The sequence below is a fragment of the Klebsiella sp. K5-306 genome (assembly GCF_051835185.1).
Taxonomy (GTDB): domain Bacteria; phylum Pseudomonadota; class Gammaproteobacteria; order Enterobacterales; family Enterobacteriaceae; genus Klebsiella; species Klebsiella oxytoca.
The window spans coordinates 286,339-344,009 of sequence record NZ_JAIFJY010000005.1 but is presented as its reverse complement, the minus strand read 5'-3'; the positions used below and the strand labels follow the sequence as shown (position 1 = coordinate 344,009).

The window sequence follows — 57,671 nt, the reverse complement described above, 5'->3', positions numbered from 1 at the left end:
ACTGCCAATTATTCTGAAAATTAAACTTAAGATACATCTCAACCAGCAAAATTACCTTCATGAAGACGATCACATTTATTGACAATAACAATAAATAGAGGGTGTCTTTTTGCATAATTAGTGCTAACGTCGCCACTGTTGGATTGTTACTGTCAAGAACAGGCGAAACCTACGTCATAGAGTTCGAGCGAACATAGCTTTATTTATGCTTCGCGTCGAATATCTGACGTAGGTTTTTTTTTGCTTATAAAAAGACCATTCAGGTGGAGCGTTATATGAAGAAGTGGCTTATAGCATTAATGATAGCGGCAGGTGCGGCAACCTGCTCGGCAGCGGAAGTTAAAAACGACGATGGCGTGAATATCTATTTCGCTCGTCACGGCAAAACGCTGCTGAATACGTTTGACCGCGTACAGGGTTGGGCTGACTCCCCGCTTACTGAAGACGGCATTCGCGTCGCACGTTATCTCGGCGAGGGACTAAAAGGCATTCCATTTGATAGCTTCTATTCCAGCGATGCCGGACGTCAGCGTGAAACCATGCAGGTGATACTTAAGCAAGCCGGAGTAAGTGATTACAAACTTACTGAGCTAAGCGGCCTGCGGGAAGCCTTCTTCGGCGGTTTTGAAGGCGGCTATAACAAAGATATGGCCGACGCCGGCGCCAAACAGCTGGGGCTTAAAGATGGCGCTGCGCTGTTCAGCCAAATGAAAGCGGGCACCCTGGCCGTTGATACCAACCAGAATGCGCTGGCTGCAGCCGATCCCAAAGGCATGGCGGAAAACTATCAGCAGGTAAAAACCCGCACCCAGGCAGCGCTGCATACCATCGTTGAAAACGCGCAGGCCCGGGGCGATAAAAACGTGCTGGCGATTTCATCCGGTACCGCAATGCAGATCATGATTTCCGACTTAACGGACGATAACGCGAAAAACAAACCGCTTGCCAATGCCGCGGTGGTTAAAATTGTTTATAAAGACGGCAAATATACCGTTCCTGAAATCGGCACTATGAAATATGTCGAAGCCGGAAAACAGGCTCTCGATAAAAAATAATACCCACGCTTAATTATTTATTACGGCAGACTTCAGGCGAAAACACCTCGCCTGGATCGCTGCGTCCCTACTCTGGGGTTTATTATGAAAATCAATACTACAACAGTCGCCATTATGCTGCTGGCTATTCCCGCCAGCGCCTGGTCAGCTTCGACCACTAACAGTCTGAAGGAGCGCGATTATATCGATACCGTGCTCAACGATCCGTTATTCAGCCAGTCTCATCTGAATTTATCCTTTAAAAACTACTGGAAATATCTTAAGGAAGAAGAGACCGAGCCGAAGAAAGTCCATAATGCCTGGGGTCAGGGCGTCGCCGTCGATTATCAGTCCGGCTATTTTGCCGATATTATTGGCTTTGATGCCACATACTACGGGGCGGTAAAGCTCGGCGCCAGCGATTACTTTAACTCCCGCGGCGTACTCTATAACAACGGCAGCGGAAATAACAAAAGCAACGCTGAAGGCTTTTCCAAATTTGGTCAACGCAATATCAAGCTGCAGTATCGCCTGGCGGACACTCATCTGAACGCCCGCTGGGGCTGGCAGACGATGAAAAACTTTGGCGTCATCTCCAACTCGACCCGCCTCTCTCCAACCACCTACCTGGGCTGGACCGGCGCGGTGAACTACGGTCCCTTCACGCTGCGCGGCGCGTACATCGAAAGCGCGATGGATCGTAACTCGCCGGATAAGAAACGCTTCCAGACCAACAGCGGACAGTACATTAACCATATCGCCAGCGGCGATATTCTGTGGCAAAGCGAGCACCTGAACATGCAGTACGGCTATGGTGAAAGCGACAACTATCTGCGCCGCCATATTCTGTTTACCAATATTAAGCCGATAAAAGCGCTGAACATCGGTACTCAGGTCTACGCCACTCACGCGCTGGACGAGTATAAAGCGATGCCGGCAAATAAGCGTGACTTTGACGATGATGCCTGGCACATCGCCATGGATGTGAAGTGGCAGGCGGACAACTGGAGCACCAAGTGGGGTCTGGGCTATACCGATGCGAATAAGGCCAATGAAGTGGGCTTCTACCCGCGCCATATGAGTAAAAACTCGCGCGGGACCTTTATCTCAATGGCTTACGCCGGCAACGACTATATGCGCGACGGTGAACTGGTTCTCTCTAATATGTCGGACTATAACCTGACGCCGGAGCTGGCTATCGGTCTCGCCGGCAACATCGCCCAGTTTAACTACCGCGGCAACCACGTCCGTACCGGGGAAATTAACGCCTTCAGCCGCTGGGTGCCGACGCACCCGAGACTGAAAAATCTCACCGTCTGGGCGATGTTCGGGCCGGGCTGGTCCTATAAGATGAATGGCAAAACGCCGGTGCTTACCGACGGCCATTACAGCCGGGCCAACTCGCTCTCTTCGGAAGTGATTATCGAATATAAATTTAATCTGTTCTGATACGCCCGCCCCGCCGGTCATGGCGGGGCAGCCCTCCCCGGCTACTTCTTCACCTCATTAAGCTCATCGTTATAGCTTTCCCGCGTCACGCAGACGCACAGGATGGTAATTAGCGCCATGCAGGCGAGAAACAGCGAGATGGGCCACGATGCGCCACCGGACCACACCAGCAGTAAGGTACCGATCATCGGCGTTAAGCCGCCGACGATATTCGCCAACTGGAAGCCGAGCGACACGCCGGTGTAGCGCACGCTGGTGTCAAAAAGCTCCGAAAAGAAGGCGGGCTGGACGCTGAACATCATGCCCAGCCCCACGGAATAGCAGAAGGTGGTGGCGAACATAAACATCTTCACCGAGCCGGAGTCGATCATCCAGAACAGCGGGAAGGCAAAGATCAGCGTGATCGCGGCGCCGGCCAGATAGACCGGTCGGCGGCCAATTTTATCGGACAGCCAGCCGAAGAAAGGAAAGGTAAAAATGCCGACAAAACTGGCCAGCAGCAGCCCGTTCAGCGCCGTTTCGCGAGTAAAGTTGAGTTCCCGGGTCACGTAGGACATAAAGAACGCCACCGTCAGCCAGCCCAGAACAATCTCCCCCATGCGCATACCCATCGCCAGGAATACCGCTTTACGGTGATGTTTGAGCACGGTGAGAACAGGAAACTTCTGCTCGGCCGCTTTCGGCGCGTTCTGCTGCTGCTTCTGATTCTCCTGAAACACCGGCGTCTCTTCGATCCTTGAGCGGATAAACATCCCGACGAACAGCAGCGCGATGCTTAACAGGAAAGGCACGCGCCAGCCCCAGGACATCAGGTCATCCTCCGGCAGCATCACCACCAGCGCAAAAACGCCGGTGGCGATAAACAGGCCAAGCACGTTGCCCAACTGAACAAAGGTGCCGAAAAAGCCCCGGCGATGGCGCGGCGCATACTCGGTGATCAGCGTCGTCGCCCCGCCCCATTCGCCGCCGATGGCAAAGCCCTGGCAGAGGCGCAAAAAGATAAGTATCAACGGCGCTGCGTTGCCTATGGTGTCGTAGCTGGGGATTAATCCTATGAAAAACGTCGAAATACCCATAATCATCAGCGACAGAACCAGCGATTTCTTGCGGCCGATCTTATCGCCATAGTGGCCAAATACGATGGCACCGATGGGCCGGCTAACGAAGGTAATCGACAGCGTCAGGAAGGATACCAGCAGCGCCATCAGCGGCGAGAGGTTAGGAAAAAACAGCGACGGAAACACCAGCGCGGCGGCGGTGCCGTAGATAAAAAAGTCATAGAACTCAATCGTTGTGCCAGAAAGACCGGAGCCCAGCACGGTGAGCAGCTTTCTTCTTTCATGGGTTTGTTGCGATGTTTGTTCATTTTTTGCAGGGGCAATGGCGGGCGAGGTAAGCAGGGTCATCATTAAATCCTCTGTCCTGAATCATTATTGTTTAGTCGGGCAGCGCCTGGCTAACATCGTTGGCGAGGGAAAATCACCAACAAGCTAACTCGAATTAGCTAATTATAACAAGATACAGAAATTCACAACGTAAATGCTAAAAGAGTGTGACCAGGATCGGTTAAATTTTAACACTCCTGTCAATCACCCCAGACAAAATGCTCAAACGGAAAAATAAATAATTCAATAATTTCAATTCATTAAATATCAAACCTGAATTTACCGTCCTCGCTGCGCTTCCCGCCCGCCTTTCTGCACGCCTTTAAACCGCCTCAGCAAACTTTCCTCGTCACTTCACCCCACCTTTTAAAATAATGTTTTTAAAATTAATTAGTTAAAAATTTCACATTGATAGCCATCACAAATCCCCGGCAAAGGGTTTGTCCCTGTCTTTTTTTTATCCTAATTTGCTAATTCGAGTTAGCCATAGAAATCAGTCTGCCTGAAGCGGCTGATGCGGCGCTAATCCCTGCGCAGAACGATCAACGATAACTAAGCGACCTACCCCCTACAGGAGAAATTCACATGTTGAATTTAACGTTACCCGCCGAAGCCGGGCTTATTACCCCGCAGCCAGGCGAAGTCTTGATGGTCACCAATGCGGATCTCCGCGAACCGGCTAACGTCACCTGCTGGCCCACGCAGAAGCTGTTTGAACAGCGTCTGGAAACGGCGCTGGAAACATTAGGCTACCGCCTGCGCCGCGCCCATCCGGTCAACGAACGCCGCGGCCACGGGTTTATCAGCAGCCAGAAAGAGGGTAGCGAGCTGTTCGCCGGGATCGATCCGGATGCGCCGATTATTGTCCTGCTTACCGCCTGGCAATACTCCCATCACCTTGCGCCTTCGCTGGTACATCATCGCGGCCCTATTTTGCTGCTCGCCAATTTTGACGGCACCTGGCCGGGCCTCGTCGGCATGCTCTGTATGGCAGGCTGCCTCACCAGCCTGGAGCGCAACTACTCGCGGCTGTGGTCGGAAACCTTCGCCGACGAGGCGTTTATTCGCGGCCTGGACACCTGGCTGCGCGACGGCCATCTCAGCCATAAGCTCGGCTATCTGCATCCGGTTGCGCCCAGCGCGCCGCTGCTGGCCAGCGAAGCCGGACAGATTGGCGTGAAGGTTGGGCAGTCGATCCTCAAACACAAGGCCATTGTCGGCCTGTTCGATACCTTCTGTATGGGGATGATCAACGGCGTGTTCCCGCAAAAAGCGATGATCGACGTAGGGATGCCGGTGGAGTCGCTGTCGCAATCGGCGCTGCTGGTTGAAATGAACAAAGTGCCGACCGACCTGCGCGAAGCCTGTCTCGACTGGTATGAGACCCGCGGCATGCGCTTCCGGTTCGGCGCCGACGGGACGAAGGATCTGACCCGGGAGCAGGTGCTGGAACAGTGCGCGATGATGATCGCCATGGCGCGCTTCGTGAAGCGCTTCGGCCTGACGGCTGTGGGCGTGCAGTATCAGCAGGGGCTCAAAGACAGCTGCGCCGCCTCGGATTTTGCCGAAGGCGCCATCGGCAACGCGGAACGTTTCCCGATCCCTGATGAGAACGGCGAGATCGTCTGTCCGGACGCGCCGATCCCCTGCATCAACGAGGTGGATATGGGCAGCGCCATCCCACAGGTGATGCTGGCGAAGCTGCTCGGCGCACTGGGCATGGCGAGCGAAACCACCCTTCACGATATCCGCTGGGGTAGCGAATACAACGGCACGTTCTACTGGGATCTGGAGATCTCCGGCGCGGTGCCGTTCGCCCATCTGAAGGGCGGGATAGCCGGGGCCACCGGCTATCGCCAGCCGGCGATGTTCTTCCCCTACGGCGGCTCGACCATTGCCGGTCAGGGCAAAGCCGGACGCTTTATCTGGGCACGAGCGCATTACGAAGGTACCCAGGTGATCCTGCATATCGGCACCGGCACCGCCGTCGAACTGCCGCATGACGAATTCGAACGCCGCCGCCGGGCAACCAACTACGAGTGGCCATTACTCAACGCCGTTCTCGACGGGGTTTCGCGCGACGATTTAATGGCGGGCCACCAGAGCAACCATCTCAGTCTGGCTTATGTAGAAGAGGAGGTATTATCCGAAGTGCTGAACGCCTTTATTGCCCAGGCGCTGACGCAAAATATGAAAGTCTTTATCGCAGGCGATGCGCATTTATTAATGAAATAACAACTGATTCGCTTATGTAATTTTTACGTTGTTAGCGATCCTGGCAAACATCCGCTTCATTCGTCTCTTTATCGCCCATAAAGAGCGGATTAACGCGCATCTGTCCGGGCGGGCCCTCCGCCTGCCCGGATAAGAGAGGATTATATGTATCAGCAGCAACATATTGAATTTATTATCCAGAAGGCAAAGAAACGGCTCGATCAGCAGGAGGCCCCCGGCTGCACCAAAGCGGGATGGCTAATGATCACCGCATTATTAATTGAGTCATGGGATATTTATTCCATGGCGTTTATTTTATTCGCCCTGAAAGATATTTATGAGCCCAGCAGCTGGCTGCTTGGTTTTACCGCCGCCGGCACCCAGCTTGGCGCGGTGGTCGGCGCGCTGCTCGGCGGCTGGCTGACCGATAAGCTCGGACGGCGTAAAATTTTCCTCTGGTCGATGATCCTGTTCGCGATCTTCGCCGTTCTTCAGGGCCTGGCGCCCAATATGTACTGGCTGGCGATTATTCGCTGCCTCGCCGGGATCCCGGTGGGCGCGGACGTGGCTAACGGCTTTACCTACATCATGGAGGTGATGCCGAAGGGCAAGCGCGAAGTGATGGCTAACCGCTGGCAGTTTATGTTCGCGCTGGGGATTATCGCCGCCATTCTGCTGGTCACCACGCTGGTGACGCTTGATGTTCACCCGGATATGATCTGGCGCATCGTGCTGGCGGTCCCGGCGATCCCGGCCTGCCTGCTGCTGTTTATGCGTCGGGAGCTGCCGGAGACGCCGGCGTGGTTCGTCGAACGCGGCCGCTTTATCGAAGCGAAACAAGCCTCCCGTGACTATTACGGCGAACAGGATGGCCGTCTGCTGGACGACATTCTGCCCAACGAAAACGTCACCATCGCCGACCCGACGCTCAAAGAGACGCTGCACGATCTGTTCCGTCGTCCCTTTACCCGCCGCACCACCCTGTTCGGCTGGTTCTCCTGCGCCGTACAGTCGTTTGAAAACTACGCCTTCTCCTTCTTCCTGCCGCTGATCCTCGTCACCATCGGGATTTCCGGGCAGATCCAGAATAACCTCGCCCTGCTGGCGGTGAACTGTATCGCCGCGCTCTCGGCGTTTGTCGGCCCGCTGCTGTTGCCGAAGCTCGGGCATAAGGGGCTGAGCAAATACGGCTTCCTGCTGGTCACCATCGGCATCTCAATTTCGGCGTGGGGCGTCTACAGCAGCAGCTTTGGTTTTATCATTTTCGGCGCGGCGCTGATGCTGTGGGGCCATTACTGGGATTCCGAAAGCGGCATGACGGTGATCTCGCTGGTGGCAAAACCGCGCTATCGCGGCGTGGCCTCCGGCATCGGCTATACCATCGTCAAGGTCACCGCCTTCGTCACCACCCTGGTCTTCCCGGCCCTGTTTGAAGCGGTCGGCGTACCGGTCGCCTCAATGATTATCGCGATCGCGCCGTTCTGCGCCTTCCTCGCCTCGATCTTCCTGCTGCCGGAAGTCTTCGGTCATGCGGTGGGCGACGAGAACGATCGAGAACATGATGCCAGCCCGGCAATCGCCCTGGAGGGGCATGAATCCCCGGCCTCCAAACATTAACCGCCCGGGCCGCAGGGGCGGCCCCCGCTGAACCCATAAAGGAAGGAATCAGATGAACAGCACAAAAATGCCCGTGATTGAAAATATCGAACTGATGACCGCCCGCGTTCCGCTGCCGGAAGGCCCGTGGGGAGATCAAATTCACCACGTCACCGATATCGAAGTGGCGATAGTTGACGTCTACGGTTCTAACGGCCACGTCGGCACCGGCTTTAGCCACACTTCCGGCTGGTGCGGGAAAACCATCTCTGCGTTGATTGCCGAGATTATCCCTGACGTTATTGGCCAGCCGCTCTCCCCGCGCGGCCTGTGGCATCGCTCGTATAAACACGTACACGACGTCGGCGGCGCGGGCGTCACCACCCATGCCCTGGCGGCGCTGGATATTGCCTACTGGGATCTGTTAGGTAAAACCCTCAACGCGCCGATTATCGACATTCTTGGCCGCGTGCGCGATCGCGTTCCGCTGTACGGCAGCGGCATCAACCTACATCTGTCCATTGAGGAAGTGATCGACCAGGTCAAGCGCTGGAAAAGCACCGGCTATCTGGCGGCGAAAGTGAAAGTGGGCAAACCGACGCTGGAAGAGGACGTGGAGCGGCTGCGTAAGATTCAGGAGGCGGTGCCGGGCTTCCCGCTGGCGGTGGACGCCAACCAGGGCTGGAACTTCCCGCAGGCGCTGCGCGCGTTCAAGCTGTTCGAACCGCTTAACCTGCTGTGGATTGAGGAGCCGCTGCCCTCCGACGATATCGCCGGCCACCTGCGGCTGCGCGAGCGCAGCGCCACGCCCATCGCGCTGGGAGAAAACGTCTATAACTTAAATCAGTTTACGCAGTACATCGAGAGCGGCAGCGCGGATTACATCCAGGCGGATCTCGGCCGCGTCGGCGGGATCACCGGCTATCTGGATATCGCCGCCGTCGCCCGCGCGCACAACCTGCCGATGACGCCGCATTTTGTCATGGAGCTCAGCGCCAGCCTGCTGGCTACGGTGCCGAATATCTCATACGCCGAGATGACCGACGGCGGGCGCTGGAAAGATCTGCGCATCATCGCCGAAGCGGGCGAAGAGGTGGACGGCTACTACGTACCGAGCGAACGGCCGGGCCACGGCATTATTCTCGATCGTGATTACCTCGCAACCCACAAAATCTAACCACGCAGTGAGGGGAAAGGACAATGGAAGACACGTTATTCTCGGTTAAAGACAAGGTCATCATTGTGACCGGCGGCCTTGGACAGCTGGGGGCGCAGTATGTGAAGACGTTACACGAACGCGGCGCGAAGGTGGCGGCGCTGGCCACCCGCGTCGATGCCGCGCGCGTCGACCGCGTGCTGGGGACGATTAAGGACTCCGACCGCCTGCTGTGCGCGGAAGTGAATATTACCGATAAAGCCAGCATTAACCGGGTGCTGGACAGCATTGAAGCGAAGTGGGGCGTGCCGGATGGCCTGGTCAACAACGCGGGCGTCGACACCCAGCCCAGCGCGCCGCCGGAAGTCTCCGGGCCGTTTGAAGAGTTCCCGGAAGAGGTGTTCCGCGAGGTGGTGGAAGTGAACCTGGTCGGCACCTTCCTGATGACCCAGCAGGTCGGCAAACGCATGAAGCAGGCCGGCAAAGGCGGCTCGATCATCAACGTCGGTTCGATCTACGGCGTGGTCTCTCCGGTGCAGGATATCTACAGCTACAAAAAAGAGGACACCGGCATTCCGTTCGTCAAACCGGTGGCCTATTCGGCGGCAAAGTCCGGGCTGTATAACTTTACCCGCTACTGCGCCACCTACTGGGGGCGCGACGGCATTCGCGTCAATACCCTGACCCTCTCCGGCGTCGAGCGCAGCGATCAGGACCCGCGCTTTCAGAAAAACTACACCCACCGTATTCCCATCGGGCGGATGGCGAAAGCCCACGAGTACAACGGCGCGGTGGTGTTTTTGCTCTCCGACGCCTCGGTCTATATGACCGGTTCCAACGTGGTGGTGGATGGAGGCTGGACCGCATGGTAAGCGATAAATGGCAGCGTTTTCGCGGCATTATCTCCGCGGTGGTGACGCCGATGCACGCCGATGAGTCGGTGAACTACGCGGCGCTGAACGCGCTCGCCCGCGCCCAGCTGGCGCGCGGGGTTGAGGGCTTTTACTGCTGCGGCTCCTCCGGGGAGGGACCGTTGCTGCGTTTCGATGAGCGCAGGCAGGTGCTGGCGACGCTGGTGCAGTCGGCGGGCGGTCAGGTGCCGGTGATCGCCCACGTCGGGACGCCACGCACCCGGGACGCCGTCGAGCTGGCGAAGCACGCCGAGCAGGACGGCGCCAGCGCGGTGTCGCTGGTGCCGCCCTACTACTACAAATATAGCCGCGAGGAGATTATCGCCTACTACCGTCGGGTGCTGGACGCCATTTCGATTCCGGTGATTTTGTATAATATTCCGCAGTTTACCGGCGTCGAGCTGGATGCCCAGAGCGCCGACGCGCTGCTCGGCGAAGAGCAGGTTCTGGGGGTGAAGCATACTTCGCATAACCTCTATTCGCTGGAACGCATGATCGCCCGCTACCCGGAGAAAGTCTTTTTTAACGGTTTCGATGAGATCTTCCTTTCCAGCCTCGCGGCGGGCGCGACGGCCACGGTTGGCACCACGGTTAACCTGCAGCCGGAGCTGTTTCTCGCCCTGCGCAGCGCTTTTCAGCAGGGCGACATCGCCCGGGCGCAGCGCCTGCAGCAGCAGATCAACGAGGTGGTGGAGCAGCTGGTCGCGCGCGGCGTGTTCCAGTCGGCGAAATATCTTGCCGCGAAAGAGACCGTCGATACCGGCCCCACCCGCGAGCCGTTTGTGGCGCTGACGGCGGCGCAGAAAGGCGAGCTGGATGACCTCTATCTGCGCTTACGGAGGTATATCGCCGATGCCGGACAATGACGCGTTCTGTCCCCAGGTCCGTCTGAACGATAGCGTTGTATGCCAGCAGGTCGCGCGGTTTTTACAGGAGACGGAAAGCGATGCGCGAACCCGGGGGCTGGCAGTGGCGGTTGTCGGGCCGGAGGGCGAGCTCATCGCCTTTGGCGCGCACGCTCGCTGCCCGCCGCTACCGCGCCAGCTGGCGCAGCGCAAGGCCTGGAGCGCCCTGCGCTTTCGCCGTCCGACGGCAACGCTGGCGCAAGAGGTCAGCGCCGGCGCCCTGCAGCTGGCGGTATTTAACGACCCGCAGCTGCTGGCGATGCCGGGCGGCGAGCCGGTGATAGTTGAAGGGCTGGCTATTGGCGGCGTCGGGATCAGCGGCCTGCCACCGGAGCTGGACGCCGGGCTGGCGGCGCGGTTTGTTCAGCGATTGACTTGATGAGGGATCGTTAAGGGTTCCCGGATTGCGGCGCCCGCGCCTTATCCGGGCTACCTGCGCGCGCAGGATGCGGTATTTGTAGCCCCGGCCAGCATAGCGCGGCCGGGGATTGACGTGTTCACACAAGCCGTGTCATTTACTGGCTCCGCTGCTTCTCTACCGACAGCGGGCGATGAATCAGGGTCATCGGGACGGTGATCTTCACATCAGCATTTTCCCCCTGCAGCTTCTGCTGCATCAGATGAAACGCGTGCTGTGCCCAGGCGTCCTCATCCTGGCGCATCGACCATACTGCGTTCGGCAGAAATCCCAGCATCTGATGTTCATCGAAGGTGCCGATGGGAATATCCGACGGAATAAAGCCGTAGGTTTCCCGCAGCGCGCTCAGCGTCCCTTCCAGAATGGGCAGGGAGGAGGCGATAAACGCCTTCGGCGGCTCGCGATGCTGACGGAGAAAATCGAGCATCAGCTGCTTGCCCTCTTCCTGACGGTTATGGCTGGCGGACAATATCCACTCCTTCCCGGCGGGCAGCTCGCTCAGGTAGCCCTGCAGACGACGTTGGATCGACGGCTGCTGGGTATCCCCGGCGATAAAAAAAATCGGCGAGACGTCCACCGCCTGGGTCATCGCCTGCACCAGCTTTTTGCTGCCATTGTAGTTATCGCTCACCACCAGCGACACGTCGCTCTCGCCAAAATCGCGGTCGAGCAGCACCAGCGGCCGCTTGCGCGCTACCTTCTGGTGATGCAGCTGCGTTTCCCGGGTAGAGGGCACCACGAAGAGCCCGTCAACGTTGCGCGCCAGCAGTCCTTCAACCAGACTGTTTTCATGCTCGCTGTCGCTGTAGGTGCAGGCAATCATTAGCTGATACCCCGCCTGACGGCAGCAGGCTTCGAGCTTTTCCGCCAGGGTGGAGAAAAACAGGTTGGATAAACGCGGGATCACCAGCCCTAAGGTCTCGGTTTTATTGAGCTTCAGGCTGCGGGCGATATGGTTAACGACCAGCCCGTTCTCGGCGATGTAATCATTAATACGCTGCTGCGTTTTGGCGCTGATGCGATACTGCTCAGCTTTGCCACCCAGCACCAGGCGCACGGTGGTAATCGAGATTTCCAGCGCCCTGGCGACTTGCTCAACGGTTTTGGCCATAAACTCATTTTCCATAACGAACAGAACGGCTTAATCATAAACTAATTCGAGTTAGCAATACATTAGCCGCGCTGTTATTTTGAACAAGGCGTCAGTTTTCTGACGCCACTGGCGCTGTCGATCGCGATCCCGCTACGCGGACGATCGTTAAGATCCTTCCCTGTCCTCTCTGTCGGCATGTGTGCCGGGAGAGATTCTGGCCGCGCTATTTCATTTTGCCGGTTTAACCTCGGTCACCCAGGTGGGGAGATCCCATGTCCCGCCGAGGCGAAGATAGCGGCACATCCCCGTGGTCGCTTCACGGCTTTTGCGGAACGTTGTGCCATCCCAGAGCCAGCTCGCCGTCCCCCAGCAATCGCCGAGCCCTCGCCCTTTCTGGCTCATAAAAATCTCGCCGTCGCCATACTCAGAACCGGAAACCGTAATAAGCGCTGGATTACCCTCAAGTTTGCTATCCACAATCCAATAGCCGTATCCCTCGTTATAGGCCGCCCGCCAGCACAAGGCCGAAATCAGGGAATGCGCGTTATCCAACGGCGTCAGGCTGATGGTTTCAGCCTCCTCCCCCTCCTCAGGCTGGAGGCGATCGCACCAATCATCGTGATTTAGCGTGGCCAGAAGCTTCGGCTTGAGCGCCGCCAGCTCAGGCGCGGTTAACGCTCTCTCCTGCGCCTTCTCAGGCATGACCCGGTGAATGACCGGGGCGGGAATCGCCGCCCGGACGCTACTTTCCGGCCTGTCGCCTTTTTTGGTCAACGCGCCCGGCGTGCCGATTCGCCCCTGAACATCGTCCATTTTCAGCAGAACCGCGTAAGCGCCTTCGCCGGAAAGCACAAACGGCGCCTCCCCGCCTGTAAATTCGACCTTCCCGCTGCCTTTGATGGCGTTAACGATCGCCCGGGCCTGTTTCTCCGACAGCGGCCAGCTCTCTTTTGCGGGCTTCACATCGCCTGCCGGCTGGCCGTTGATCCACAGCGTCAGTTTGCCCGGCAGAACGTCGCTGTCGGTCACCTCCGCCAGCATCAGCTCTCCCGAGACGGCAGTGCCCGCTCCGGCCTGGCGGGTCAGCAGCACCGAACCTCCGCTTCCTTCTTCAGCGCTGTATCCCGCCGCCCGGCAGGTCAGCGTGTTATCACACACCACTTCCCAGTCTTTGTGACTGAATGACACGCCTGTTTTCGCCAGCGCAGGGAGACTAAGTATGGCCAGTGCCAGCACGCCTCTCCAGCGTTCCTTTTTCATACCTTCTCTCCTTAATCGGTCATTCGTGTAGTCTGAGTAATCCCCCGCTCAGAGAGAAGCGTTTTCCCCTGCCGCGGCATTTTTTCAGACAACGACATGGATGCAGTACGGCTTTACGCTTCGTTGGACATATTCCCGCCCGTTCAGCCCGGCTGAAAATGGCGGGCTGAGAGTCTGATTAACTCATTCAACATCATTTCTGGGATCACAAAATAACATCCACCGTGATGTTAAATCATCTTGTGATATTCCGCGTGGCTGCGACCGGCTAACTCTTTTTACGCTCTCACTTCATCTTTGCGATTCATAGGTGAATTCCGCTCTGATTATTCAGGGGGTTCTTTTATGCATCGGTTCATCTTTTCTTTGACGTCATCAACAACATGAAGCTATTCAGAATATTCAGCGTATTGCCGTCGTTATTTTTTGCCGCCGCGTGCGCTGCCGGGTTATCCCACGTAGATAATTGTGAAGTGGGCTGCCCGACCGGTGGAAGCGACCAGACGCTGGTTCGCGAAGCCTATACGCTCAATAACAACAACCACCGCAAATTCGCCAATTGGGTGGCGTATAAAATCACCAAAGCCAGCCTGGCCAGCGGGCGTTCGCGCAGCTGGAAGCGCGATCCGGATTTACCCGCTGCGGATACTCTTGCCCCCGCGGCATACAAAGGAGCCAGCGCTGCATTGGCGGTCGATCGCGGGCATCAGGCGCCGCTCGCCGGGCTCGGCGCCAGCGCAGACTGGCAGGCGTTAAACTATCTTTCCAATATCACCCCGCAGGCCTCCGACCTGAATCAGGGGGCGTGGGCGCGGCTGGAGGATAAGGAGCGCGCCCTCGCCGAGCGCCGCGACGTGGCGGCGGTGTGGTCCGTTACCGGGCCGCTGTTCGAACGACATATCGCCACCCTGCCCGCCGCGCCCGAGGTGGAGCTTCCCAGCGGCTACTGGAAGATTATTTTTATCGGCTCCAGTCCGGATAAAGGCGAATACGCGGCGTTTTTGATGGATCAGGCAACGCCCAAAAGCGCCAGTTTTTGTGATTATCAGGTTACGGTGGACGAGATTGAGCGGCGGACTCATCCGGCGCTCTCGTTCTGGTCCGCCCTGCCGGCAGGTATCGCTCGCCGCCTGAAATCCCGGAAGGGGACGCTGGCAAAAGAGATGGGGTGCCCGTAATTGGGCATGGGCATCCTGTTGCGCGCATTATCTCGCTTTTATTTTTTGAATCTGCTTTGCGGTTATTTCAGCAATATCAGGAAAGTCATTTTCAACAGGCGCTAATTAATAGCATCACGCATTCAGTTAATTCTTAATTGACGGTTAAAGGCGTTTATTATGTCCGATTAAAGTCTGGACTTTATTTTTATTACTGGTTAGGTTTACAGGTGTTATTTAGCGCGGTGCGAATGTGCGCCAACACACCCGCACCGCTGATCACAATTACTATTTCGCGAGAATAGCAACCATGACTAGAGCTGATTGTATTGTAGATTCGTTTGATCCAGAAGTGTCGCCGAAAAATAAGCGTCAGTTGACGGTGAGTTATGTGAGACGTTTGCCAGATCGTCGTCTTGTTCCGGCGCTGATCATGAAGGGCGAGTGGCTGGCGGCGGCAGGGTTTTCGACCGGCACCCGGGTGGAGGTGCGGGTGATGGATGGCTGTATTGTACTGACGGCGGTTGAGCCGGAACCGGAGCTGGAAGCCGCGATGCGCAGGGTGGAGAAGCTGTCGGCCAGGAAGCAAAAGCAGGTCAGAGAGTTTATCGGTGTGATTGGGGGACGGGGTTGAGGGGGCAGGATTGCGGTGACAGACAGGATTTTAATGCCATGCTCTATATCGCCACTCCGGACCTGTACTCATCCATCAAATCCGTACAACGTTCCTTTTAGATAACGGATAAATACCTGTTAATACGACTGAATGAGGAAACCATCATGGAGACTTACCGATTACATCGCGGCAGGCTTATCGACCATATCCAGCTTGTGGTAAATGATTTCGAGGCCAGCAAAGCGTTTTATACAGCCGTGCTGGCGGTCCTTGAGATCCCTGTCGTGAATACCTACGATGATTATTTTTGGGCTGATGAGCTTGTTGTTTCATCGATTAATAGCCCCGGTTCCGCAGGGAAGCCGACAGGACGGCATCACCTGGCTTTCCAGGCCAGGGATCGTGAGACGGTGGATGCTTTTTACCAGGCGGCGCTGGCACACGGCGGCAGTGATAACGGCGCACCCGGTGAGCGAACTTATCACCCGGGGTACTACGCGGCCTTTGTACTCGATCCCGATGGTAACAATATCGAAGCGGTTTACCATGGCGAGGGGGAACGCAGTACGGCATCGGTGGAGATTGGCTTCAGTCTTTAAGTATAACGGCCTCCGGGCAGGGGCCGTATTGGGCGGTTGGCATTAAGTCAGACCAGGAGCCAGCCCAGGAATTAGCTATATCGAAGCCCTCATAATAATGAGGGCTACATAAAATAAATTCAGTGTTGTAAATTCATTGCGTATTCATTTTATAAAGGAATAACGATGGGAGCTATTAACGAGATAGATATTGCAAAGCTGGTTTTGCTACCCGCGATTTTATATGTGGCTAAAAAGATCATCGACTGGGCGGGAAAAGTGATGTCCAGCCCGCAAACGAAGCGAAAAATTCGCTTTGAAAAGGTACCTATTGAAACCAAAATAGAGGTGCTGAATAAAATCGCTGAGATAGCGAACGCTGACATACCCGACACCAAACTCTCGAGGACGCATCAGACCGTACAAATAAAGTTTTTGTATGAGCAGATCGGGATTACCCTCCCTGTCTGGCACGCCCATCAGTTGATCGCGTTTATCGCTGATAAAAATATCGGCTCATATGATGTACGATTAATAAGTTTCCTTAAAAACCCATCCTTATATCGTTGTGAAGAAAATCATTTTTCTGTAGATGCTAAAAAAATTAAAACTTTTCACCTCGTTAGCGGGGGTTTCTGGCTATTTTCAATAGTTATTTTCGCTTGCGCCTGGTGGACGACAATACAATCGTTACTGGCCAGCGGGGGCGTAAATTCAGCTATCGCATTTTCACTGTTTTACTTTATTTCCGCTATTGTGGTCACTGGCTATTTCATTAGTCAGGTTGAAGAAACCTGGCAAAGCGCCAGATTCGCCAGGCTGTTTGAAAGGTGGTGTGAGGATGAAGCGGGGGTGGAAAGTGGGGAGCGTGCTGTGCTAGCCGCATCGGAGCCAGAAGAACAAACGCCTCAATAAGAAAGGATATATAGGGTCAAATCCAGCTGGATTTGACCCTATATATCCAGACGCATTTTCTCTCTTGCGGTTGCTCAATCTCACCAATCGCGAAGGTGCTTAGAAGGAAGTGAGGTAAAGAACTGGCTAGACGAAAAAATTGAACTGTCCAGAGCAGCATGACTCTGGACATACGATGGGAGAAATTATCGTAGTTTTTGATAAAAATTCTTGCGCACAGTGCGGCTGATGTAACTGTTAAGCCCCTGACCAGCCCTGGCAAGCATTTTCATGTGGTCAACCATAACCTGGCCTGGGCGGATAGAGTTGTATAGGTACCGAGAGTTATCACGAAATTGTACAGTGATTGAGTCATCCCCTATCTCAAACCCTATAACACCTGAATCGCCACCACGATTTTGATACTTTTCCATTTAATATCCTTGTTAAATAAACGCTTATTGCAACTCAACAATAACCATTCAAATGAAAAGTATATGTGACAGAACTCTCTAAACTTTAGATAAAATTCGCACACCATTAAAGCTAGTAGCTAATACAGAGAACCAAGTGCAAGGATCGAAAGCTACCTGCCCACATCCAAGATAAATCGCTCTCCTCTACCCATATCAGTAAGTTGATGTAGATTGAATCAGGTTGACTTACAGTGGCATTAGAGACAGCGGACGAAGTGAAGGCAGTCAGCGCGGAGTTAGCAAAGAACAAAAAGACGAACCTGTTTCGCTGCCTCTGGGCGATGCAATTTGAAAGCACTCTCCGCTTCGGGGATACCGTCAAATTGACGTGGGATCAATTCGCTGAGGGCAAAACGCATCTGACCATCAAACAAGAGAAGACGGGGAAACTTCACAAAGTCGCTATTACCCCGGCTATGCGCTCTATCGTCCAAGCTCGCCGGGAAGAAGCAGCAGACCGCCCAAAATTCGGTGACTACATATTCAGCCTGTCCGACCTGAGGTCGAAAGGCCAGCCAGTTTCACACAATGCAGTTTTGACTGAATACGGGAAATGGTGACGCCGTGCAGGTTTCTAAGATGTGGGGAGCCACACACCACGCAAGAGCAAAGGCCGTATATTGTTTGAGAACGGCGCACCACTTGAGCACATTACAAAGTTGTTGGGCCAGGCCAACCCGGCATCCACCCTGTTTTATATCGGGTTCACGCAAGAGACTGCGGATACATTATCGGAGGAGTTTTCTCTCGGTGGGGAATGGTAATGATGAAAGAACGCATAGTGGCACTTATGAAATTTCTGGCCCTGCTGGGAGAACCATTTATAGGCAGAAAAAATAATTTTCACAGATAAACTGGCAACGCATCCTTTCGAAGCCAGTTAATACTATGCTAATCATTACGCAATGATAATGATATTTTTTAATTATCTGTATCGTCTTCATGATAGACGCGATTTAAAAAATCATCATACTTGTCTGGCAGTAAAGCAACCTCACCCCAACCTAACTCAGGTGTAATGAAACCTAATCCAGCCCCATTAACTTTACTGTAAAACATTGCGATGCGACCAAGATTTCTATCGTTCAAAAAACCTCGTCCCTCAGCTGTGTCGTTTGTTATTCTTATACGAAAATCACGATATGGCGTGCTATTGTCAATCCTTAGCCAAATATTAGAATGCCCTTTAAATTTCTCAACCCTGAAAACCGCACCAAATAAAAACCGAGGTTCATCACATTCTTCCCTCAGTTCATTTATATTTTTTAGAGAGTCACAAAACCTATATCTTTTAGCTCTTCCATCTTCGTCTAAAAGATATATTTCACGATAATAATTGTGAATAAAGTTTGCACACAAAGACTGGATACTGGTTATCTGACTTGGGACGCGGAAAGATTCACCATTATGGCGAGCTATTGGAAGAGAAACTTCTTTTCCATCTTCCCTCTCAAAATGAGAGTCGATAGGTACTTCATCCCCTCCAAAATCGACCCTTGGATTATTTTCTGGACGGGTCTGGAGAAAGCCGCTGATAACTATTAGTTCTTCATCTTCAACGGCCTTTTTTGCATCTTCTTGTGTAGCGTATTTTTTATATTGTATTGGACCGCATCGTAAACTACATGGTGGTGCATCGTCATCTTTAAGATGTTTATAATATGCGGGAACTTCGTTAGATGTCATTTCCTTTTCAGGATCTGCTGGTACTCGTGTAAGATGCTCATAACAAGAAGGACAAAAAAGGAATCCTTTCATATGAGACAAATAAGCCAGAGGTTCAACGGTGTTTCTTTTTAGGGCTGCGAGTGAGTGCGAAAGTTTCATCCACTCTGGATCATAATATGCGTATGCAATTCTTCTAATAGCCATCTTAAACTCCGTGTGTAGTATCAATCGAAATAAAATACTCAGAGTGCTTGATAAACTCCTGAGTGTTTTTCCCTGATAAAAAAAACACTCTTACTATTATTTTAGCTTTATAGAGACGACATTTTCTTTGTCAGAAAAAATCTCAGATTTCGAAATTTTTGTTATAGTGACAAAATCAGCATCAGGCAACCCTGACATCTCGTAAAGTTCACCTTTAGAAATTATATTATTCTCATCAAGAAGATGAGCAAGTCTATTAATTAACTTAGGCTCTTCATGCTTGATAATGTCATCCAAAGGCTCTTTTTTACGGTAAGGTGCCAGTTGTCTGAAAACATACTCTTTTTGATTGTCATTTATCAGATGCAAGCTCGATGCTCGCATAGTGATTGCTCCAATCGAAACTCCCCAACGTTCTTTTAACTTTATTAATCCCTGCAAACTTGGTGAGAAAAACTCATTGCCAAAAGTGGAAGCAGGAAGCAAGAAGCAAGAAGCAAAATAATCCGCTTGTTTCTCCACTTTCTTAAAAAGCTCTTTATCGTCAAGATAATCGTCCTGAACCGAACGGTGCAATATCAGATGTCCCAATTCATGAGCAATAGTAAATCTCAACCGAACTGCCGTACTATTTTTATCAGCAACGATGACTGGCCCGGAGTTAGCCCAAAATGAAAAGGCATCCACCCTATCTCCGGCATGAATATTTGAGACAACAACACCGTTATTTTCAAGAAGTTGAGTAAGGTTTTTAATCGGACCATCACCCAATCCCCAATATCGACGGGTTTGCGTTGCGATATGCTCAAGATCGCTTGGCGTAAGCATTTCAAAATCATCAATATCAATAGGCGGTAGCTTCAATTCAGGCAAAATTGCATATTGAAGCAGATTAGAGAGTATACCTGACACCCATCTTCCCTTCGTTGTGCCCATCAAGCGTTCCTTTTTACTTGCAGAAGCGCGACTACGAAAATGGACAGCACCTTTGATACTGGGTGAAGATTCGGCAGCTAAAAAGAAAGCCTCAGGGAAACTCAATACCCTTGAAATCTGATTTAATGTCTCATGGGATGGGTTTTTCAGCCCTTTCTCAAACGCAGAAATCGCTTGCCGAGAGATCTCAAGCAAACGCGCAAGGTCAGCCATAGTTAACCCTTTAGCCTCCCTTGCCTCGGTAAGACGTTCAGGATTGATTAATTTGTCACGATTCTGCGAAATAAGCGGGCTTACATTCATTTTTGTTTTCTTAGCAATTCATCGACCCTAAGGGCGATTTTTTCATCAAGTTCATCTTCAATAGTTTCTTCCTCAACTTCATAAGAAGAAACCAACTCTAATGGTTCAGCATACAGTACAGCACGCAAATCTGGAGTAGGAATGGTCAAACTTATCGCCTCCAGGGAAGCACCAACCCCATCATGTAATAGATAAACGTGACCACCTACACTTGGAAGCACATTATCGTTGTCTTCGAATCCTTCAAAAAGATCGTAATTCATGCTTTGTGCATATGCAGCTCGGTAGCGAGCCTTACGCGGTAATTGTCCCGGTCCGTTAATATGGTGAGCCGTGAGAGTCCAGTTGTTAGACTTAATCGATAAGTGTCGGCAGTTACGGGCTGCATTTGGTGCGGCGTGAAAATCCAACCCAAGATTGATCGCTGTTTTTTCCAGTAATGCTTCACAATAGAACCAGCGAAGATACGGTTGTGCCTCACGAGAAAACACACCAAATTCGCGGCTGCGCTCGGCAGACATCAGGTAAGCCTGAGATATAGAACGAGTCATGGAACTACGGTGATTTACATCAAAAGCGTTCATTAATACTGTTCGATAATTGCTCATAACGGCTTATCCTGGTGAAATGTTGTCAACCATATTTACGAAAAACCATAATTTTGTCAACCGTGAAAATAGATTGAACCACAATTGATACGTAAAGATTTGTGCCGGAGGCACCTTTACGAGACCAAAAACCTTGGTAGGGCATTAGCAACTCCCTTTTAGTCATCTACGGTTAGATGAATTTCCTGGCTTCCGCCACCATCTTCAACTCCGCCTCTTCGGCCTTCTTCCGTTCAAGCCATGCTTTGCCCTCTGGTGTCGCCAGAAACTTACGAGCGTGAATTTTACGGTTGTTGCGTTTGGTTGCCGCTGCATTTTTCGCCATGATTGCCTCCAGTTCGGCCGCCGCTGGGCCATAAAGGCAGGCTACAGAAAATCGCAGTGACAAATCCAGATGCCAAAATACCCTACCAAATGGTGCCGAAGGCAATAGCTGACCATTACGTGCCGTGTTGGGCACATAAAGAAAGGCGGAGCACAGCGACTTCCGCAGTAGATACAATCCCTTCACAGAGATGATGACGCCTTGTCATGGCTTCTTATCAGGTAGCCTTTGTGATCCGGTGGCTGAAACCGTGGCAGAGCCGGACTCTTTCCCGATCCGGTTAGTCTTCCCAACATTACGCCTGTTTATTCGCTGCAACGTCATCTCGACGTGTTGCATCATGGAGCGCCGCACGAAGCGCGAGCCGCATTGACAAGGGTTGTGGGAAAAGGATTAGAGACGCTGGCAGCGTCTTTCGGCTTCAAAGGAAAAGCGCAACGGATATACCAGCGACAAAAATTAAGCCGTCAGTGCTGACCGTTCACGTTTTGTACAGGGTTGAGCCTGGAAACTACCTGCCGCTGCGTGATAACATCCCAAAAGCCACTACCAAACACAGCGGCAATCGTTGGTGACATTATTCAAGCAAAAAACACAGGCAAGAAAGGCAGAGTTATTTAATTAACTCTTTGTTTTCAAGGGGTTTTTCTTGATTGGTGCCGAAGGCCGGACTCGAACCGGCACGTATTTCTACGGTTGATTTTGAATCAACTGCGTCTACCGATTTCGCCACTCCGGCACGGAAAGGATACGGAAAACGTTCTGGATTATACCTGTCACTGGCTGCTGCGCAAGCGGCAGAGTGCGATTGCCGCGCTAAGTGTTGAAAAAAACAGCGCAAGCCGCATTTCGGCCAACATTCAATACGTTCCGCAAGTAAACCCCTCGTTCTCACCTTTCCCACTCGCGGTTTCCTCTTTCTCCGAGTCTGCTCGCAAAATCCTGCAAACGGCTCAATTCGGTTTACATTTTCGGCAATTTGTTATCAGATCCTGTTATTAGTACGCGTAATAACGCCGGTACTTTCCCAAAACAGGATTTCCGCAATGCGCTTCTATCAGATCGAACCGACGCTGGAGAACTACTGGCGCGGCATTATTCTTTTTGGCAAAAACGTCGCCTCCTATAAGTTTGCGCTGGCGCATGCGCTGTACGATATCCGCCGCGACGGTAGCGATCTGATACGCCTCGAGGAGCTGGCGGTGCCGTTCAGCCGGCATCTGTGTCGCCATCTTGAGCACGCCCCCAAACAGATCACGTCGCCAAAAAGCCAGTTTCTCAGCGTTTGCAGCCGCTTCAATCGCCAGGAGATAACCCAGGATCAGCTCATCGCGGCAACGGTCAAGCTCGGCTTTAGCGTGGTGCTGGATAAATTTCATAACGTGAACCAGGGCGAAATCGCCAGGCGCTTTTTTATCGACGAGCGTAAAACGCATCAAGGCATCCGCCTGACCGACGACTTTTATTCTCTGACGGAGCGCCAGCAGTACCAGAACCTGATCCACGAAACGGACGCCCGCTGGCGTCTGGTGGAGCAGGCGTGGGCGATGAATATCGCCAGCAACCTGATCGCCGTGGAATATGATGCCGCCGAACAGCAGCTCTTTAGCACTCTGAATACCCGTCGGGTTGCCATCTCCAGCTGTCGCGACAGCCTGAACGGCTACCAAAAAGGCCGCTGCTTTTACTGCTATGCGCCGATCAGTCTCGAAAGCGGAGATGAGAACCTGGCCGATGTTGACCACTTTATCCCGTGGGCGGCGCGCGGCGAGGTGGCGAATATCAACGGCGTCTGGAACCTGGTTCTCGCCTGCAAGAGCTGCAACCGCGGGGAGAAAGGCAAGTTTATGCGGGTACCGTCGGCAAAACTGTTGCGCCGCCTGCGCGACAGAAACGAATATTTTATTACCAGCCACCTTCCCTTGCGTGAAACCTTAATCCGTCAGACCGGCAACACGACCGCCCGCCGCGATGACTTCCTCGCCAAAATCTGGAACACTGCGCGCATTACGCTCCTTCATGAATGGGAACCTCAGGCCGCCGGAACGGATATATTCTGATGACAATTAACTACTACCAGCAGAACGCTGACAGCTTTGTGGCTTCAACCGTCGCTGTCGATATGACCTCTCTGTACGCGCCTTTTATCGGGGCGATTGAACCGAACGGGCTGATCCTCGATGCGGGTTGTGGCTCCGGACGCGATGCAAAAGCCTTTGCCGATATGGGCTACCGGGTCAAGGCGTTTGACGCCTCACCGGCCATGGTCGAGCGGGCTGCGCAACACAGCGGACTGGCCGTGCGTCAGGCGACTTTTCAAAGTATCAGCGAAAGCGCACGATATGACGGCATCTGGTGCTGCGCTTCGCTGCTGCACGTTCCCGCCGCTGAGCTGCCGGGAGTGATGCACAAACTGGCTACGGCCCTCAAACCCGGCGGTGTCTGGTACGTCTCATTTAAATACGGTTCAGGCGAGCGAGAAAAAGAGGGGCGGCGGTTTACCGATCTCGATGAAGCAGGGCTGACGACGCTGATCGAACCGCTGGCGGATATCCGTCTCGCCAACATGTGGCAGACGGTGGATAAGCGCCCGGAGCGGAGCGAAATCTGGCTCAACGCGCTGTTGATCAAAAGCTGAACTGTCGCGATGGCTTCTCTCTCGCGGAGAAGCCGGCTTACGCAAGTTTCCCCCTCCTTCTGCCAAGCGTCCCCTCGCCCCATGCTCTACACTTCCTTCTTAACTACGCCAAACCCAAGGAAACTGTCATGAGCACTATTAAAAGTTACGCCGCCAAAGAAGCGGGCGCCGATCTGTCGCTGTGGGAGTACGATGCCGGCGACCTCAAGCCGGAAGATGTCGAAGTGCAGGTGGAGTACTGCGGAATCTGCCACTCCGACCTGTCGATGATCGACAACGAATGGGGCATGTCGAGCTATCCGCTGGTGGCCGGTCACGAGGTGATTGGCCGGGTGGCGGCGCTGGGCAGCGCGGCGCAGGATAAAGGGCTGAAGGTTGGCCAGAAGGTCGGCATTGGCTGGACGGCGCGCAGCTGTGGCCACTGCGACGCCTGTATCAGCGGCAACCACGTGAACTGTCTGGAAGGCTCGGTGCCCACCATCATCAACCGCGGCGGCTTCGCCGATAAGCTGCGCGCCGACTGGCAATGGGTGATCCCGCTGCCGGAAAACGTCGATCTCGAATCCGCCGGGCCGATGCTCTGCGGCGGCATCACGGTCTTCAAACCGCTGCTGATGCATCACGTCACGGCGAACAGCCGCGTCGGCGTCATCGGCATTGGCGGCCTCGGCCATATCGCCATCAAGCTACTGCACGCGATGGGCGCGGAAGTCACCGCCTTTAGCTCTAACCCGGCGAAAGAGCAGGAAGTACTGGCAATGGGCGCCGATCGCGTGGTGAACAGCCGCGATCCCGAAGCCTTAAAGGCACTGGCCGGCCAGTTCGACCTGATTATCAACACCGTCGCCGTCGATCTCGACTGGCAGCCGTACTTTGAAGCGCTGGCGTACGGCGGCAACTTCCACACCGTCGGCGCGGTAATGAAGCCGTTCCCGGTCCCCGCTTTTACCCTGATTGGCGGCGACCGCAGCATCTCCGGCTCGGCCACCGGCAACCCGTCCGAGCTGCGCAAGCTGATGAAATTTGCCGGACGCAGCAAAGTCGCGCCAACCACCGAGCTGTTCCCGATGTCGCAGATCAACGAGGCGCTGAAGCACGTTCGCGAGGGCAAGGCCCGCTACCGCGTGGTGCTGAAAGCCGACTTCTGATCGTTCCTCATCATGCTTCAGGCCGCAGCCGCGCGGCCTGAACGCCACTGGCCGAGGTGATGCCGGGCGGCCCGTCTGCCCGGCACTTGTTTCCCTGGTCATTAAACCGTCATCTCCCCGCCATACGTTTGCAGTCAATCCTTCTCACAATCCGGGCTTCTACAAACGCCTGAATGAGACGTCCGCCACCATGAGAAAAACCTGGCTTCCCTGGCTGATACTGTCGCCTTCCCTGCTGTTTTTATTACTGTTTACCTGGTTTCCCCTCGGGCGATCGATTTATGACAGCCTGTTCGATACCCGCATGGTCAGCGACGGCGGCCAGTATGTCGGGCTGGAGAACTTTAGTCGTCTGTTCGCCGACAACGTCTTCTGGCAGTCGCTAGTGAATAACCTGCTTTATATCCTGCTGACGGTGGTACCGGGCGTGACCCTCGCCCTACTGCTGGCGGTCGCCCTGACCGAGAATCACCGCGTCAACCGCTGGCTGCGCACCGCCTTCTTCTTCCCGATGATTATCCCGATGGTCAGCGCCGCCGCGCTGTGGCTGTTTATCTTTATGCCCGGCCTTGGCCTGCTCGACCACTATCTGGCGAAGCTGTTCGGCCCGATGAACAACAACTGGCTGGGGCGCAGCAATAGCGCGCTGCTGGCGCTGGCGCTGATTGGCGTGTGGAAGTTCGCCGGTTACTACATGCTGTTTTTCCTCGCCGGGCTGCAAAGCATCCCGGCCTCCACGCGCGAAGCGGCGATCGTGGAAGGCGCCACCCGCACGCAGGTGTTCTTTAAGGTCACGCTGCCGCTGCTGCGCCCGACCCTGAGCTTTGTGATAACCACGGCGCTGATCTACTCCATCACCCAGATCGACCACGTGGCGGTAATGACCCGCGGCGGGCCGGATAACGCCACGACCGTGCTGCTCTACTACATCCAGAACCTCGCCTGGGACACCCATGATTTAGGTAAAGCTTCCGCCGCCACCTTCCTGACGCTGGCCGGGCTGTTTGCCTTCTCGCTGATTAACCTCAAACTGCTGGAGAAAGGAGCGCACTATGAGCGCTGAAATCTCGCCGCTGGCGCTGCGATCGCACAGCGCATCGCGCCCGCTCTGGCTGCGCCTGCGCCGCTCGCAGCCCTTTACGCTCACGGTATTAATGTGCTGCCTGGCGCTGCTGTGGATGAGCCCGTTTTTATGGATGCTGGCGACCTCGTTCAGCGCCACGACCTTCGGCGAGGATATGGCCTCGCTGCTGCCCCGTATGCCGCTGACGCTGGATAACTTCCGCGATGCCTGGGCCAGCGCCGACTGGCTGAGCCTCTACGCCAACACCCTTATCTTCACCTTCGGCACCTTCTTCGTGCAGTTGTTGACCATCACCACCGCCGGCTACGTCTTCGCCTGCCACGAGTTTCGCGGCAAGAAGACGCTGTTCCTGATGTTCCTCGTCCAGCTGATGATCATGCCGGTGGTGATGATGGTGCCGAACATGCTGACCCTGAAAACCTTCGGCCTGCTCAACACCCTCACCGGGGTGATGATGCCCTACTTCACCTCGGCGTTCGGCGTGTTCCTGATGCGTCAGGCGTTTCTGGCCATACCCAAAGAGCTGGAAGAGGCGGCGCTGATGGAGGGCTGTCGCTGGTGGCAGGTGCTGTTCCGCGTGCTGCTGCCGATGTCCTGGCCGTCGGTGCTGGCCTTCGCCACCGTCAGCATTACCTACCACTGGAACGAGTATCTGTGGCCGCTGATGATGCTGAACGACCCGGACAAACAGGTGCTGACCGTGGGGCTGGTCTCGTTCGCCATGGGCGCCGAATCCGGCGGTCAGTGGGGCATCATCGGCGCCGGCACGCTGATGGTCTGCCTGCCGCTGATGCTGGCGTTTATCCTCTTCCAGAAACAGTTCCTGCGAAGCTTCGGCTTCTCCGGGATCAAATAAGGAGCTCTTCATGCTGTTAGCGCAAATTTCCGATACCCATTTCCGCAGCCGCAGCCAGAAGCTGTACGGCTTTATTGACGTCAACGCCGCCAATGCCGACGTCGTCTCCCAGTTGAACGCCCTGCAGGAGCGTCCGGACGCGGTGGTGGTGAGCGGCGATATCGTCAACTGCGGCCGCCCGGAAGAGTATGAGGTCGCCCGCCAGATCCTCGGCAGCCTGAACTATCCGCTGTATCTCATTCCCGGCAACCACGACGATAAAGCGCTGTTTCTGGAGTACCTGCATCCGCTGTGCCCGCAGCTCGGCCGCGACGCGCAAAACATGCACTACGCGGTAGACGATTTTGCCACTCGCCTGCTGTTTATCGACTCCAGCCGGGCGGGTACGTCGAAAGGCTGGCTGACCGAGGAAACCATCAAATGGCTGGAAGCCCAGCTGTTTGATGGCGGCGATAAACCGGCGACGGTATTTATGCATCATCCGCCGCTGCCGCTGGGCAATGCGCAGATGGATCCTATCGCCTGCGAAAACGGCCATCGTCTGCTGGCGCTGGTTGAGCGTTTCCCGTCGCTGACGCGCATTTTCTGCGGCCATAACCACAGCCTGACCATGACCCAGTATCGCCAGGCAATCATCTCCACCATCCCGGGAACCGTCCACCAGGTACCCTACTTTTATGAAGATACCCGACCGTACTACGACCTCTCTCCGGCGTCGTGCCTGATGCATCGCCAGGTCGACGAGCAGTGGGTGAGCTATCAGCATCCTCTGACCCACTACGCCGGCCCCTGGATGTACGACGAAAATATCAGCTGCCCAACGGAAGATTGCTAAACGCCATGCTTAGTCTGCAAAACATCAGTAAACAGTTTGACGGTAAACCGGCCCTCAGCGCCCTGTCGCTGGATATTCGCGAAGGGGAATTCGTGGTGCTGGTGGGCCCGTCCGGCTGCGGTAAAAGCACCCTGCTGCGCCTGCTCGCCGGGCTGGAGCCGGTCAGCGAGGGGGAGATCTGGCTGCACGATGAGAACATCACCGACATGTCGCCCAGAGAGCGTAATTTCGCGATGATCTTCCAGAACTATGCGCTGTTTCCGCACCTGTCGGTGCGCGACAACATCACCTTCGGCATGAAGGTGCGCAAAGAGGAGAAGGCCAGCTGGCAGCCCCGGGTGGATAAAGTCGCGCAGATGCTGCAGCTGGATACCCTGCTCGATCGCAAACCGGCGAAGCTCTCCGGCGGCCAGCGGCAGCGGGTGGCGATGGCGCGGGCGATTGTGCGCAATCCGCGCCTGTTCCTGATGGATGAGCCGCTCTCCAACCTCGACGCCCGCCTGCGTAGCGAAGTGCGCGACAGCATTATGGACCTCCACCAGCAGCTCAGAACCAGCACCGTCTACGTCACCCATGACCAGACGGAAGCGATGTCGATGGCCGACCGCATAGTGGTGATGAACGGCGGCCACGTACAGCAGGTCGGGCGACCGGAGTATCTGTACGCCAACCCGGCCAACCTGTTTGTCGCCGGGTTTATCGGATCTCCGGCGATGAATCTGCTCTCGCTGCCCTGCGCTGATGGTGAGGTATTACTGGGTGAGCTGCGCTATCCGCTGCCGCCGCGCTACCGTGAAGAATCCCGAGTGTGGTTAGGCATTCGCCCGGAACATATCAGCGACCGCGTGGAGGAGAGCCATCTGCGCCTGCCCGCCACCGTGCTGCAACGAGAACTGATGGGAGCCGATTATTTGCTCCACGTCAGCACCCCCGCCGGCACCTTACGCTTTAGCCGTCGCCATCGCGGCGCGGTGCCGGAGAAAGGCGATTCGCTGATCCTCGGCTTTTCACCTGCCGATGTGCATCTTTTTCATGCTGAGAAACAGCATAATTTACTGATGGAGACAGACCATGTTTAAACCTCTCACCGCTCTCGCGGTTGGGCTCAGCCTTGCCCTGAGCGGCGCGGCGCTGGCGAAAGAGAAGATCGACTTCATGTTTCCGGCGCCGGTGGACGGCAAGCTGACCATGGAGATGACCCGCGTCATTAAGCAATTCAACGAGTCGCAGCAGGATGTCGAAGTGCGCGGGATCTTTACCGGCAACTACGACACCACCAAGATCAAAGCCGAATCAGCGCAGAAAGCCGGGCAGCCGCCCGCGCTGGTGATTATGTCCGCCAACTTCACCACCGATCTGGCGCTGAAAGATGAGATCCTGCCGATGGACGAACTGTTCCAGTATGGCGACCAAAAAGCGGGGGATTTTCTGGTGAAGGCGTTCTGGCCCGCAATGCATAAAAACGCCCAGGTGATGGGCACCACCTATGCGATCCCGTTCCATAACTCGACGCCGATCCTCTACTACAACAAAACGATGTTCGATCGGGCCGGGATCAAACAGCCGCCGCAAACCTGGGCTGAGCTGCTGGCGGATGCCAGAAAGCTGACCGACGAAAGCAAAGGCCAGTGGGGGATCATGCTGCCGTCGACCAACGATGATTACGGCGGCTGGATCTTCTCGGCGCTGGTGCGCGCCAACGGTGGGAAATACTTTAACGAGGACTATCCGGGCGAAGTCTATTACAACACGCCAACCACCATCGGCGCCCTGCGCTTCTGGCAGAACCTGGTCTATAAAGACAAAGTGATGCCTTCCGGGGTGTTGAATTCGAAACAGATCGGCGCCAGCTTCTTCTCCGGCAAAGTCGGAATGGCGATGCTGAGCACCGGCGCGCTGGGCTTTATGCGCGAGAACAGCAAAGATTTTGAGCTGGGCGTGGCGATGCTGCCGGCTAAAGAGCAGCGGGCGGTACCGATCGGCGGCGCCAGCCTGGTTAGCTTCAAAGGCATCAACGACGCGCAGAAAAAAGCGGCGTATCAGTTCCTGACGTATCTGGTGAGCCCGCAGGTCAACGGCGCCTGGAGTCGCTTTACCGGCTACTTCTCCCCGCGTAAGGCCGCCTACGATACGCCGGAAATGAAGGCGTATCTGCAGCAGGATCCGCGCGCGGCTATCGCCCTCGAACAGCTGAAGTATGCCCACCCATGGTACTCCACCTGGGAGACCGTTGCCGTGCGTAAGGCGATGGAAAATCAGCTGGCCGCGGTGGTCAATGATGCCAATGTTACCCCGGAAGCCGCGGTGCAGGCGGCGCAGAAGGAAGCCGATGCGTTGATGAAGCCCTACGTCGATAAAACCGCGCTGGCGGAAGTGAAGTAGCCCTTTCCCTCGCTATCCCCGCCGATAGCTGAGGTATCTTCTGTCATACCGTACGGAAGCAGTGTACCCCCTCCCCCTGTTTCAAGGGGGAGGGGATCGTTCGATACGGCTCATTAGCCCGGTCCGTACAGACCGCTGAGTACCGCTCCAGCATCGCAGATACCGCTCAGCGTTACACTTTATTCGCCTGCGATTCAGCCACTATTCGCCGGGCCCTGGCGGCCTGCCCTTCTTCACTGGTGTCCAGCTTATCCCGCAAATAGTGCTCGATTTGTTCAAGACTACGGTGGCGAGTTTCCGGTACGCATTTAATGACGAATATCGCGCCAAATACGCCAATACCGGCGAAGATAAAAAAGGTGCCTGAAAGCCCTAACCACGCCAGCAGTATCGGGAAGAACAGGGAGATCAGGAAGTTGGCAATCCACATTGAAAATACCGCCCCCCCCATAAAAATACCGCGCAGACGGGTTGGGAAAATTTCCGACATAAGCAGCCAGGTCACCGGCGACAGCGCCCCCTGCTGAAAGCTCAGAAACAGTAACATCCCTGCCAGAACCATATAGGCACGCAGCGCATCAGGCTGGCCGTTAACCGTCTCCGGTAACAGATAGCTGACCGCACCGATAAAGACCAGGCAGGCGGTGCAGCCGAACTGACCAATCATGGTCATCGGGCGACGGCCAATTTTGCCAAGCATCCAGATGCCAACGAATGTCATCAATACTGAGACTACGCCGTTGGCGATAGTGGCAAACAGTGCGGCATTATCAGTCATACCAACCGAGGTCAGTACCGTGGGGGCATAGTACATAATGGTATTTACACCGGTAAGCTGCTGAATAACCGCTATACCAATACCGATCATAAACAGCTTGAACAACCACGGGGTCATAATCTCGCTGAACCGGGGCTTACCGAGATTGCGCTGTTCATCCAGCGTTTCGGTGATTTCCAGCAGCTCCCACTCAACATCATCTTTATGCCGGGTGCGCTCAAGCACGCGACGGGCTTCCGCCAGGCGCCCTTTCATCGCGTACCAGCGCGGTGAATCCGGCATAAACATCATGCCAAACCAGAGCAGCACGGCGGGTAGCGTCGCCACCGCCAGCATCCAGCGCCAGGTGCTTTCCCCGCCCCAGACTTCATGGAACGTGGCATTAGAAATATAGGCCAGCAGTTGACCGGATACGATCATCAGTTCCTGCAAAGTAACCAGCTGTCCGCGCTTATTCGCGGGAGCTATCTCGGCAATATAGACCGGAACGGTAGCCGCCGCCCCGCCGACCGCGACGCCGAGAATAAGACGAAAGAAAATCATCCAGTTAACGTCCGGCGCCATAGAGGTACCTATCGCGCCGATGGCAAAAAGCACCGCCAGCCACAGAATAATTTTCTTTCTGCCCGCCGCATTCGCCAGATTGCCAGATAGCAGTGCGCCAAAGGCGGCGCCGAACAGCAACGAGCTGGTGACCAGACCGGTGGTAAAGGGGGTGAGATGAAGCTCGGTGCCCATAAAGAGTAAGGCACCGGAAATCACCCCGGTATCATAGCCAAAAAGTAAACCGCCAAGCGTCGCGATCAGGGCGACAACTTTTACAAAGGGCGTTGTCGGGGTATTGCTATTCGGTCCCGACGCTTTATTGAGTGTAAGATATTGTTCCTTAGACATAATAGACTCCAGTAACCCGCCTTGTTTGAGGGAAGATTTGCTCTAGTCTGAATGCAGAGGCCGAGGCCTCACCGACGTGTTGTTTTCGTTCTACGTCTTGAGCTACTGCTGAGTGATGGGGCAAAAAAAGCAGGCCATACAGCGTATGGCCTGAAAATGAAACAACGATTAGATTCCTGCCGTCTCGCGGATGTATTTACGCGCTTTTACGGCGTATTCGAATGGGTTGGCCAGCGCCGGATCCTGCTCGGCCTCAACCACCATCCAGCCTTTATAGCCATGCTCGTCCAGCAGTTTAAACACTGGACGGAAATCAATGACGCCGTCGCCCGGCACGGTGAAGGTCCCCTTCTTCACGCCGTCCAGGAAGGAGAGTCCTTCGCGGCGCACCTGCTCGATCACCGGCGGACGTACGTCTTTCAGGTGAACATGGTTAATGCGCGGCAGATATTTTTTCAGAATCGCCAGCATCGGCTCTTCGCCGCCTTCGGAATACCAGGCGTGTCCTGTGTCGTAGAGCAGGAAGACCTTGTCATCCACCAGCGACATAAACTTGTCGATCTCTGCCGTCGTCTGAATACCGGTACCCATATGGTGGTGCAGACAGACCTGCATGCCCTTTTCCGCCGCCAGACGACCGAGGGTGTTATAGCCTTCCGCCACCCGCTGCCACTCTTCTTCGCTAAAGCACGGTTTCTCATTCTCCAGGATAGGCTTTTCCAGCCCCTGAATACTGCCGCTCTGCTCCGAGCAGCCGATCACTTTCGCGCCCATAGCATGCAGGAAATTCATGTGGTTAACGAATTCATCAATGGTTTTTTCCCGCTGGCCGTTAGCAAAAAAGGTGCTGAACCAGGCGTTGCAAATCTGAATGCCGCGGATATCCAGCATCGGCTTGAGAACCGCCGGATCGCGTGGATATTTGCTGCCGACTTCGCTGCCGGTAAAACCCGCCAGCGCCATTTCGCTGACGATTTGCTGAAAAGTATTCTCGCTGCCCAGCTCCGGCATATCGTCGTTAGTCCAGCCAATCGGGGCGATAGCCAGTTTTACGTTATCTTTGTTCATAGTAGGGGGCTCCTGCCGCTGCGCCTACCGGCGCAGCAATTCACGTTCGATGAGTTCACGGGTTTCCACTGCCTGGTATTTCATTTTTTCCGGGTAGCCGAACAGCGAGGTGGCCACGATAGGCTCACCGCCGACCTTGAAGGTCTGCTCGGCAAATTTCATATCGCGCAGGGTGCGGAACAGCGCGTCGAAATCAACATCCCCTTCCCCGACGCCCACGTGCTGGTGAACGACGGCATCTACGCCCGGTGGGTTAACGATATAGCGGCAGTGTTTTGTATGGTTGCGGGTATCCGCGATCAGTACATGGGAGAGATCGCTTCCCGCGTAGCGCAGCATCTTCTCAACGTCGCCCACGCCTTTGTCATAGAAGAAGGTGTGCGGGACGCTGTAAACGTACTTAACGTTATCGCTGCGGAACGACTTCACGATATCGACGGTTTCGTTGTTCTCTTCGCAGAAGTCCCACGGATGCGCCTGAATTTCAACGCGGATGCCTTCGCGCTCAAAAATCGGCAGCAGCTCTTCCATGGAGCGATAGAACATCTCATCGCAAATCTCCGGCTGGTTAGGATCGCCGGAGAACTCGGTGTTGATCACCTGTACACCCATTTCAACCGCGATTTCGATCAGCCGTTTCCAGTTTTTTACTGCTGCCTGACGGCGCAGCTCATCCGGACCGGACCAGCGGTAGACGCAGATAAACGAAGAGAGCTCTACGCCGGTATCGCGCAGCGCCTGCTTGTACTCAGCCATAATTTCCCGGCTGGCGCGCGGGTGCTTGTAGAACGGGTTGATCTGCGGGTGCGGCGATTGCTCAATGTACTTGTAGCCCCACTCCGCCACCTGATGGACCATTCGGGTGACCCCGAGGTCTTTAATGACATCAACGTCAAAAGCAATTTTCATCGTCGTTACCTGTGCAAAGAAGTTCCGTCAGCAAAGCGGGATTAGCGTTTGTAGAAATCAGGGCACTCAGGCAGCGTCACCTCAACCGGTTCGCTGGTGCCCTGGGCTTTGATACAGGCGTCGGCTGCAACGGATGCCGCGTAGCCATCCCATGCCGATGGGCCGTGCAGCTGGCCGGCCTGAACATCATTGATAAAGGCCTGCAGCTCAACGTCATACGCTTTGATAAAGCGATCCTTCCAGTCGGTCAGGATAGCGGTCGACAGGTTAGCGGCTTTGCGCATCTGCACAGCCGACGGCTCAGGCAGGCGGGCAATACCGGTTTCCCCCACCACTTCACACTGGATGTCATAGCCGTACTGACAGTTCACAAAGACTTCCACGTCGATCAGCGTGCCTTTTTTCGTTTCAAACGACACGATCTGCGGGTCTTTCAGGCGCGCATGGGTGTGGGAAGTGGAGCGCGGAAAGCGCACCTGCACGGAAACATAGTCGTCATTCAGCAGCCAGCGCAGTACATCCAGCTCGTGAATCAGGGTGTTGGTGATCGCCATGTTGGTGATGTAATCCTCACCTACCGACTGGTTGCGGTGCGCGCAGCGCAGCATCAGCGGCGCGCCGATATCGCCGTCATCGATCACTTTTTTCAGCGCCAGATAGCCTTCGTCATAAGGACGCATAAATCCGACCTGCACCAGGCGGCGACCGGCTTTCATTTCCGCATCAACGATGCGGCGGCAGCCTTCCGCGCTCATCGCCAGCGGCTTCTCGCAGAACACCGGCTTCCCGGCGGCGATGGCGGCCAGCGTGTACTCTTCGTGGGTGGGGTCCCATGAGGTAACCAGAATGGCATCCACATCGCTGGCCTTAATCACGTCATGACCGTCGGCGTACACTTCGGCATGCACGCCCGGCAGCGCAACCGCGGCGCGCGCGTTCTCTTCGTTGATATCCGAAACCGCCACTACCGTGGCTCCCTGCAGTACCTGAGTGCAACGACGGATATGTTCTTTACCGATAGCGCCGGCACCGATGACACCTAATTTGAGTGACATAGTTGGTTTTCTCCCGAGATTTGTAGGGTTCAGGGTTTGTGTTCTGTTTTAGTAATCCCGCGCCTGAGCGCGTTTTTCATTGATCATTTGCGCAACCTTACGGATCCGCTCGGAGAGCGCTGACTGCGCGACGCCGACGTTCCACCAGCTGCCATATTTGTGCACCATGGTTTTCGGCAGCACTTTAATGTCTATCAGGGTGCTGACGGTTTCGCGGCGCGCGGCGTCCAGCGCGTGGCGTAGTTCTTCTAGCGTCGTGACGCGCCAGGTTTTGCAGCCGTAGCCGGCAGCGACGGTGGCGAAATCTACCGGTACCAGGCCGCCCTGCAGCTGGCCCGATTCGGCGCAGCGGAAGCGGAACTCGGTGCCGAAGCTGTCCATACCGTGTTCCATCTGCAGGTTGTTGATACAGCCGTTGGCCATGTTGTCGAGCAGTACGATGTTGATCTTCGCGCGCTCCTGCAGGGAGGTCACCAGCTCGGAGTGCAGCATCATGAATGAGCCGTCGCCCACCAGCGAATAGACCTCGCTTTGCGGTTGGGCTAACTTCACGCCCAGCGCGGCGCTGACTTCATACCCCATGCAGGAGTAGCCGTATTCAACGTGATAGGTGTTGGTGGCCCGGTTGCGCCAGACGCGCTGCAGGTCTCCCGGCAGGCTACCTGCCGCCGCCACAATCACCGCATCCGCCGGCAGCGTTTCGTTGAGTACGCCAAGGACGCTGCTTTGCGTCAGGGTGGAGTCGGTTATCTGGCGAAATTCGCGATACACCGATTCCCGATCCAGATGGTCGTCGATTTCCGGGACGAAAGCGGTTTCCTGCCATACCGCCTGGTAAACGCGCTGGGTCTCTTTCAGCTGGCGGCTCTGCACGCTTTCAACCTGCTCGCCCCAGCCTGCTTGCCAGGATTCGCCGGACAGGGCGTCATCGAGGGCGGTGAGGGCTTCGCGGGCATCCGCCAGCATCGGAATCCCATCCAGCTTCCAGGCATCGAAGTTGCTGACGTTAATATTGAGGAAGCGCACGCCCGGGTGCTGGAAAATCCATTTTGACGAGGTGGTGAAATCGCTGAAACGCGTGCCGAGACCGATGACTAAGTCCGCCTCTTTCGCCAGCAGGTTCGCTGCCAGGCAGCCGGTTTCGCCGACGCCGCCCACGTTATACGGATGCGAAGAGACAACGCTGCCTTTACCCGCCTGGGTTTCGGCAAACGGTACGCCGTAGCGTTCGGCAAAATGGGTCAACGCTTCGCCGGCGCCGGAGTATTTCACCCCGCCGCCGCAGACGATCAGCGGCTTACGGCTGGCTTTAATCGCCGCCACGGCATCCGCCAGCTGTGCGGCGCTGGCCGGACGGCGGTCAAGGCGGTGTACCCGACGGGTAAAGAAGGACTGCGGATAATCCCAGGCTTCGCCCTGGACATCCTGCGGCAGACAGAGCGTGACCGCACCGGTTTCCGCCGGGTCGGTCAACACGCGCATGGCGTTGATGCAGGCGCTCATCAGCTGTTCCGGACGGGTGATGCGATCCCAGTATTTACTCACCGCGCGAAACGCGTCATTAGTGGTAATGCTGAGATCGTGACTCTGCTCAATTTGCTGTAATACCGGGTCAGGCTGGCGGGTCGCAAACACATCTCCCGGCAGCAGCAGCAGAGGGATGCGGTTGGCGGTCGCGGTGGCGGCAGCGGTAATCATGTTTGCCGCGCCGGGGCCAATGGAGGAGGTGCAGGCAATAATCTGACGACGCAGGGACTGTCTGGCAAAACCGGTGGCGACATGCGCCATCCCTTGCTCGTTACGCCCCTGATAGACCCGCATTTCACCGCTATCTTGTTCAAGAGCCTGGCCCATTCCCAGCACGTTGCCGTGGCCAAAGATAGCAAAGATACCTTTAACGAACTTATGCTCTTCGCCATCGACTTCCAGGTACTGGTTATCCAGGAACTTCACCAGCGCCTGCGCCATTGTCAGTCTCAGTTTGCCCATGTTGCCCAATCCTTATTGTTCAGTATTTGCGTGTAGGTCAGCGTTTTACCCCGCCCAGCGTGACAAGCGATGGGCCAGGAAAATCGTTAACGCCACTGGAATACTTCTGGATTATAGGCAAACATTTTTTTCATTAAATAGAAATACAGAAGAAATATTTCATTTTGCGAGAGGGATCAAACTCTCTATGCATTTCACCCGTTTCATTCACATCCTGTATCCGGGATAACACGCAATTTACGCGGTACTGCTCTTAATATCCCCTTAAAAATCATAGGTAAAGAGTGATAGTAAATGGCCGGTAGTTCAGCTTTACCTCGGCGCGCAGGATCTGAGGCAGAATGGGGCTCGGCGCGGCAGAGTGGTATATCCCTCACATTTTTGGTTTTTTAATTTCGATCTAGTTTGCAAATGAAATATTTATTTCTCAAACTAGGGATAACCAATAACCCTCAGGCTGTTTTCGGAGACGCTGTCGGCATCCCGACTCTTCCGTACAGCAGAAATGCAAAAGGAAACCCTAGCTATGAATGCAGCAGTAAAGCGACTCGACGTCATCTGTATTGGCCGGGTGGCAGTCGATCTCTATGCCCAGCAGATTGGCGCGAGGCTGGAAGATGTTGCCAGTTTTTCTAAGTACCTGGGTGGCTCTTCCGGCAACGTCGCCTTCGGCACCGCTATACAGGGATTAAAATCGGCGATGCTTGCCCGCGTGGGCGATGAGCACAATGGTCGTTTTTTACGCGAAACGCTCAGCCGCGCCGGCGTCGATACCGAATATCTGATCACCGATAAGCAGCGCCTGACGGCGTTAGTGATGCTGGGGATTAAAGATCAGGAGACATTTCCGCTCATTTTTTACCGCGATAACTGCGCCGATATGGCCCTTTCGCCAGAAGACATTAAGGAAGAGTACATCGCCTCCTCCCGGGCGCTGGCGGTAACCGGTACCCACCTTTCGCACGCCAACACGCGTGAAGCGGTGCTGAAGGCGCTGGAGTACGCGCGCCGTCACGGCCTGCGTACGGCGCTGGATATCGACTATCGTCCGGTGCTTTGGGGGTTAACCTCTTTAGGCGACGGCGAAACGCGTTTCATTGAGTCCGGTCAGGTGACCAGCCAGCTGCAGGAAGTCCTGCATCTGTTCGATTTAGTGGTGGGGACTGAAGAGGAGTTTCATATTGCCGGCGGCAGTACCGATACTCTGACCGCGCTGAAAAACGTGCGTAACGCCACGAAAGCGACGCTGGTTTGCAAACGCGGTCCGATGGGCTGCGTGGTGCTGGAAGGCGACATTCCCGACAGCTGGGATAGCGTGCCGCTGCAGCAGGGCGTGCGCGTAGACGTGCTTAACGTCCTCGGCGCTGGCGATGCCTTTATGTCCGGCCTGCTGCGCGGCTGGCTTAACGACGAAGGCTGGGAGCAGGCCTGTCGCTACGCTAACGCCTGCGGCGCGCTGGTGGTTTCACGTCACGGCTGCGCGCCCGCGATGCCAACCAAAGCCGAACTTGACGACTATCTGTCGCGAGCAGAATCTGTCCCGCGTCCGGATATCGACGCTCGCCTCAACCATCTCCATCGCGTCACCAGCCGCCGCCAGGCGTGGCCGGAGCTGTGCATTTTCGCCTTTGACCACCGTAAGCAGCTGGCAGACCTGGCGCTGGAAACCGGGCGTGATGAATCCTGTATTCCGCAGCTGAAGCTGCTGCTGCTGGCGGCCGCGGAAGCCGCCGCAGACGAAGCCGGTCTTGACGGCCGCAGCGGCATTCTCGCCGATGGCACCTACGGCCAGCGCTCGCTCAATGCCATCACCGGCAAGGGCTGGTGGATTGGCCGGCCGATTGAAATGCCAAGCTCGCGCCCGCTGCGCCTGGAACATGGCAACATCGGTTCCCAGCTTATCGACTGGCCGCTGGAGCACGTCGTGAAATGCCTGGTCTTCTACCACCCGGCCGACCCTGCCGAACTGCGCGCTGAACAGGATGCGCTGCTGCTGGAGGTCTGGCAGGCGTGCAATAAGTCCGGGCATGAGCTGCTGCTGGAAATCATCCTGCCGGAAAACGGTCCGGATAAAGATGAACGCCATTACCACGACATGCTGGAGCACTTCTATCAGCTGGGCATCCAGCCGGACTGGTGGAAGCTGCCGCCGCTGTCGAGCGCGGAGTGGGAAAGGATCGGTAAACTGATCGCGCGCGAAGATAGCTGGTGTCGCGGAATTTTAATCCTCGGTCTGGACGCCCCATCGGATCGCCTGCGCGCCGGTTTTGCCGAAGCGGCGAAGCATCCGATGATCAAAGGCTTTGCGGTAGGACGCACCATTTTTGGCCTGCCCTCACGGCGCTGGATGCAGGGAGAGCTCAGCGATGAGGCGCTGATTGACGAAGTCAAACGCAACTATCTCACGCTCATCGGCTACTGGCGCGAAGCCCGCGGCTGATACTAACCTGGCCCGCATCCTTTCCCAAAGATGCGGGCTTTTTTCTGGATCTTCGTGAAATGAATCGCGTATTTCATCGTAGTAAATGAAAAATTCGCTTCATTTGATACACTGGAAATTATATTCCTTTCATTTTCTCAGAGCGCAATCTATGGCCAATAATCCGACCCAACTTACCATCTTGCAGGATGAAATCAGGCGTCGCTACGATACGTTAAGCAAACGCCTGAAACAGGTAGCCCGCTATATTCTCGATAACAGCAATAGCGTGGCTTTCGATACCGTGGCCTCTATCGCGCAACAAGCTGACGTCCCCCCTTCCACGCTGATCCGCTTCGCTAACGCCTTTGGTTTTAGCGGTTTCAACGAAATGAAGCAGATGTTCAAGCAGCACCTGATGGAAGAGACCGCTAACTATACCGAGCGCGCGCGTCTGTTCCGCCAGACCACCACGGATGACGCAACCCCGCCGGAAACGCCGACCGAAATTCTGAATATGTTCACTATGGTTAATACTCAGGCGCTGCAGCAGCTGGCGATGCAGACCTCCGGCGACGATCTGCAGCGTGCGGTCGCGCTGTTGGCGGAAGCGGAAAATATCTACGTTATCGGCCTGCGCCGCTCTTTTAGCGTCGCCTCCTATCTGACCTACGCCCTGCGCCATCTGGACCGTAAAGCGTTCCTGATTGACGGTCTGGGCGGCATGTTTACCGAACAGCTCAGCCTGGTCGGGCCGAAAGATGTCGTCGTGGCGGTGAGCTTCTCTCCATATGCGCGGGAAGTGGTTGAACTGGTGGAGCTCGGCGCGCAGCGTAAAGCACGTCAGATAGCGATTACCGACAGCCAGGTCAGCCCGCTGGCGGCCTTCAGCGACGTCTGCTTTGTCGTGCGCGAGGCGCAGGTTGATGGTTTCCGCTCGCAGGTGGCCTCCCTGTGTCTGGCTCAGACGCTGGCGGTCTCGCTGGCGCTGAACAGCAGCAAGGATGCAGAAACGAAGCAGTTGGCTTAAATTTTTCATTATTCCCGGATTGCGACGTAAACGTCTTATCCGGGCGACTTGTCCGCAGACGATGGTAAACCCGTAGCCCGGCTGAGCGCAGCGCGAGCCGGGGATGTGGCAGAATTGCGACGACGATCTTATTCGGGCTACAGGATCAAAAAGGCCGGCTAGCATAGCTAACCGGCCTTTTTGTCATCAACGGTTGTTAATCGTGGCGGGGATAATCAGGGCTGTTGATCCACGCGTGATCCTCTTCCCAGGTAAACATCCATTTGCGATCCGGACCGGCCATCACGTTCAGATAATAGCTGTCATACCCGGCAATCGCCGCTACCGGATGGTAGCCGCGCGGTACCATGACCACATCGTGGTTGTAGGGAGCCATACAGGCATCAAGGCTACGGTCATCGGTATAGACGCGCTGGAAGGCAAAACCCTGCGGCGGATCGAAACGGTGGTAGTAGGTCTCTTCCAGCTGGGTTTCCTGACCCGGCAGCGCCGTGTCGTGCTTGTGCGACGGCCATGAGCTGGTCGCTCCTTCGTCAGTGTAAACCTCTACCACCAGCAGGCAGTCCGCCTGCGCGCTATCCGGCAGAATATTGTGCACCAGCCGCTGGTTACGCCCTTTACCGCGATGCTCTACGCCCACGTCCTGCGGGGAGATAACTCGAGCCGGTAAAGTTCCTTTACCCGGGGCGCTGCATACCGCCAGCTCAAGGTCAGAATCTGCCGTCACTTCGACTTTATCCTGCGGCGGCACGTAAACTGACCAGGGCGGGGTCCGCTCAAACGGCGACATACGCTGGCCCAGATTAGGAAAATCGGCCTGCGAGGTTTTTACCGAAGCCAGCCCGGCGACCAGCACCAGGCACAGCTCGCGATCGCCGCTTTCCAGGGTAACGGTTTGCCCTTTCTTTAACATCCAGACATCAAAACCAATGTACTTCCACCCCGCGCTCTGCGGGGTGATGTGCTGAATCTGCCCTTCTTTTTTTGCTTTAGCCAGTAAAGACATGGCGCTCTCCTTCGCCGATTAGCCTAACGTCGGCATGCTGAATTCAGATACGGTTTGCTGACCCTGCGGCCAGCGGACGGTGGCGGTTTTCATACGCGTATAGAAACGCACGCCATCCGGCCCATGCACGTTCAGTGCGCCAAATACGGAGCGTTTCCAGCCGCCAAAGCTATGGAAGGCCATTGGAACGGGTACCGGTACGTTGACCCCAACCATTCCGGCCTGGACATCATGTACAAACTCACGCGCGGTGTGGCCGTTGCTGGTAAAGACGGCGCTGCCGTTGCCGAACTCATGGCTGTTTACCAGCTCCAGCGCGCTGTGGTAGTCCGCCACGCGGACAATACCCAGTACCGGGCCAAAAATCTCTTCGCGCCAGATAGTCATTTCCGGCGTCACGTTGTCGAACAGCGTTCCGCCAACGTAGTAACCCTCTTCGAAACCGGCAACTCGCAGCTTACGCCCGTCAACTACCAGCGTCGCCCCTTCGCTGACGCCTTTATCAATATATCCCAGCACTTTTTTCTGATGCGCCTCAGAGACGACCGGACCCATTTCGTTCTCTTCTTTTCCACGCATACAGCCCGGGCCGACCTTCAGGGACTCCACCAGCGGCTTGAGGCGCGCAATGAGTTTATCTGCCGTTTCATCGCCCACGGCGACGACCACCGGCAGCGCCATGCAGCGCTCGCCCGCAGAGCCGAACGCGCCGCCCATAATCGCATTCACGGTGGCATCAAGATCGGCATCCGGCATCACAATCGCGTGGTTTTTCGCCGCGCCAAATGCCTGAACGCGCTTACCATAAGCGCTGGCGGTTTTATAAATATGCTCCGCCACGCCGGAAGATCCCACAAAGCTTACCGCCGCAATACGCGGATCCTTGTACAGCTGCTCAGCATCTTCATTGCTGCAGTGCACCACGTTAAAGACGCCGTCCGGCAGCCCCGCTTCTTTCAGCAACTCCGCCAGGCGCACCGCAGCGCCAGGGGCCAGCGCTGGCGGCTTAAGGACAAAGCTGTTGCCGCAGGCCAGCGCCAGCGGGAACATCCACATCGGAACCATCGCCGGGAAGTTGAACGGCGTAATGCCCGCCACTACGCCCAGCGGCTGCATCAGAGAATAGCTATCGACGCCGGTGCCGACATCCGATGAGAACTCGCCTTTGATCAGGTGCGGAATCCCGCAGGCAAACTCAACGACTTCCATGCCGCGCGTCAGTTCGCCCATCGCATCGGAAAAGACTTTACCGTGTTCGCTGACGATAATCCCCGCCAGCTCTTCAGCGTGCTGTTCAAGTAACATTTTAAAATTAAACAGCACGCGGGCCCGGCGCAGCGGCGTGGTACGCGACCAGCCATCAAAAGCATCATGCGCCACCTGAATCGCATCGGAGACTTCCTGCGCGGTCGATAACGTGACTTCGCGGACCACTTTGCCCGTCGCGGGGTCGAAAACCGGCATTGTATTGTTGCTGCCGCTGGTAACGGTCTTCCCGCCAATAAAGTTTCCTGTGATAGTCATGCTCTCGCCTCATATGTATGGGGTATCGGGGGCCAACGCAGTACGGCCCATTACTGGATCTGCTGTGTTGTACCGTAGTAAAATGAAATTAATATTTCAATATTCATCATTAATGAAATTGTATTTTGGTGATGATGGTCGCATTTCCTTGTAAGGAAACGCTGCCTTACAGGCAAAGCCCCCATAAAAAGAGAACAGGCGTAGCGCCTTCCGGAACCCGCCGCAATGCAAGAAGCCAAGAAAAATATTTTGCGAGTCGGCTCAAAAAATCGCCATTTCATGCATTGCTAATTTTGGAATAAATGTTTTGACTATGGGGTAATCGAACGAAGCCGAACTATCTATTTCAGGAGAGTCAAAATGGCTATTGCAGCACAGCGTTTCTGTATCAACCGCAAGATTGCCCCTTCCCTCAGCATTGAGGCCTTCTTCCGGCTGGTGAACAGCCTCGGGCTAAACAAAGTCGAGCTACGTAACGACCTCCCCAGCGGAAAAGTGACCGACGACCTGAGCCACCAGCAGGTTCGTGAACTGGCTGACCGCTACCATATTGAGATCCTCACTATCAACGCGGTTTATCCTTTCAACTGCCGCACCGCAGAGGTTCGCAGCCTGACGGAGTCCCTGCTAAAAGAGGCCAAAGCCGTCGGCGCGAAATCGCTGGTGCTGTGCCCGCTGAACGATGGTACCGAGGTTCCGGCGAGCGAAACCCTTAACGCCCTGCGCGACCTGGCGCCGCTATTCGCCTTCTATGGCATTGAGGGACTCGTCGAGCCGCTCGGCTTCCCGCAAAGCTCGCTGCGCTCCTCGGCGCAGGCGCAAACGCTGATTCACGACGCACGGGTGCCGTTTAAGCTGCTGATCGATACCTTTCACCATCATCTTTATCCGCAGGCGGAGCAGGAGTTTAGCCAGGTGGATATCGGCGAAATCGGCCTGGTGCACCTTTCCGGCGTAGAAGATACCCGCCCGCGCGAAACCCTGACCGACAACGAACGCATCATGCTGACCGAAAAAGACCAGCTGCAAAGCTGCGAGCAGGTCAAAAACCTGGAGGCCCGCGGCTATCAGGGCGTATATGCGTTCGAGCCTTTCTCACCGGAGCTGGCAAACTGGAGCGAAGACGATATCCGCCGCGAAATCGAGCACAGTATCGCGTTAATTCAGCGCCACTGCGCCTGAAGGGAATAAGCGAAGGCGTGCGCGATCTCCCCACTTTTGCTATCAGGTTGCCTATACTCGCAGCAGGATAAATGGAGAAATCGCTCATGAGCTCACCGCTGCTGATTGCACGCACGCTGGAAAAACAGCTGCATTTATTGCCCGCTATGGCGAACCGCCACGGCTTAATTACCGGCGCCACGGGGACCGGTAAAACCGTCACGCTGCAAAAGCTGGCGGAATCTTTCTCGGAAATCGGCGTTCCGGTATTTATGGCCGATGTGAAAGGCGACCTTACCGGTATCGCTGAGGCGGGCCAAAGTTCGGAAAAACTGCAGGCGCGGCTGGAAAAAATCGGCGCAACGGACTGGCAGCCGCATGCTAATCCGGTAGTGCTATGGGATATCTTTGGCGAGAAAGGCCACCCGGTCCGCGCCACGGTTTCCGATCTCGGGCCGCTGCTGCTGGCTCGCCTGCTCAACCTCAATGAGGTTCAGTCCGGGGTATTGAATATCATCTTCCGGATCGCCGACGACCGCGGGCTGCTGCTGCTCGACTTTAAAGACCTGCGCGCGATTACCCAACACATTGGCGACAACGCCAAAGCTTTTCAGAACCAGTACGGCAACATCAGCAGCGCCTCCGTCGGGGCGATTCAGCGCGGATTGCTGACCCTGGAGCAGCAGGGTGCAGAACACTTTTTCGGCGAACCCATGCTCGATATCCAGGACTGGATGCGCGTTGATGTGCAGGGTAAAGGGGTAATTAATATCCTGAGCGCGGAAAAGCTCTATCAGATGCCGAAGCTGTACGCCGCCAGCCTGCTGTGGATGCTTTCCGAGCTTTACGAACGTCTGCCGGAGGCCGGTGACCAGGAAAAGCCAAAGCTGGTCTTTTTCTTCGATGAGGCGCATCTGCTGTTTAACGATGCGCCCCAGGTGCTGCTGGATAAAATCGAGCAGGTCATCCGCCTGATTCGTTCTAAAGCCGTCGGAGTCTATTTTGTTTCACAAAACCCGGCGGACATTCCCGATGCGGTGCTGGGTCAACTGGGCAATCGGGTGCAGCACGCCCTGCGCGCTTTCACGCCGAAAGACCAAAAAGCGGTAAAAACCGCCGCGCAAACTATGCGCGCGAATCCGGCGTTCAGCACCGAGCAGGCGATCCAGGAGCTGGGCACCGGCGAGGCGCTGATCTCCTTTCTTGATGAGAAAGGCAGCCCCTCGATAGTAGAGCGGGCGATGGTTATCGCGCCCTGCTCGCGCATGGGCCCGGTCACCGATGACGAACGTAACGGACTGCTTAACCACTCGCCGCTGTACGGAAAATATGAAGAAGAGATCGACCGTGAATCGGCGTTTGAAATGCTGCAGCAGGGCGTGCAGACCACAACTGAGCAGCAGCAATCCCCGCCCGCAAAAGGCCAGCCAAACGGCGATGACGACGGCCTGCTCGGCGGGCTCAAAGATATCCTGTTCGGCACTATCGGGCCGCGCGGCGGCAAACGCGACGGCATTGTGCAAACGGCAGCGAAGAGCGCGGTACGTCAGGTCACCAGGCAGATAGTCAGGGGAATGCTGGGAAGCTTACTTGGGGGACGGAAACGCTAAAAAAAACGCCCCCTTTCTGATTCAGGAAGGGGGCGCGTTACGTCAGGATTTACGCATCATCAGCCAGAGGCTCAGCAAGAAGAAGCTGGCGCTCGGCAACAGCGCGCCGATTATCGGCGGGATGCCGTAGACCAGGGTGAGCGGGCCGAAAATCTGGTCCAGCACGTAGAAGATAAAACCGAAGCTGATCCCGGTCACGACTCTGACGCCCATCGGCACGCTACGCAGCGGGCCAAAGATAAACGACAGCGCCATCAGCATCATCACCGCCACCGACAGCGGCTGGAAGATTTTGCTCCACATATTGAGCTGATAGCGGCCCGGATCCTGACCGCTGGACTTCAGATAGGTAACATAGTTGTGCAGGCCGCTGATTGACAACGCATCCGGATCCAGCGCCACCACGCCAAGCTTATCCGGCGTCAGGTTGGTCTTCCAGGTCCCGCTGACGGTCTGCGTCCCCGTGACCTGTTTCGGATCGGTCAGGTCGGATTCATCCACCTGCGACAGTCGCCAGAGCTTATTTTCGGTATCGAATTTTGCCGAAGCGGCGTAGCGAACGGACTGCAGACGGCGCTGGTCGTTAAACGCGTAGATGCTCACTCCGCCCAGCTCATCGTTACCTTTTACCCGCTCGATATAAACAAAGTTATGGCCGTCTTTCGCCCACAGGCCCTGCTGAGTGGAAAGCAGCGAACCGCCGTACATCTGCTGAGCACGATAGTTGCGCGCCATCTGCTCGCCCTGCGGGGCTACCCACTCGCCCATCGCCATGGTCAGCAGCACCAGCGGAATCGCGGTTTTCATCACCGACAGCGCCACCTGGAGGCGGGTAAAGCCGGAAGCCTGCATCACCACCAGCTCGCTACGCTGCGCCAGCATGCCCAACCCCAGCAGCGCGCCGAGCAGCGCCGCCATCGGGAAGAAGATCTGGATATCTTTCGGCACACTGAGAATCGTGTAGATTCCGGCCCCTAACGCATCATAGTTGCCCTGCCCGGCCTTTTTCAGCTGGTCGACAAACTTGATGATGCCCGACAGGGAAACCAGCATGAACAGGGTCATCATGATGGTATTGAAAATCGTCTTACCGATATAACGGTCAAGTACGCCAAACGCCTGCATCACGCCGCTCCTTTGTTAAAACGGGCACGGAAGCGGCGCATCGGCACCGTATCCCACAGGTTCAACAGCACGGCCAACGCGAAATAGAGCAGGTTTACCGCCCACATCCAGATCATCGGATCCATTTTGCCTTTACCGCCGCTCGATTTAATCGACGTTTGCAGCAGGAAGAACACCAGATAGAGCAGCATCGCCGGCAGCATCGACAGCACGCGACCCTGGCGCGGGTTCACCACGCTGAGCGGCACCACCATTAGCGCCATGATGAATACCGTTGCCACCAGCGTGAAGCGCCAGTGCAGCTCCGCCCGGGCGCGATCGGTATCGGTACGCCACAGGGTGCGCATATCCATCTGCTCGGTATCGTTCGGATCGGAGGCCACCGCCTGATGGCCAACAATCGCCTGATAGTTTTTAAAGTCGGTAATGCGGAAGTCGCGCAGCATCGCGGTGCCTTCAAAGCGGGTGCCCTGATTCATGGTCACCACCTGCGAACCGTCTTTACGCAGCGAGAGCTCGCCGGTATCCGCGACCACCACCGAAGGGCGCGCGTTGCCTCGTGGCCGCAGTTGGGCAAGGAAGACGTCGCTGAAACGGTTGCCGTTGACGTTCTCAATAAACAGCACTGCGCTGCCGTCGCTGGCCTGCTGGAACTGGCCTTGGGCCAGCGCGGCCATGCCGGGGTTTGCTTTCGCTTCCGCCAGCACTTCATCCTGATGACGGGACGACCAGGGCCCCGCCCACATCACGTTGACCGCCGCGATAATGCCCGTAAAGAGCGCAAGGATCATGGCGGCTTTCACCAGCACGGCCTTACTCAGGCCGCAGGCGTGCATCACCGTGATTTCGCTTTCGGTATACAGTTTGCCCAGCGTCATCAGCAGCCCGAGGAATAAACTCAGGGGCAGAATAAGCTGCGCCATTTCAGGTACGCCCAGCCCTAACAGCGAGAGCACCAGATTTGTCGGGATATCGCCATCAACAGCGGCGCCGAGGATCCTGACCAGTTTCTGACAGAAGAAAATGAGTAGCAGGATGAATAGGATCGCCAACTGGCTTTTCAGCGTCTCACGAACCAGATATCTTATGATTATCACTATAAATACGCCCGTAAAAACCCGTTTTATTGCAGGAAAATTGCTTGTTTCATGGCTTAAACGTCATTTATTCTCTTTAGTCGTCGAAAACATCGCTAAGATTAAATGACTCGCTGGTTCTGCGTATCAGGATCTTTTCTGACGAACCAAGGCCGTAATAACGTTAAGATTAACACGAAGTCACCACAACAGCGGACATGAGTTACGAAAGCTTTCAATTCTATCCGTAGCCACCGTCGTTGTCTTTAAGATTCAGGAGCGTAGTGCATGGAGTTCAGTGTAAAAAGCGGTAGCCCGGAGAAGCAGCGGAGCGCCTGTATCGTGGTCGGCGTCTTCGAACCACGTCGTCTCTCCCCCATCGCCGAACAGCTTGATAAAATTAGCGACGGTTATATCAGCGCCCTGCTGCGTCGCGGCGAGCTGGAAGGCAAACCTGGCCAGACTTTATTGCTGCACCATGTGCCGAACATTCTGTCGGAGCGCATTCTGCTTATTGGCTGCGGTAAAGAACGCGAGCTGGACGAGCGTCAGTATAAGCAGGTTATTCAGAAAACCATCAATACGCTGAATGATACTGGTTCAATGGAGGCCGTCTGCTTCCTGACCGAACTGCACGTCAAAGGCCGCAATAACTACTGGAAAGTGCGGCAGGCCGTCGAGACCGCCAAAGAGACGCTGTACAGCTTTGACCAGTTAAAAACCAACAAAAGCGAGCCGCGTCGCCCGCTGCGTAAAATGGTCTTCAACGTTCCCACCCGTCGCGAGCTGACCAGCGGCGAACGCGCTATCCAGCACGGTCTGGCGATCGCCGCCGGCATCAAAGCGGCGAAAGATCTGGGCAACATGCCGCCCAACATCTGTAACGCCGCGTATCTGGCCTCCCAGGCGCGCCAGCTGGCCGATACCTATAGTAAGAACGTCATTACCCGCGTTATCGGCGAGCAGCAGATGAAAGAGCTGGGAATGAACTCTTATCTGGCGGTCGGCAACGGCTCGCAGAACGAATCGCTGATGTCGGTTATCGAATACAAAGGTAACCCGGCAGAAGACGCGCGGCCTATCGTGCTGGTGGGTAAAGGCCTGACCTTTGACTCCGGCGGTATCTCCATCAAGCCTTCAGAAGGCATGGACGAGATGAAATACGATATGTGCGGCGCGGCGGCGGTGTACGGCGTGATGCGCATGGTGGCGGAACTTCAGTTGCCGTTGAACGTTGTCGGCGTGCTGGCCGGATGTGAAAACATGCCTGGCGGCCGCGCCTATCGTCCTGGCGACGTGTTGACCACGATGTCCGGGCAAACGGTGGAAGTGCTGAACACCGATGCCGAAGGTCGCCTGGTGCTGTGCGATGTGCTGACTTACGTTGAGCGTTTCGAGCCGGAAACGGTTATCGACGTGGCCACCCTGACCGGCGCCTGCGTGATCGCGCTCGGCCACCACATCACCGGCCTGATGTCGAATCACAATCCGCTGGCCCACGAGCTGATCGGCGCGTCCGAACTGGCGGGCGATCGCGCATGGCGTCTGCCGCTTGCCGACGAGTTCCAGGAACAGCTGGAGTCAAATTTTGCGGATATGGCCAATATCGGCGGCCGTCCTGGCGGAGCGATTACCGCAGGCTGCTTCCTGGCGCGCTTTACCCGTAAATACAACTGGGCGCATCTGGATATTGCCGGCACCGCCTGGCGTTCCGGGAAGGCCAAAGGCGCGACCGGTCGTCCGGTGGCGATGCTGTCGCAGTTCCTGCTCAACCGCGCCGGATTTACCGGCGAAGAGTAATTGCCGTCTGATGCCCGGCGGCGTTACGCTTGCCGGGCCTCTGGAAAGATACCGTTTATAGGCCGGGTCAGCGTAGCGCCGCCCGGCTTAAGCATTTAAAGTCACCACAAGAAGCCCCATATATGAAAAACGCAACGTTCTATCTTCTGGACAATGATACGCAACAGGATGGCCTGAGCGCCGTTGAACAGCTGGTGTGTGACATTGCCGCAGAACGTTGGCGCAGCGGTAAACGCGTGCTCATCGCCTGCGAAGATGAGCAGCAGGCCATTCGTCTGGACGAAGCGCTCTGGGCACGCCCCGCAGAAAGTTTCGTTCCGCATAATCTGGCGGGGGAAGGTCCGCGCGGCGGCGCGCCGGTGGAGATCGCCTGGCCGCAAAAACGCAACAGCAGCCCGCGGGATATTCTGATTAGCCTGCGGCTAAACTTTGCAGATTTTGCCACCGCTTTCACAGAAGTGATAGACTTCGTCCCTTATGAAGACTCTTTGAAACAACTGGCGCGCGAACGCTACAAAGCGTACCGCATGGCTGGTTTCAACCTGAACACGGCAACCTGGAAATAATGGAAAAGACATACAACCCCCAAGATATCGAACAGCCGCTTTACGAGCACTGGGAAAAGCAGGGCTATTTCAAACCCAATGGCGACGAAAGCCAGGAAAGTTTCTGCATCATGATCCCGCCGCCGAACGTCACCGGCAGTTTGCATATGGGTCATGCCTTCCAGCAAACCATCATGGATACCATGATTCGCTACCAGCGCATGCAGGGTAAAAATACCCTGTGGCAGGCCGGTACCGACCACGCGGGTATCGCTACCCAGATGGTGGTTGAGCGTAAGATTGCCGCCGAAGAAGGTAAAACCCGCCACGACTACGGTCGCGACGCCTTTATCGATAAAATCTGGCAGTGGAAAGCGGAATCCGGCGGCACCATTACCCGTCAGATGCGCCGCCTGGGCAACTCCGTGGACTGGGAGCGCGAGCGCTTCACCATGGACGAAGGCCTGTCCAACGCCGTAAAAGAAGTCTTTGTCCGCCTGTACAAAGAAGATCTGATCTATCGCGGCAAGCGTCTGGTCAACTGGGACCCGAAACTGCGTACCGCCATCTCCGATCTGGAAGTGGAAAACCGCGAGTCTAAAGGCTCGATGTGGCATATCCGCTATCCGCTGGCCGACGGCGCGAAAACCGCTGACGGTAAAGATTATCTGGTCGTCGCTACCACCCGTCCGGAAACCGTGCTGGGCGATACCGGCGTGGCCGTTAACCCGGAAGATCCGCGCTATAAAGACCTTATCGGCAAATTCGTCATTCTGCCGCTGGTTGACCGCCGCATTCCGATTGTGGGCGATGAACACGCCGATATGGAAAAGGGCACCGGCTGCGTGAAGATCACCCCGGCGCACGACTTTAACGACTATGAAGTGGGCAAGCGTCATGCGCTGCCGATGATCAACATCCTGACCTTTGATGGCGATATCCGCGAAACCGCGGAAGTTTACGACACCAAAGGCAACGAGTCCGACGTCTACTCAAACGCCATCCCGGCGGAGTTCCAGAAGCTGGAGCGCTTTGCCGCGCGTAAAGCGGTGGTTGCCGCCATCGACGCGCTGGGCCTGCTGGACGAGATTAAACCGCACGATCTGACCGTACCATACGGCGACCGCGGCGGCGTCGTTATCGAACCGATGCTCACCGATCAGTGGTACGTGCGTGCCGACGTGCTGGCTAAACCGGCGGTTGAAGCGGTCGAGAACGGCGACATTCAGTTCGTGCCGAAGCAGTACGAAAACATGTACTTCTCCTGGATGCGCGATATTCAGGACTGGTGTATCTCCCGTCAGCTGTGGTGGGGTCACCGCATCCCGGCATGGTACGACAACGACGGCAACGTTTACGTTGGCCGCACCGAAGAAGAAGTACGCCAGGAAAATAACCTCGGCGCCGACGTAGCGCTGCGCCAGGACGAAGACGTGCTGGATACCTGGTTCTCCTCCGCGCTGTGGACGTTCTCTACTCTTGGCTGGCCGGAAAACACCGATGCCCTGCGCCAGTTCCATCCGACCAGCGTGATGGTTTCCGGCTTCGACATCATCTTCTTCTGGATTGCCCGCATGATCATGATGACCATGCACTTCATCAAAGATGAAAACGGCAAGCCGCAGGTGCCGTTTAAAACCGTCTATATGACCGGTTTGATCCGCGATGACGAAGGCCAGAAGATGTCCAAATCGAAGGGCAACGTTATCGACCCGCTGGATATGGTTGATGGCATCTCCCTGCCGGAGCTGCTGGAGAAACGTACCGGCAACATGATGCAGCCGCAGCTGGCGGAGAAAATCGCCAAACGCACCGAGAAACAGTTCCCGAACGGCATTGAGCCGCATGGTACCGACGCCCTGCGCTTTACCCTGGCGGCGCTGGCCTCTACCGGCCGCGACATTAACTGGGATATGAAGCGTCTGGAAGGCTACCGTAACTTCTGTAATAAGCTGTGGAACGCCAGCCGCTTTGTGCTGATGAATACCGAAGATCAGGATTGCGGCTTTAACGGCGGCGAAATGACCCTGTCGCTGGCGGACCGCTGGATCCTTGCGGAATTCAACCAGACCATCAAAGCCTACCGCGAAGCGCTGGACGGCTTCCGCTTCGATATCGCCGCAGGCATTCTGTACGAGTTTACCTGGAATCAGTTCTGCGACTGGTATCTGGAGCTGACCAAGCCGGTAATGAACGGCGGTTCCGAGTCTGAGCTGCGCGGCACCCGTCACACGCTGGTGACCGTTCTGGAAGGTCTGCTGCGCCTGGCGCACCCGATTATTCCGTTCATCACCGAGACCATCTGGCAGCGCGTGAAGGTCATTTGCGGTATCACTGCCGATACCATCATGCTGCAGCCGTTCCCGCAGTACGATGCGTCTCAGGTTGACGAAGCGGCGCTGGCTGATACCGAATGGCTGAAGCAGGCGATCGTCGCCGTGCGTAACATCCGTGCGGAAATGAACATCGCCCCTGGTAAGCCGCTTGAGCTGCTGCTGCGCGGCTGCAGCGATGCCGCGATTCGTCGCGTGAACGATAACCGCAGCTTCCTGTTGAACCTGGCGCGTCTGGAAAGCATCACCGTGCTGCCGGCCGATGATAAAGGTCCGGTTTCCGTGACCAAAATTATCGACGGCGCCGAGCTGCTGATCCCGATGGCTGGCCTCATCAATAAAGAAGATGAGCTGGCGCGCCTGGCGAAAGAAGTGAGCAAAATCGAAGGCGAGATTAGCCGTATCGAAAGCAAACTTTCCAACGAAGGCTTTGTGGCCCGCGCGCCGGAAGCGGTGATCGCCAAAGAGCGTGAGAAGCTGGAAGGCTATGCGGAAGCGAAAGCGAAGCTGATTGAGCAGCAGGCGGTTATCGCCGCGCTGTAATTCACTCGCCCCTTATCCATTCGGATAAGGGGCGTTTTCTGTGAAAGATCCTCGCTTGCACTCTCCCCTCCAGCAGTGTTATTAACAACATTATCCGTCATTATTTTGCAATGAGTCTTCACATGAATACGAGCGCAACCCTACCGCTGACCCTGCGCCGCATCACGGCTAATGATAATCCGGCGATAGCCGCTGTTATCCGCCAGGTTTCCGCTGAATATGGCCTGACCGCCGACAAAGGCTATACGGTAGCCGATCCGAATCTGGATGAACTCTATGAGCTATATAGCCAGCCGGGCGCCGCCTATTGGGTAGTTGAGCAAAACGGTCAGGTTGTTGGCGGCGGCGGGGTTGCGCCTCTGACCTGTAGCGAGCCCGATATCTGCGAACTCCAGAAAATGTATTTTATGACCTCCGCGCGCGGCCAGGGGCTGGCGAAAAAGCTGGCGCTGATGGCCCTGGATCACGCCCGCCAGCAGGGATTCAAACGCTGTTATCTGGAAACCACCGCTTTCCTTAAAGAAGCGATCGGTTTATATGAACACCTTGGCTTCGAGCATATTGCTGAGCCGCTGGGCTGCACCGGCCACGTTGACTGCGAAGTCAGGATGCTGAAAGTGCTGTAGCGCCAGCGAAAAGGCGATGCGGATTAATCGAAAAAACGCATGGTTTTCATGCAAAAAGAGCGTTATTCACCGCACGTGTTCGCTAATACACTCTTCGAGCATTGGATCTTTTAGCCTGCCGCCGCGGCAGGCCTTGCTCAGGATAGAACACAATGAAAAAACTCTCCCTCCTGCTCACCGGCAGCATGATACTTGCCGGCATGGCTTCCAGCGTTAACGCCGGCGAACTCGCTGGCAATACCGAAGGCGCTCAGATCATCCGCGTGGAAAAAACCCGGGGCCGTATCGATGCGCTCAACGATATCGTATATAGCCAGGTAAAAAGCACCGTCGCCGTTCGTCAACTGCATATGTCTTTGCTGGTGCCGCGTAACGGCGATCTGAAACCGGCAATCGTCTATTTCCCCGGCGGCGGTTTCACCAGCGCGGCCTGGAATAAGTTTATCGAGATGCGTATGGCGCTGGCATCGGCGGGATTCGTCGTCGCGGCGGCGGAATACCGTACGGTTCCCGATACCTTCCCGGCCCCGATTATCGATGGTAAAGCCGCCGTTCGCTATCTGCGCGAACATGCAGCGGAATACGGTATAGATCCGTCGCGTATTGGCGTGCTGGGGGATTCCGCAGGCGGCTATATGGCGCAGATGCTGGCGCTTACCAATGGCGAAAAAACGTTCGATCGTGGCGATAACCTGGTGCAGTCATCGGACGTGCAGGCCGCCGCCACGCTGTACGGAATTTCGAATCTGTTAAATATCGGCGAAGGTTTTCCGCAGGCGATTCAAAAAGTGCACCAGTCACCTGCAGTCACTGAAGCGCTGCTGGTCCACGGTAGCGCCTTTCGTGACTGGCCGGGAGCGACGATTGCCAGTGACCCGCAAAAAGCGCTGGCTGCCAGCCCGATGGGCCATATCCGCGGTAAAAAGCCGCCATTTTTAATTATGCACGGCAGCGCCGACACTCTGGTTTCACCGGTACAAAGTCAACAGCTCTATCGCGCGCTGAAGAAAGAGGGTAACCCGGCCGATTACGTGCTGCTGGAAGGCGCGGAGCACGGCGATGACAGCTGGTATCAGAAGCCGGTTATTGAACGGGTAGTGAACTGGTTTAAAAGCACCCTCGGCGCGCCCAAAGCCGCCGCGACAGCAGAGAAAGATAAAAACGCCAATCTGTAATGGATCGTCAGGCCGCTGCGGTGAAGCTGCGGCCTGACGCTCAGGCGGGCACGCCGCTGTGAAAGCGAAACTCCGCCTCGGGCGCGTTAATGAGCGCCGCTTCCGCCTCGCCAAGCTGGCGTACGCGTTCACTGATATCGTCCCCGGCAATCCTCTGCGCCAAATCCAGATAGTCCTGATAGTGGCGCGCTTCAGAGCGCAGCAGCGACAGATAAAACTTTTGCAGATCGTCATCCAGCCATGGCGCCAGCGCGGCAAAACGCTCGCAGGAACGGGCTTCAATATAGGCTCCGCAGATGAGTTTATCGATCAACATGACCGGTTCATGCGAACGCACTTCCCGGCGCAGCCCGCGAGCATAGTTGCTGGCGGTGATTTTGACGTATGGGATATCGCGGGAAAGCATAATTTCCCTCACCTGCCAGAAGTGATGCAGCTCTTCTTTGATTAGCAGGATCATGCTGTCGAGTAGCTGACGTCCCCAGGGATCGTCGGTCTGCGGCATAGCGCTTTTATTTATCTGCTTATGCAGCGCGACGAAATCCGGTTCCGGCCCCCAGCGGTAGGTAAAGTCCTCGTACGGCTTCAGGCAGGCCAGCAGTTCATCCGCGCCTGCTTTATCCGCGACGTATCGACGCACCAGCAGCATGGCGTTTTGCGCCGCTTTCAGTTCGCACACCATATGGTCGGTCAACAGCAGCGGGAGGTTTTCCGGTTTACGGGCTTCATCAATCCACGCCTGAGGTGTTGGGCAATGCAGAAAGCTTAAAATCGGAGCGAGTATTTGCGGGTAATCCATTGAAGTTCCTTGCTATACGGCGGCATACCGTGCCGCCGTATACCTCTGCTACTTAGTGGCGGACGCCGTCGTCGTCTTCATCAACGAGATCTTCGTCGTCATCGCCTTCTTCCCCGTTAGGATCTTCGTAGTAGGTACCCCAGCCGTCGTACTCGACGTCGTATTTTTCCGCCAGGGTCATCAGCTGCTCAACCTGGGCATCGATCAGCTCGGCATTCAGCGCGGATTCGCTGAGGATATCGCAGCAAATCACGGTATCACCCTCTTCAACTTCCAGCTCTTCTGGCTCAGTCACTTCATAACCCAGCTTGAAGGCCTCGACCGCCACTTTTTCCAGCGTTTCGAAATCATCGGCAGAAAGATGGTGTTCAATGGTGTACAGCGCGTCAGGATCGCTGCCGTCTTCGAGCAGTTCTTCAATAATCAGACGCGTTTCTTCACGCTGTTCTTCCAGTAATTCCGGGTTAGCCATGGCTCGTTCCTCATAATGTGTCGCAGATACTTCTATTGTCACATACCGCCGTGATTGCCTCCACCTTCTGAGAGAAAGATTTATGATGCGGGGTTGCAAATGAATATTCATACATATAAAGTGAATTTTAATTCAAAAAATGGCTTGAGCCACGTGAGGGAACCATGTCCGCGTTTTATCAGAAGCATTTTTTAAAGTTGCTCGATTTTACCCCCGCCGAAATCACCGCTCTGCTTGAGCTGGCCGCCAGGCTTAAAGCTGATAAGAAAAACAATATCGAAATTCAGCATCTCGCCGGTAAAAACATCGCGCTCATCTTCGAAAAAGACTCTACCCGCACCCGATGCTCTTTCGAAGTTGCCGCATTTGACCAGGGCGCTCGCGTCACCTATCTCGGACCAAGCGGCAGCCAGATTGGCCACAAAGAGTCGATTAAAGACACCGCTCGCGTATTGGGGCGCATGTATGACGGTATTCAATATCGCGGCCATGGCCAGGAAGTGGTGGAAACCCTTGCCGAGTATGCCGGCGTTCCGGTGTGGAACGGCCTGACCAACGAATTTCACCCCACCCAGCTGCTGGCGGATTTACTGACTATGCAGGAACACCTGCCGGGCAAAGCCTTTAACGAGATGACTCTGGTCTACGCTGGCGACGCGCGGAATAACATGGGTAACTCCATGCTTGAAGCCGCTGCGTTGACCGGGCTGGATCTGCGTCTGGTCGCGCCAACGGCCTGCTGGCCGGAAGAAAAGCTGGTTGCGCAGTGCCGCACGCTGGCGCAGAAAAACGGCGGCAATATTACGCTAACTGAAGATATCGCTGCGGGCGTGAAGGGCGCGGACTTTATCTATACCGACGTCTGGGTATCGATGGGCGAAGCCAAAGAGAAGTGGGCGGAGCGTATCGCGCTGCTGCGCGGGTATCAGGTGAACCGCGAGATGATGGCGCTGACTGGCAACCCACAGGTGAAGTTCCTTCACTGTCTGCCCGCGTTCCACGACGACCAGACCACGCTCGGCAAACAGATGGCGGCGGAGTACGGCCTGCACGGCGGAATGGAAGTGACCGACGAGGTATTTGAATCCGCGGCGAGCATCGTTTTCGATCAGGCGGAAAACCGCATGCATACCATCAAAGCGGTGATGGTTGCGACGCTTTCCCACTGAAATCAAAAACTAAACGTGTAACGCTCGGCGACAATATACTGTTCTCCATAGTGAATAGGCTGATGCTGGCTATCCAGAATCAGCGTTTTCATCAGGAATAACGGTTCGCCGGGCGGTTGCTGCAGCAGCGGTGCGTTGTCAGAATGCGCGCGCACCATCTCTACCGTCGTTTCACCCGCATAGGTAGGCACGATCGCGTATTTATCACGCAATAGCTGATAAAGCGACCCGCTGAGATCTTCCTGCTGTAAAAATCCTAATCGTTTCAGAGAGTAGTAATTATTCTCTAACATTAACGGCGCATCGCCAGCGATCCTGAGGCGTTGGATATAAAGCACGGAATCATCCCTCTCAAGCTCAAGAAGCTGACGCGCATTACGATAGTCCGGCAGAATCTCACGACGAGTCACTACGCTGTGGGTTGGTAGATGGTTAG

Annotated in this window: 52 protein-coding genes and 1 tRNA gene (1 of these 53 running past the window's edge); 32 read left to right on the top strand and 21 right to left on the bottom strand. The window is 55.6% G+C overall.

The window, feature by feature from the left end; genetic code table 11:
- The first annotated feature begins 275 nt into the window (after nt 1-275).
- The gene (locus K2184_RS10980) at nt 276-1,055 is read left to right on the top strand and encodes a histidine phosphatase family protein (protein WP_032728842.1); all 780 of its coding nucleotides are present in this window, start codon (nt 276-278) and stop codon (nt 1,053-1,055) included.
- 84 nt (nt 1,056-1,139) lie between these two features.
- Nucleotides 1,140-2,483: an OprD family outer membrane porin gene (locus tag K2184_RS10975; RefSeq protein WP_049593823.1), complete on the top strand. Its 1,344-nt coding sequence runs from the start codon at nt 1,140-1,142 to the stop codon at nt 2,481-2,483.
- 41 nt (nt 2,484-2,524) lie between these two features.
- Here the strand turns inward: K2184_RS10975 and K2184_RS10970 are convergent, their stop codons facing one another.
- The gene (locus tag K2184_RS10970) at nt 2,525-3,889 is read right to left on the bottom strand and encodes an MFS transporter (protein ID WP_024273671.1); all 1,365 of its coding nucleotides are present in this window, start codon (nt 3,887-3,889) and stop codon (nt 2,525-2,527) included.
- A 564-nt stretch (nt 3,890-4,453) separates the two neighbouring features.
- Here K2184_RS10970 and K2184_RS10965 point away from each other — a divergent pair.
- From K2184_RS10965 to K2184_RS10940, 6 genes are all read left to right on the top strand, one after another.
- Complete coding sequence (locus K2184_RS10965) at nt 4,454-6,103, top strand: signal transduction protein (RefSeq protein ID WP_004108719.1); 1,650 nt, start codon at nt 4,454-4,456, stop codon at nt 6,101-6,103.
- Between the two features lie 144 nt (nt 6,104-6,247).
- Nucleotides 6,248-7,699, top strand: coding sequence for an MFS transporter (locus tag K2184_RS10960; protein WP_064356546.1), 1,452 nt, complete (start codon nt 6,248-6,250; stop codon nt 7,697-7,699).
- Nucleotides 7,700-7,751: 52 nt separating this feature from the next.
- Nucleotides 7,752-8,855: a mandelate racemase/muconate lactonizing enzyme family protein gene (locus K2184_RS10955; RefSeq protein WP_004108723.1), complete on the top strand. Its 1,104-nt coding sequence runs from the start codon at nt 7,752-7,754 to the stop codon at nt 8,853-8,855.
- Nucleotides 8,856-8,878: 23 nt separating this feature from the next.
- Nucleotides 8,879-9,706, top strand: coding sequence for an SDR family oxidoreductase (locus tag K2184_RS10950; RefSeq protein ID WP_004117630.1), 828 nt, complete (start codon nt 8,879-8,881; stop codon nt 9,704-9,706).
- Nucleotides 9,700-10,611: a dihydrodipicolinate synthase family protein gene (locus K2184_RS10945; protein WP_064373985.1), complete on the top strand. Its 912-nt coding sequence runs from the start codon at nt 9,700-9,702 to the stop codon at nt 10,609-10,611. Before K2184_RS10950 ends, K2184_RS10945 begins: the two co-directional genes overlap by 7 nt.
- The gene (locus K2184_RS10940; protein WP_032728839.1) at nt 10,598-11,029 is read left to right on the top strand and encodes a GlcG/HbpS family heme-binding protein; all 432 of its coding nucleotides are present in this window, start codon (nt 10,598-10,600) and stop codon (nt 11,027-11,029) included. The genes K2184_RS10945 and K2184_RS10940 overlap by 14 nt, the downstream gene beginning before the upstream one ends.
- Before the next feature lie 136 nt (nt 11,030-11,165).
- Here the strand turns inward: K2184_RS10940 and K2184_RS10935 are convergent, their stop codons facing one another.
- Nucleotides 11,166-12,179, bottom strand: a complete 1,014-nt coding sequence (locus K2184_RS10935) for a LacI family DNA-binding transcriptional regulator (RefSeq protein ID WP_004117622.1) — start codon at nt 12,177-12,179, stop codon at nt 11,166-11,168.
- Nucleotides 12,180-12,389: 210 nt separating this feature from the next.
- Nucleotides 12,390-13,421, bottom strand: coding sequence for a DUF1176 domain-containing protein (locus K2184_RS10930; protein WP_032728838.1), 1,032 nt, complete (start codon nt 13,419-13,421; stop codon nt 12,390-12,392).
- Nucleotides 13,422-13,804: 383 nt separating this feature from the next.
- On the opposite strand from K2184_RS10930, the gene K2184_RS10925 reads away from it, so the two are divergent.
- The 4 genes from K2184_RS10925 (at nt 13,805) to K2184_RS10910 (ending at nt 16,687) form a co-directional block, all read left to right on the top strand.
- The gene (locus K2184_RS10925; protein WP_196552796.1) at nt 13,805-14,599 is read left to right on the top strand and encodes a DNA/RNA non-specific endonuclease; all 795 of its coding nucleotides are present in this window, start codon (nt 13,805-13,807) and stop codon (nt 14,597-14,599) included.
- Between the two features lie 289 nt (nt 14,600-14,888).
- On the top strand, nt 14,889-15,212 hold the full coding sequence (gene symE, locus K2184_RS10920) for an endoribonuclease SymE (RefSeq protein ID WP_163524997.1): 324 nt from the start codon (nt 14,889-14,891) through the stop codon (nt 15,210-15,212).
- Between the two features lie 146 nt (nt 15,213-15,358).
- A complete protein-coding gene (locus K2184_RS10915) occupies nt 15,359-15,793 on the top strand; it encodes a VOC family protein (RefSeq protein ID WP_154971536.1) in 435 nt (144 codons plus the stop codon).
- Nucleotides 15,794-15,958: 165 nt separating this feature from the next.
- On the top strand, nt 15,959-16,687 hold the full coding sequence (locus K2184_RS10910) for a hypothetical protein (protein WP_163524999.1): 729 nt from the start codon (nt 15,959-15,961) through the stop codon (nt 16,685-16,687).
- Between the two features lie 185 nt (nt 16,688-16,872).
- Here the strand turns inward: K2184_RS10910 and K2184_RS10905 are convergent, their stop codons facing one another.
- Nucleotides 16,873-17,100, bottom strand: a complete 228-nt coding sequence (locus K2184_RS10905; protein ID WP_057173405.1) for a hypothetical protein — start codon at nt 17,098-17,100, stop codon at nt 16,873-16,875.
- Between the two features lie 233 nt (nt 17,101-17,333).
- Here K2184_RS10905 and K2184_RS10900 point away from each other — a divergent pair, with 233 nt between their 5' ends.
- The gene (locus K2184_RS10900) at nt 17,334-17,702 is read left to right on the top strand and encodes a tyrosine-type recombinase/integrase (RefSeq protein WP_224261120.1); all 369 of its coding nucleotides are present in this window, start codon (nt 17,334-17,336) and stop codon (nt 17,700-17,702) included.
- Between the two features lie 361 nt (nt 17,703-18,063).
- On the opposite strand, the gene K2184_RS10895 is transcribed toward K2184_RS10900, so the two are convergent.
- The 5 genes from K2184_RS10895 to K2184_RS10875 form a co-directional block, all read right to left on the bottom strand.
- Nucleotides 18,064-19,014, bottom strand: coding sequence for a hypothetical protein (locus tag K2184_RS10895; protein WP_163525001.1), 951 nt, complete (start codon nt 19,012-19,014; stop codon nt 18,064-18,066).
- Between the two features lie 96 nt (nt 19,015-19,110).
- Complete coding sequence (locus tag K2184_RS10890) at nt 19,111-20,253, bottom strand: helix-turn-helix domain-containing protein (RefSeq protein ID WP_057173406.1); 1,143 nt, start codon at nt 20,251-20,253, stop codon at nt 19,111-19,113.
- Nucleotides 20,250-20,861: a hypothetical protein gene (locus tag K2184_RS10885; protein ID WP_065366249.1), complete on the bottom strand. Its 612-nt coding sequence runs from the start codon at nt 20,859-20,861 to the stop codon at nt 20,250-20,252. Before K2184_RS10885 ends, K2184_RS10890 begins: the two co-directional genes overlap by 4 nt.
- 172 nt (nt 20,862-21,033) lie before the next feature.
- On the bottom strand, nt 21,034-21,186 hold the full coding sequence (locus tag K2184_RS10880; RefSeq protein WP_172601110.1) for a hypothetical protein: 153 nt from the start codon (nt 21,184-21,186) through the stop codon (nt 21,034-21,036).
- A gap of 654 nt (nt 21,187-21,840) precedes the next feature.
- A tRNA-Leu gene (locus K2184_RS10875) sits at nt 21,841-21,925 on the bottom strand.
- Between the two features lie 307 nt (nt 21,926-22,232).
- Between K2184_RS10875 and K2184_RS10870 the strand changes: the two genes are divergently transcribed.
- The 8 genes from K2184_RS10870 (at nt 22,233) to K2184_RS10835 (ending at nt 30,129) form a co-directional block, all read left to right on the top strand.
- The gene (locus tag K2184_RS10870; protein WP_049593806.1) at nt 22,233-23,246 is read left to right on the top strand and encodes an HNH endonuclease domain-containing protein; all 1,014 of its coding nucleotides are present in this window, start codon (nt 22,233-22,235) and stop codon (nt 23,244-23,246) included.
- On the top strand, nt 23,246-23,824 hold the full coding sequence (locus K2184_RS10865) for a class I SAM-dependent methyltransferase (RefSeq protein ID WP_134883259.1): 579 nt from the start codon (nt 23,246-23,248) through the stop codon (nt 23,822-23,824). The genes K2184_RS10870 and K2184_RS10865 overlap by 1 nt, the downstream gene beginning before the upstream one ends.
- 128 nt (nt 23,825-23,952) lie before the next feature.
- Nucleotides 23,953-24,972, top strand: a complete 1,020-nt coding sequence (gene ahr, locus K2184_RS10860) for an NADPH-dependent aldehyde reductase Ahr (protein ID WP_004108819.1) — start codon at nt 23,953-23,955, stop codon at nt 24,970-24,972.
- 190 nt (nt 24,973-25,162) lie between these two features.
- The gene (locus K2184_RS10855; protein WP_023320237.1) at nt 25,163-26,035 is read left to right on the top strand and encodes a carbohydrate ABC transporter permease; all 873 of its coding nucleotides are present in this window, start codon (nt 25,163-25,165) and stop codon (nt 26,033-26,035) included.
- Nucleotides 26,025-26,912, top strand: a complete 888-nt coding sequence (locus tag K2184_RS10850) for a carbohydrate ABC transporter permease (RefSeq protein ID WP_004108826.1) — start codon at nt 26,025-26,027, stop codon at nt 26,910-26,912. The genes K2184_RS10855 and K2184_RS10850 overlap by 11 nt, the downstream gene beginning before the upstream one ends.
- Before the next feature lie 10 nt (nt 26,913-26,922).
- Nucleotides 26,923-27,747 carry a phosphodiesterase gene (locus tag K2184_RS10845; RefSeq protein ID WP_049088882.1) on the top strand — a complete coding sequence of 275 codons (825 nt, stop codon included), beginning with the start codon at nt 26,923-26,925 and terminating at the stop codon, nt 27,745-27,747.
- Nucleotides 27,748-27,752: 5 nt separating this feature from the next.
- Nucleotides 27,753-28,826: an ABC transporter ATP-binding protein gene (locus K2184_RS10840; protein ID WP_163525003.1), complete on the top strand. Its 1,074-nt coding sequence runs from the start codon at nt 27,753-27,755 to the stop codon at nt 28,824-28,826.
- The gene (locus tag K2184_RS10835; protein WP_004108836.1) at nt 28,819-30,129 is read left to right on the top strand and encodes an ABC transporter substrate-binding protein; all 1,311 of its coding nucleotides are present in this window, start codon (nt 28,819-28,821) and stop codon (nt 30,127-30,129) included. Before K2184_RS10840 ends, K2184_RS10835 begins: the two co-directional genes overlap by 8 nt.
- Nucleotides 30,130-30,301: 172 nt before the next feature.
- Here the strand turns inward: K2184_RS10835 and K2184_RS10830 are convergent, their stop codons facing one another.
- The 5 genes from K2184_RS10830 to iolD form a co-directional block, all read right to left on the bottom strand.
- Entirely contained in the window at nt 30,302-31,801 is a 1,500-nt protein-coding gene (locus K2184_RS10830) for a sugar porter family MFS transporter (RefSeq protein ID WP_004108837.1), read from the bottom strand.
- Between the two features lie 168 nt (nt 31,802-31,969).
- A complete protein-coding gene (gene iolE, locus K2184_RS10825; RefSeq protein WP_004108838.1) occupies nt 31,970-32,869 on the bottom strand; it encodes a myo-inosose-2 dehydratase in 900 nt (299 codons plus the stop codon).
- Between the two features lie 24 nt (nt 32,870-32,893).
- On the bottom strand, nt 32,894-33,778 hold the full coding sequence (locus K2184_RS10820; RefSeq protein ID WP_004098146.1) for a sugar phosphate isomerase/epimerase family protein: 885 nt from the start codon (nt 33,776-33,778) through the stop codon (nt 32,894-32,896).
- 41 nt (nt 33,779-33,819) lie between these two features.
- Complete coding sequence (locus tag K2184_RS10815) at nt 33,820-34,833, bottom strand: Gfo/Idh/MocA family protein (protein ID WP_004108840.1); 1,014 nt, start codon at nt 34,831-34,833, stop codon at nt 33,820-33,822.
- Between the two features lie 48 nt (nt 34,834-34,881).
- Nucleotides 34,882-36,822, bottom strand: a complete 1,941-nt coding sequence (gene iolD, locus K2184_RS10810; protein ID WP_439237755.1) for a 3D-(3,5/4)-trihydroxycyclohexane-1,2-dione acylhydrolase (decyclizing) — start codon at nt 36,820-36,822, stop codon at nt 34,882-34,884.
- A gap of 526 nt (nt 36,823-37,348) precedes the next feature.
- Here iolD and K2184_RS10805 point away from each other — a divergent pair.
- On the top strand, nt 37,349-39,262 hold the full coding sequence (locus K2184_RS10805; protein ID WP_004117569.1) for a bifunctional 5-dehydro-2-deoxygluconokinase/5-dehydro-2-deoxyphosphogluconate aldolase: 1,914 nt from the start codon (nt 37,349-37,351) through the stop codon (nt 39,260-39,262).
- 151 nt (nt 39,263-39,413) lie between these two features.
- Nucleotides 39,414-40,271, top strand: a complete 858-nt coding sequence (locus K2184_RS10800; RefSeq protein WP_004098142.1) for a MurR/RpiR family transcriptional regulator — start codon at nt 39,414-39,416, stop codon at nt 40,269-40,271.
- Between the two features lie 196 nt (nt 40,272-40,467).
- Here the strand turns inward: K2184_RS10800 and iolB are convergent, their stop codons facing one another.
- Nucleotides 40,468-41,277, bottom strand: coding sequence for a 5-deoxy-glucuronate isomerase (gene iolB / locus K2184_RS10795; protein WP_004108848.1), 810 nt, complete (start codon nt 41,275-41,277; stop codon nt 40,468-40,470).
- A gap of 18 nt (nt 41,278-41,295) precedes the next feature.
- Nucleotides 41,296-42,801, bottom strand: a complete 1,506-nt coding sequence (locus K2184_RS10790; protein WP_004108850.1) for a CoA-acylating methylmalonate-semialdehyde dehydrogenase — start codon at nt 42,799-42,801, stop codon at nt 41,296-41,298.
- A gap of 360 nt (nt 42,802-43,161) precedes the next feature.
- Here K2184_RS10790 and K2184_RS10785 point away from each other — a divergent pair, with 360 nt between their 5' ends.
- On the top strand, nt 43,162-43,983 hold the full coding sequence (locus K2184_RS10785) for a TIM barrel protein (protein WP_004108853.1): 822 nt from the start codon (nt 43,162-43,164) through the stop codon (nt 43,981-43,983).
- An 86-nt stretch (nt 43,984-44,069) separates the two neighbouring features.
- Nucleotides 44,070-45,572, top strand: coding sequence for a helicase HerA-like C-terminal domain-containing protein (locus tag K2184_RS10780; protein ID WP_142478734.1), 1,503 nt, complete (start codon nt 44,070-44,072; stop codon nt 45,570-45,572).
- Between the two features lie 42 nt (nt 45,573-45,614).
- Here K2184_RS10780 and lptG read toward each other — a convergent pair whose 3' ends face one another.
- A complete protein-coding gene (lptG, locus tag K2184_RS10775; protein WP_004108859.1) occupies nt 45,615-46,697 on the bottom strand; it encodes an LPS export ABC transporter permease LptG in 1,083 nt (360 codons plus the stop codon).
- Entirely contained in the window at nt 46,697-47,794 is a 1,098-nt protein-coding gene (lptF, locus tag K2184_RS10770) for an LPS export ABC transporter permease LptF (RefSeq protein WP_004108862.1), read from the bottom strand. Before lptF ends, lptG begins: the two co-directional genes overlap by 1 nt.
- Before the next feature lie 267 nt (nt 47,795-48,061).
- Between lptF and pepA the strand changes: the two genes are divergently transcribed.
- From pepA to K2184_RS10745, 5 genes are all read left to right on the top strand, one after another.
- Nucleotides 48,062-49,573, top strand: a complete 1,512-nt coding sequence (gene pepA, locus K2184_RS10765) for a leucyl aminopeptidase (RefSeq protein WP_004108865.1) — start codon at nt 48,062-48,064, stop codon at nt 49,571-49,573.
- A gap of 122 nt (nt 49,574-49,695) precedes the next feature.
- A complete protein-coding gene (gene holC, locus K2184_RS10760) occupies nt 49,696-50,139 on the top strand; it encodes a DNA polymerase III subunit chi (RefSeq protein ID WP_004098129.1) in 444 nt (147 codons plus the stop codon).
- Nucleotides 50,139-52,994: a valine--tRNA ligase gene (locus tag K2184_RS10755; RefSeq protein ID WP_023320230.1), complete on the top strand. Its 2,856-nt coding sequence runs from the start codon at nt 50,139-50,141 to the stop codon at nt 52,992-52,994. The genes holC and K2184_RS10755 overlap by 1 nt, the downstream gene beginning before the upstream one ends.
- 122 nt (nt 52,995-53,116) lie before the next feature.
- Nucleotides 53,117-53,620, top strand: coding sequence for a GNAT family N-acetyltransferase (locus K2184_RS10750; protein WP_004108871.1), 504 nt, complete (start codon nt 53,117-53,119; stop codon nt 53,618-53,620).
- 152 nt (nt 53,621-53,772) lie between these two features.
- Nucleotides 53,773-54,795: an alpha/beta hydrolase gene (locus tag K2184_RS10745; RefSeq protein ID WP_064370806.1), complete on the top strand. Its 1,023-nt coding sequence runs from the start codon at nt 53,773-53,775 to the stop codon at nt 54,793-54,795.
- A 40-nt stretch (nt 54,796-54,835) separates the two neighbouring features.
- On the opposite strand, the gene miaE is transcribed toward K2184_RS10745, so the two are convergent.
- Together miaE and rraB are read right to left on the bottom strand one after the other, a co-directional pair.
- Nucleotides 54,836-55,594, bottom strand: a complete 759-nt coding sequence (miaE, locus tag K2184_RS10740) for a tRNA isopentenyl-2-thiomethyl-A-37 hydroxylase MiaE (RefSeq protein WP_004117554.1) — start codon at nt 55,592-55,594, stop codon at nt 54,836-54,838.
- A 52-nt stretch (nt 55,595-55,646) separates the two neighbouring features.
- Nucleotides 55,647-56,066, bottom strand: coding sequence for a ribonuclease E inhibitor RraB (gene rraB / locus K2184_RS10735; RefSeq protein ID WP_004108894.1), 420 nt, complete (start codon nt 56,064-56,066; stop codon nt 55,647-55,649).
- A gap of 99 nt (nt 56,067-56,165) precedes the next feature.
- Here rraB and argL point away from each other — a divergent pair, with 99 nt between their 5' ends.
- Nucleotides 56,166-56,261 (top strand): putative translational regulatory protein ArgL, encoded by a 96-nt coding sequence (argL, locus tag K2184_RS10730; protein ID WP_380304639.1) that lies wholly within the window; start codon nt 56,166-56,168, stop codon nt 56,259-56,261.
- On the top strand, nt 56,231-57,235 hold the full coding sequence (gene argF, locus K2184_RS10725) for an ornithine carbamoyltransferase (RefSeq protein ID WP_004108896.1): 1,005 nt from the start codon (nt 56,231-56,233) through the stop codon (nt 57,233-57,235). Before argL ends, argF begins: the two co-directional genes overlap by 31 nt.
- 2 nt (nt 57,236-57,237) lie before the next feature.
- Here the strand turns inward: argF and K2184_RS10720 are convergent, their stop codons facing one another.
- Nucleotides 57,238-57,671: the 3' portion of a GntR family transcriptional regulator gene (locus K2184_RS10720; RefSeq protein ID WP_001727696.1), read on the bottom strand. Its footprint extends 292 nt past the window's final position; the window shows 434 of its 726 coding nt (coding positions 293-726); the start codon falls outside the window, past its right edge — the gene reads right to left on this strand; it ends in the stop codon at nt 57,238-57,240.

Bases quoted from the DNA above. Each gene is read 5' to 3' on its own strand.
- K2184_RS10980 (WP_032728842.1), top strand. From the start codon at position 276: ATGAAGAAGTGGCTTATAGCATTAATGATAGCGGCAGGTGCGGCAACC.
- K2184_RS10975 (WP_049593823.1), top strand. From the start codon at position 1,140: ATGAAAATCAATACTACAACAGTCGCCATTATGCTGCTGGCTATTCCC.
- K2184_RS10970 (WP_024273671.1), bottom strand. From the start codon at position 3,889: ATGACCCTGCTTACCTCGCCCGCCATTGCCCCTGCAAAAAATGAACAA.
- K2184_RS10965 (WP_004108719.1), top strand. From the start codon at position 4,454: ATGTTGAATTTAACGTTACCCGCCGAAGCCGGGCTTATTACCCCGCAG.
- K2184_RS10960 (WP_064356546.1), top strand. From the start codon at position 6,248: ATGTATCAGCAGCAACATATTGAATTTATTATCCAGAAGGCAAAGAAA.
- K2184_RS10955 (WP_004108723.1), top strand. From the start codon at position 7,752: ATGAACAGCACAAAAATGCCCGTGATTGAAAATATCGAACTGATGACC.
- K2184_RS10950 (WP_004117630.1), top strand. From the start codon at position 8,879: ATGGAAGACACGTTATTCTCGGTTAAAGACAAGGTCATCATTGTGACC.
- K2184_RS10945 (WP_064373985.1), top strand. From the start codon at position 9,700: ATGGTAAGCGATAAATGGCAGCGTTTTCGCGGCATTATCTCCGCGGTG.
- K2184_RS10940 (WP_032728839.1), top strand. From the start codon at position 10,598: ATGCCGGACAATGACGCGTTCTGTCCCCAGGTCCGTCTGAACGATAGC.
- K2184_RS10935 (WP_004117622.1), bottom strand. From the start codon at position 12,179: ATGGCCAAAACCGTTGAGCAAGTCGCCAGGGCGCTGGAAATCTCGATT.
- K2184_RS10930 (WP_032728838.1), bottom strand. From the start codon at position 13,421: ATGAAAAAGGAACGCTGGAGAGGCGTGCTGGCACTGGCCATACTTAGT.
- K2184_RS10925 (WP_196552796.1), top strand. From the start codon at position 13,805: ATGAAGCTATTCAGAATATTCAGCGTATTGCCGTCGTTATTTTTTGCC.
- symE (WP_163524997.1), top strand. From the start codon at position 14,889: ATGACTAGAGCTGATTGTATTGTAGATTCGTTTGATCCAGAAGTGTCG.
- K2184_RS10915 (WP_154971536.1), top strand. From the start codon at position 15,359: ATGGAGACTTACCGATTACATCGCGGCAGGCTTATCGACCATATCCAG.
- K2184_RS10910 (WP_163524999.1), top strand. From the start codon at position 15,959: ATGGGAGCTATTAACGAGATAGATATTGCAAAGCTGGTTTTGCTACCC.
- K2184_RS10905 (WP_057173405.1), bottom strand. From the start codon at position 17,100: ATGGAAAAGTATCAAAATCGTGGTGGCGATTCAGGTGTTATAGGGTTT.
- K2184_RS10895 (WP_163525001.1), bottom strand. From the start codon at position 19,014: ATGGCTATTAGAAGAATTGCATACGCATATTATGATCCAGAGTGGATG.
- K2184_RS10890 (WP_057173406.1), bottom strand. From the start codon at position 20,253: ATGAATGTAAGCCCGCTTATTTCGCAGAATCGTGACAAATTAATCAAT.
- K2184_RS10885 (WP_065366249.1), bottom strand. From the start codon at position 20,861: ATGAGCAATTATCGAACAGTATTAATGAACGCTTTTGATGTAAATCAC.
- K2184_RS10880 (WP_172601110.1), bottom strand. From the start codon at position 21,186: ATGGCGAAAAATGCAGCGGCAACCAAACGCAACAACCGTAAAATTCAC.
- K2184_RS10870 (WP_049593806.1), top strand. From the start codon at position 22,233: ATGCGCTTCTATCAGATCGAACCGACGCTGGAGAACTACTGGCGCGGC.
- K2184_RS10865 (WP_134883259.1), top strand. From the start codon at position 23,246: ATGACAATTAACTACTACCAGCAGAACGCTGACAGCTTTGTGGCTTCA.
- ahr (WP_004108819.1), top strand. From the start codon at position 23,953: ATGAGCACTATTAAAAGTTACGCCGCCAAAGAAGCGGGCGCCGATCTG.
- K2184_RS10855 (WP_023320237.1), top strand. From the start codon at position 25,163: ATGAGAAAAACCTGGCTTCCCTGGCTGATACTGTCGCCTTCCCTGCTG.
- K2184_RS10850 (WP_004108826.1), top strand. From the start codon at position 26,025: ATGAGCGCTGAAATCTCGCCGCTGGCGCTGCGATCGCACAGCGCATCG.
- K2184_RS10845 (WP_049088882.1), top strand. From the start codon at position 26,923: ATGCTGTTAGCGCAAATTTCCGATACCCATTTCCGCAGCCGCAGCCAG.
- K2184_RS10840 (WP_163525003.1), top strand. From the start codon at position 27,753: ATGCTTAGTCTGCAAAACATCAGTAAACAGTTTGACGGTAAACCGGCC.
- K2184_RS10835 (WP_004108836.1), top strand. From the start codon at position 28,819: ATGTTTAAACCTCTCACCGCTCTCGCGGTTGGGCTCAGCCTTGCCCTG.
- K2184_RS10830 (WP_004108837.1), bottom strand. From the start codon at position 31,801: ATGTCTAAGGAACAATATCTTACACTCAATAAAGCGTCGGGACCGAAT.
- iolE (WP_004108838.1), bottom strand. From the start codon at position 32,869: ATGAACAAAGATAACGTAAAACTGGCTATCGCCCCGATTGGCTGGACT.
- K2184_RS10820 (WP_004098146.1), bottom strand. From the start codon at position 33,778: ATGAAAATTGCTTTTGACGTTGATGTCATTAAAGACCTCGGGGTCACC.
- K2184_RS10815 (WP_004108840.1), bottom strand. From the start codon at position 34,833: ATGTCACTCAAATTAGGTGTCATCGGTGCCGGCGCTATCGGTAAAGAA.
- iolD (WP_439237755.1), bottom strand. From the start codon at position 36,822: ATGGGCAAACTGAGACTGACAATGGCGCAGGCGCTGGTGAAGTTCCTG.
- K2184_RS10805 (WP_004117569.1), top strand. From the start codon at position 37,349: ATGAATGCAGCAGTAAAGCGACTCGACGTCATCTGTATTGGCCGGGTG.
- K2184_RS10800 (WP_004098142.1), top strand. From the start codon at position 39,414: ATGGCCAATAATCCGACCCAACTTACCATCTTGCAGGATGAAATCAGG.
- iolB (WP_004108848.1), bottom strand. From the start codon at position 41,277: ATGTCTTTACTGGCTAAAGCAAAAAAAGAAGGGCAGATTCAGCACATC.
- K2184_RS10790 (WP_004108850.1), bottom strand. From the start codon at position 42,801: ATGACTATCACAGGAAACTTTATTGGCGGGAAGACCGTTACCAGCGGC.
- K2184_RS10785 (WP_004108853.1), top strand. From the start codon at position 43,162: ATGGCTATTGCAGCACAGCGTTTCTGTATCAACCGCAAGATTGCCCCT.
- K2184_RS10780 (WP_142478734.1), top strand. From the start codon at position 44,070: ATGAGCTCACCGCTGCTGATTGCACGCACGCTGGAAAAACAGCTGCAT.
- lptG (WP_004108859.1), bottom strand. From the start codon at position 46,697: ATGCAGGCGTTTGGCGTACTTGACCGTTATATCGGTAAGACGATTTTC.
- pepA (WP_004108865.1), top strand. From the start codon at position 48,062: ATGGAGTTCAGTGTAAAAAGCGGTAGCCCGGAGAAGCAGCGGAGCGCC.
- holC (WP_004098129.1), top strand. From the start codon at position 49,696: ATGAAAAACGCAACGTTCTATCTTCTGGACAATGATACGCAACAGGAT.
- K2184_RS10755 (WP_023320230.1), top strand. From the start codon at position 50,139: ATGGAAAAGACATACAACCCCCAAGATATCGAACAGCCGCTTTACGAG.
- K2184_RS10750 (WP_004108871.1), top strand. From the start codon at position 53,117: ATGAATACGAGCGCAACCCTACCGCTGACCCTGCGCCGCATCACGGCT.
- K2184_RS10745 (WP_064370806.1), top strand. From the start codon at position 53,773: ATGAAAAAACTCTCCCTCCTGCTCACCGGCAGCATGATACTTGCCGGC.
- miaE (WP_004117554.1), bottom strand. From the start codon at position 55,594: ATGGATTACCCGCAAATACTCGCTCCGATTTTAAGCTTTCTGCATTGC.
- rraB (WP_004108894.1), bottom strand. From the start codon at position 56,066: ATGGCTAACCCGGAATTACTGGAAGAACAGCGTGAAGAAACGCGTCTG.
- argL (WP_380304639.1), top strand. From the start codon at position 56,166: ATGAATATTCATACATATAAAGTGAATTTTAATTCAAAAAATGGCTTG.
- argF (WP_004108896.1), top strand. From the start codon at position 56,231: ATGTCCGCGTTTTATCAGAAGCATTTTTTAAAGTTGCTCGATTTTACC.